The organism is Zhongshania sp. (assembly GCF_029212375.1).
In the GTDB taxonomy this organism is placed as follows: domain Bacteria; phylum Pseudomonadota; class Gammaproteobacteria; order Pseudomonadales; family Spongiibacteraceae; genus Spongiibacter.
The window spans coordinates 1-52,672 of sequence record NZ_JARGNU010000022.1; the positions used below are offsets into that span (position 1 = coordinate 1).

Here is a 52,672-nt window from a genome sequence, read left to right on the forward strand (position 1 = left end):
ACGAAATGCGCTCTGGATATGAGCTTGCAATAGATGTGGGTAATTGAATGTCAACTAACCACACCCTATACGAGCGACACACTCCAAGGTAGCAGCGCCTGTAATTCTTCATCGCTGGATATGCTCGGCAGCTTTGTAAACACTTCCCGCAGATACGCATACGGCTCAAGGCCATTTGCTTTTGCCGTTTCGATTACGCTGTAGATAGCGGCGCTGGCATGGGCGCCCCTCGGTGTGGCACTAAACAGCCAATTTTTGCGGCCTATAACAAAGGGCCGGATGGCGTTCTCGGCTAAGTTGTTGTCGATGTTTACGTCGCCGTCTTCTGTGTAGGCTACGAGCTTTTCCCAGTTCTTATTGAGATAACCCAGCGCCGTACCGAGCAGGCCTTTGGGCAAGGTGCTGTGTAGCGTTTTGTCCAACCGCTCCCGCAGGGCTTTTAGGATCAGGGCGCTTTTCTCTTGTCGCAGTTGGCGGCGAGCTTCGCTGCTCGCGTCTTTCGCCTGCTTTTCGATGGCATACAGCTTGGCAATATAGTTAATGGCCACATCGGCTTTGCCGATGCGGGTAGTCTTTTTGTCTTTAGATGTCCCCGCCTTTTGCGCATCAATGAATTTACGGCGGGCATGAGCCTTTATGCCCTTTGGGTACAGCAGCCCACATGGCTAATGTCGTCTTGGCGTCCAACGGCATGGTAGCCCGCATAATCATCGGTTTGCAGGTAACCACTAAAGCCCTTGAGTAAGTTCTCCGCCACGCTGCCAGCGCGACTCGGTGCATAGTCATATAACACGATGGGGTGATCGGGGGCGCCACTGCGCCTGACCCACATATACGATTGGCTACTCGCGGGCCTGTCCGGTTCGTTTAATACCTGAAGCGGCGTTTCGTCGCACTGGATGATTTTTCCTCGGCGGAGCTCGCGATCAAGCTGGGTGATAAGTGGCGCGATTAGTTCGCCACTGCGCATCATCCAATTGGCGAGGGTGTTGCGGGGAATGTCTATCTCCATCCGTTTGAAGATGGCTTCTTGACGGTGCAATGGCAGCGCATCTTGGTATTTCGCGGTAGCGATATACGCCAGTAGGCCTGCGCTCGCATTGCTTTTTGGAATGGGCTGCGCCGGTAATGCGGCGGTACGTACCGTCGATTCACACGCTTTGCAGGCGTATTTCAGTCGGGCGTGTACTAAGACTTGTACGGTTGCGGGAATGATATCCAGCTGCTCGCTGGTGTCTTCGCCAATATGCGTTAGCGCACAACCGCATTCACAGACTTTGTCGGCATCAGCCAGATCATGTTCGATACGAACGTGCGGCAAGTCAGCGGGTAACGCTTTACGACCACGGGATTTGCGACGCTCGTATTGGATCGTTTCAGTTTCAGCGTCATCCGTGTTTTCGTTAAGGTCTTCTTCTGGGGCAGGCTCAGCCGCTTCCGCTTCATTAAACAGCTCCGTCTGCCCATCCGACTTCTCACTGCTGGCCGCAAAGCGTTTATGCTTTAATAAACGCACTTGTTCTTCGAGTAACGAGATGCGCTTATCCTTCTCCAAAAGCAAAGCTTTGAGGCTGTGGATATCGTCAGAAGAAGGGGTTGATGGTCGCGTCGTCATGACGCGTATTATACCAAAAGATCGTTAGCTAACCGAGTCAAAATACAAGGTTTCATGCGGTTTATTGCGCCAAATATCCCAACCATCGAGCAAGAAGTTTAAGTCGCGGCCATCGCGTAATTCATAGCCTGATTCGCATTGGCGAGGCCACTTAAAGCGCTGCTTTTCTAGGCGCTTATACCAGACCACAAAACCATTTCGCTCCCAATACAGAAGTTTGATTTTATCTCGGCCACGATTACAAAATACAAATAGCACTTCCAATGAAAGTGGTGCAACAAGTGACGATTCTTATATTGCCGGTCAGGCTGAGCGGCGCGGCTTTGTTAATGAAGCCCAGCGGCCGCTTCGTTTACTGGATGCGTTGCCTTCTCGCCCTACAATAAGTGATTCAGTTGAGTTTATACAGCTTGGTTCTACCGGAGATGCGTCTGAGCAGGTCAACGAAGGTGATGAGAAAGCTGAAATTGATGTGGATGGCGAATTGGCTACCGCCAATATCGTTACTATCGCCGCACACACTACCGCTTCTCGTCAGGTGATTAGTGATCACAGTACTTTGCAGGGTGCGATTGATCGAATTGTTACTCATAAGTTGCTGTCGCGTCTGGAACATCAGATTATCAATGGTGTCGGTGGACAAGGGAAAATTAACGGTTTACTTGCTCAGGCTGTCGCGTTCATTCCTACGATAGGTGTGACGCCGGCTGATATTATTGGTGAGTCGTTAACGCGTCAGGCTGACAATGGTTATGTCCCCAATTTAGTATTGATGAACCCGCTTGATTGGTTTCGGATCCAGATTACTAAGTCTACTACCGACGAAGAATATATATTCGGCTCACCGACTATGCCGGTCCCTCCTGCTTTATGGAATGCTTCAATTATTCGGACGCCTAGCGTTCCTGAGGGGACTGTTCTTACAGTCGATACAATGTTTGCCACTGTTTTGGATCGGGAGGCTCCAAGTGTAATGCTTAGCAATAGTCACAAAGACTATTTTACTCGCAATTTATTGGCCATTCTTGGTGAGCTTCGCGCTGGTTTGGAAGTATTGGATGTGTTTGCTGTGTATAAAATTTCCATCGAGGCTTCTAGCTAAGGGAAGGCCCTCTCAATCGTTGTGTGATTTTTAATTGGATGATTGCTTAAAGGCTTTCGCCTTTAGTGACCATCCCTCGGACAAGGCGTGCAGTGCCCGAGTCATAGAAATAACCACGTCAGCTAGGGCGGGTGCATTCCGCGTTGCGGCGAAGCCTTTTTTAAGTCTGAAGGTTTCGATTCTCACACCCGTGACGTAGCAACTATATGCAGAATAAATGAGCTAGTCTTCTGAAATAGTCGTACCTGAATTTCTCTGGGTTGTGGCGGGTAGGGCTTGCCATAAGTGTTGGCAATTGCGATATTAACGACTGGGATTTTTGAATTCCGTAATATTGAAGTGAGGCGGCCGTCATGGCTCGATACGATAAATCAAATTACACATTTCGTATTAATGGGTGTAGTCCGGAGACTCTGCCAATGGCCCATCTTGCAAGATATTTGGCCGAAATATCGAATGTATTGGAAGGTGTTAATAATGTTCATTTTGAGTCAATAACACCTGGTAGCGCTCGGTTAAATTTTAGTGTCGCAGGGGAGTCTAAGTCCGTTGCGAAAACTAGGCTGGCCAGCGTGACCTCAGACCCTAAGGGGGCTAAGCGCAATATTGGTCGATTATTGAAGGCTCACGGGTATTCTTCCGCCAAGTTGTATCATGGCAAGATGCCCATGTGGACGATAGCTGGCAAGGTGGCTGATAAGGGGCAAATCGTGTCAATGAAGAATGAGGCTCTTCAGGGGCTACTATTTGATCTTGGCGGCAAGCAAGATACCGTTAGAGCATTCCTTCAGGCGTCTGATGGGAAAGAATATCGGTGTAAGGTTGATCGTGAGATTGCTGAGGAAATGAAGTCTCATCTTTGGCACCAAATTCAAGTAATAGGTGACGCTGAGTGGCTCAAGGAGCCGGTAAAGAATGAATGGGTGCTTTCGAGCTTTGTGATTAGCGAGTTCAAACCGCTAAAAAGGGCCTCAATTCGCGAAACATTCCAAGCTCTTTCTAGTCTTCCTTCGGGATGGGGTGATGTGGCAGATCCGCACGCAGACTTGCTGGATACTCGACCCTAATGAGGGTCGCGCTAGATACTAATGTTTTAATCGTATTGTTGAATCGAGGCCATAACTCTCTTCGCAATCCTGCGGATAATTCAATAGTTGACCGAGTTTATGATCGCGCGCAGCGGTTAATAGATGATATTGATAGGCAAAAAGGAGTAATTTTAATTCCTAGCCCTGTTCTAGCTGAGCTGTTTGTTAAATATAGCAAGCCGGAGCGGGAGGTGATCGAGCGAGTGCTTGCTGAGGCTGATATCTTCGAAATAGTTAATTTTGATACGTTGGCTGCTATGGAGTGCGCAAACCTAGTCAATGATAAAGAATTGAGGGAGCTAGAGAAGTTGGAGCGAATTAATCCTCATGCGATCAAAACCAAAATACAAGTAGACCGGCAAATTTTGGCAATCTGCCAAGCGAGAAATTGCAATCACATTATAAGCCATGACAAGGGCTTGTTGAGTAAGGCAAGAGAAATAGGGATGTCAGCTAAAAGTTTGGCTGATTTTGACCCAGTTCCTGAGCAAGTCAAAATGGAGCTCCTCGTAAAGGATGTTTAGGGGCGGGTTTAAAAAATGGCTGCGATTATAAGAAGTTCGTGGGCGGAAGATTTCCCTGATGTTGTGGTGGACTGTGATCTTGCTGCGGCAACAGGTCATTCGCAGTATGTAGCTGCAAAAGGTGGTTCAATGCAAGCCGCCTTGGAAATCGCTGACGCGATTATTTCTGATGAAGCGGTGGGAGCACTCAAAGGCTTATTAAATGGCCGTCCTGCAGTTTTGGTTCCTGTATACGGAATCGAAGCATCGGGAGCGAATAAGTTGCCTTTGGCAGCTGCTGTTGTGCTGGCTGCGAGGCTGGGCATTCAGTGGGAAGAAACGATTATTCAGGTTACCAAGGTTGGGCGCACTGGGCAGGATGGTTGGTATAGACTAGCGAATGCGCCCGCTTTTGAGGGCTCTCTTCCTGACGGAACCCTTACGGTTCTGGTGGATGATACGCTTACCCAAGGTGGAACATTTGCTAGTCTAAAGGGGCATGTTGAAGAGTTTGGGCGCGTTATCGGTATTTACGCCTTGACAGGAAAGCAATATTCGCGACAATTGAGGTTGTCTGAAGAAACTTTGATTAAATTGCGTGATAAATATGGCGAAATTGAAGAGTGGTGGGAAAGTCAGTTCGAGTACGATTTTGCGAAGCTCACCGAGTGGGAGGCTCGTTATATTCTCCACTCCAAGCGGACTGCTGACGAAGTCAGAGATCGAGTCATTAAGGCGAGACAAAAAAGAGTCGATGCAATGGGCGGCTAACAAGTTAAAAATGGCCTGAGTATTCGGCGCGAAATTACTAAAAAGCCCCTTTTACTGAGGGGCTTTTTTTTGCCTTAAGGTCAGGTTTTCTTGGTATTTATTTTTTAAAAGGTAGTGCGTGCGCGGAAAGTTACACACAGGGTTACACGTGAGGAATAAAAAAAGGGCCTACCTTTCGGTAAGCCCTTCATTTGTTTGGCTCCGCCTGCTGGGCTCGAACCAGCGACCCAATGATTAACAGTCATTTGCTCTACCAACTGAGCTAAGGCGGATCAGCTTCAACAGCTGAGGACGCGCATATTAAGGAGGTTTCCTAAGTGCGTCAACCCTTTGTGGAAGAAAATATTGTATTGGTGGTTTTATGAACAATTTCGGGTGCTTAGCGCGATGTGGCAACCAGCTTCTAGCACCTTTGCGGGCGGGGAGGTAGAGGGGTACTATGGGTGGTTTTCTGCAGCGAGTGCATGGTGGATGTCTAAACCTTTTCAAGTAGTGTCTAAATTCGCCCCTGCGGGTGATCAGCCTGCGGCGATTGCCGGCTTGATAGAGGGGGTGAATGCGGGGCTCCACGCTCAGACCTTGTTAGGGGTAACTGGCTCGGGCAAGACCTTCACCATTGCCAATGTGATTGAGTCTCTGCAGCGGCCGACTATCGTTATGGCGCCGAATAAAACGCTAGCGGCGCAGCTCTACGGTGAGTTTAAAGAATTCTTCCCGAATAATGCGGTCGAGTATTTCGTCTCTTATTACGATTACTACCAGCCAGAGGCTTATGTAGCTGCTTCTGACACCTTTATTGAGAAAGACGCCTCAATCAATGATCACATTGAGCAAATGCGCTTGTCGGCGACTAAGGCGCTAATGGAGCGCTCTGATGCGATCATTGTTGCCTCGGTGTCGGCGATATACGGTTTGGGTGACCCCGAGCTGTATTTTAAAATGATTTTGCATTTGGTGCGGGGTGAGCGTATCGATCAACGGCAGTTGCTGCGCCGTTTAGCGGAGCTGCAATACACGCGCAATGATATTGCCTTTCAGCGCGGCACGTATCGGGTGCGTGGTGATGTTATCGATATTTTTCCTGCCGACAGCGAGAAAGACGCGGTAAGGGTGGAGTTGTTCGATGACGAAATCGACTCGATTACCGGTTTCGATCCCTTAACGGGTGAGTCTTTCGGTAAATTTCCGCGTATTACGATTTACCCCAAAAGTCATTACGTCACGCCTCGCGATACTCTTCTCAAGGCGGTGGATTTCATTGAAGAAGAAATGCTTGAGCGCTTGCAGCATCTTCGCGAGAACGATTTGTTGGTGGAAGCGCAGCGTCTTGAACAGCGCACCCGCTACGATATTGAGATGATTCGCGAGCTGGGTTACTGCAATGGCATAGAAAACTACTCGCGTTATCTCTCTGGACGCGAGCCGGGTGCCGCGCCGCCGACCTTGTTTGATTACCTTCCGAAAGATGCTCTGGTTGTGGTGGATGAGTCTCACGTTACCATTCCCCAGATTGGCGCTATGTACAAAGGTGACCGCTCGCGCAAGGAGACCTTGGTGCAATATGGCTTCCGCTTGCCGTCGGCGCTGGATAATCGGCCTATGCGCTTTGAAGAGTGGGAGCGGCTAGTGCCGCAAATGATTATGGTGTCGGCCACGCCAGGTAATTATGAAAGCGAACACTCAGCGCGTACCGTTGAGCAGGTGGTGCGGCCAACGGGTTTGATCGACCCGCAAATTGAAGTGCGGCCTGCAACTACGCAGGTCGATGACTTACTCTCCGAAATTACTAAGCGTACCGATGTGGGTGAGCGGGTGCTGGTCACCACTCTGACCAAGCGCATGGCCGAGGATTTGGCTGAGTATTTAGACGAACACGGTATTCGCGTTCGCTACTTACATTCTGATATTGATACCGTCGAGCGGGTAGAGATTATCCGTGATTTACGCTTGGGGAAATTCGATGTGCTGGTGGGGATTAACCTGTTGCGAGAAGGTTTGGATATGCCAGAGGTTTCTTTGGTGGCGATTTTGGATGCCGACAAAGAAGGCTTTCTGCGCTCCGAGCGTTCATTAATCCAAACTATTGGTCGCGCTGCACGTAACCTTAATGGCAAGGCGATTCTCTACGGCGACCGCATTACTGGCTCAATGGAGCGCGCCATTGGCGAAACTGAGCGTCGCCGCGAGAAGCAAATCGCTCACAACTTAAAACACAATATCACGCCGGTTGGTGTTAAAAAGTCAGTGGAAGATATTCTCGACGCTGGCGCGATCCCTGGCTCAAAAGGCAAAAAGCACAACCGGCATGACAACCGTAAAGTTGCCGAGCCGTCGGGCGATTACTTGCAGGATGCGGCGGTGATGTCGACAACGGAACTGGCTAAGCTCCTTAAAAAGCTCGAACAAGAAATGCAGCAGCATGCCAAAAACCTTGAATTTGAAGCTGCCGCCAATGTTCGCGATAAGTTATCGGAACTTAAGCAGCGGTTTTTTACCGCCCATTAATACGTCATTGACTATTGTGCTCGGGAAAACCCCTGATTATAATGCGCGTCCTTTATAGGACTATAGCTCAGTTGGTTAGAGCGCTACCTTGACATGGTAGAGGTCCCCAGTTCGAATCTGGGTAGTCCTACCAAACACAAAAAAGGCCCGCTAAATAGTGGGCCTTTTTTGTGTTTGGTAGGTTATGTGCGGAAGGAACCCCTTCGACAAATTGCGCCAGCAATTTGGACGACCTTTAGGTCGCCCGTAGGGTCAAAAGTGGCCTTAGCCAGTTTTGATCACTCATTGCGCCAGCAATTTGGACGACCTTTAGGTCGCCCGTAGGGTCAAAAGTGGCCTTAGCCAGTTTTGATCACTCATTGCGCCAGCAATTTGGACGACCTTTAGGTCGCCCGTAGGGTCAAAAGTAATCCAGCCTTCAGGCGCACTCAATGCTGTATAGCCTCGGCCAAACGGAGAAAGCAAAGCGCTAGACGGGAGACGGAAAACGCAAAAGCGACGAATCATGGAGCTTATGTTTTTTTTCGCCCTTAGCGTCTCCCATCTCCCGTCAAGCCTCTCCCAATCACAAAGCCCCAGAAATTGCCGCATCCAACAAAATACTCGCCTCTGGATTACCGTTTTGCTTTAGATAATTACTACCTACATCAGTAAACTTAGGAATCATCTCCGCGCCCATGCCCAATGATTTAAATTGGGAAACCAGCTGCGCTCCTGCTTTTAAAGAAGGGTTGGAATCAGTCGCCATTTTCATCGCGCTGCCAAGCAGGCTGCTATTGGCTTGTGATTTAACTTCAGGAGCTGCGCCGAGCAAGCCGCTCACGTTGGGAATGGCGTTGGCGATGACGCTAAAGTCATTTCCAGATAACAAGCTTTGTGCTGTTTGCAGTAAGGCACCCATGCCGCCGGCAGCTTGTGAGGTGCTTACGCCGAGTGTTTGGCTTAGCAATGGCAGTAGTTGAATGCCGGTTTGAATCATGCTGCCGGTAGCGGTTTGATTGGCCGCTGCGGCGGTGTTGGCGTCGAGGGATACGCTGCTGCTTATACTTACTTCGCTGCTCGATGCCTTGCTTGTCGTTGTGCTTGTGGTGGTTGTGGTGATGCTGCCGGTATTGCCGGAGGGCGATGCCTTACTTTCTTCTGTTGGTGCTGGCTCTGGTGAGCTGAAAATACTACTTAGGCTTTCCCAAAAACCTGCATTGGCTTGTAAGCTGAATGCGCAAAATAGGGCAATACAAAGGGCTTTTTTCATTAGGAGTTCTCGTTTTAGTCGAAGTGGGTCTGCTTACATTGGTAGTCAGCTTAGATGCATGTTCGGCGTCTCGCCACTTACCGCCGCGCCTATAAGTCAACGCCAAGCCTGTAAAGTTCAGGGGTGGCGCTCGGGAGTGCTTGATTTGCGGCGGTTTTTGGCTTGCGAAGCGGTGGCGCTATGGCCATAATAGCGGCCTTAAACCCTCTGCAGTTTTACGCTGTATTTTTACGTCACGTGACCTTTGGTAGGGGCCACCACTGAAAGGATAGTCTTATGCCTGTTATTACCCTTCCAGACGCGAGTCAGCGCGTTTTTGAACACCCTGTTTCTGTTGCCGATGTTGCTATGGATATTGGCGCGGGTCTCGCCAAGGCGGCGCTTGCTGGCCGTGTGAACGGCACCTTGGTCGATACCAGTTATTTGATTTCTGATGATGCCGAGCTGGGCATTATTACAGAGCGTGATGAAGAGGGCGTGGATATTATCCGCCACTCCACCGCGCATTTACTGGCGATGGCGGTGCAGGATCTGTTTCCTGGTGCGCAGGTCACTATTGGCCCCGTAATCGAAGATGGCTTCTATTATGACTTTGCCTACGAGCGCGCCTTTACCCCAGAAGATCTAGAAAAAATTGAAGCGCGGATGACTGAATTGTCCTCTGCGGATTTGACTGTGTCGCGCAAGGTGATGAGCCGCGAAGAGGCGGTCAAGGCGTTCAGCGATTTGGGTGAAGAATACAAAGTTGAGATAATTCGAGATTTACCGGGTGACGAAGATATTTCCGTTTACCAGCAGGGCGACTGGATGGATCTGTGTCGCGGTCCCCACGTACCTAATACCGGCAAGCTCAACGCGTTTAAATTGACTAAGGTTGCTGGCGCCTACTGGCGTGGTGATCAGGCCAATGCCATGTTACAGCGGATTTACGGCACGGCTTGGGGCAATAAAAAGGCACTTAAAGCCTATTTGAACCGCATTGCCGAAGCTGAAAAGCGCGATCACCGTAAAGTGGCGAAAAAGCTCGATCTTTTCCATATGCAGGAAGAGGCACCGGGTATGGTCTTTTGGCACCCCAAAGGCTGGAGTGTTTATCAGGCGATTGAACAGTATATGCGCGATAAGCAGCGCAAAAATGATTACCAGGAAATTCGCACGCCTCAGGTAGTGGATATTTCCCTGTGGGAGAAGTCAGGTCACGCTGATAAATTCAGCGATGGCATGTTTACCCTCAGCGCGGATGAGCGCACTTTTGCCGTTAAGCCGATGAACTGCCCCTGCCATGTGCAGGTGTTTAATCAGGGTTTGCGCAGCTATCGTGATTTGCCATTGCGTTTGGCGGAGTTCGGCTCTTGTCACCGCAACGAGCCATCGGGTTCGCTGCACGGTATTATGCGGGTTCGGGGTTTTACCCAAGACGACGCCCATATCTTCTGTACTGAAAATCAAATTCAGGCTGAAGTTGCCTCGTTTATCGATTTCCTTCACGAGGTGTATGCGGACTTTGGCTTTACCGAAGTGATTTATCGTCTTTCAACTCGCCCAGAGCAGCGGGTGGGTAGCGAAGAAGATTGGGATCGCGCCGAAAAAGCCTTGGCCTTGGCCCTCGATAGCAAAGGTTTGCCGTGGGAATTATTGCCCGGCGAAGGTGCTTTCTATGGTCCTAAAATTGAATTCTCATTAAAAGACTGTATCGGCCGAGTTTGGCAGCTGGGCACAATTCAGGTCGATTTCTCCATGCCGGGTCGTCTCGGTGCGCAATATGTTGACGAAGCAGGTACTCGGCAAACACCCGTAATGTTGCACCGTGCAATTTTGGGTTCATTTGAGCGTTTTATCGGGATTTTGATCGAGCATTACGAGGGCGCTTTTCCAGTCTGGTTGGCGCCGATTCAGGCGGTGGTTTGTAATATTACGGACAATCAGGCCGAATATGTAACTAATGTGCAAGATTTATTGAGAGATTGTGGCTTTAGGGTCGATGCGGACTTGAGAAATGAGAAGATCGGCTTTAAAATCCGCGAGCACACAATTCAGAAGGTCCCCTTCCTTTTTGTCGTTGGTGACAAAGAGGTAGAAACCCAGACTGTTTCGGTACGTGCACGTAGTGGCGAAGATTTGGGGTCAGTATCCATCAATGACCTCAGTAAACTCCTCGCAGACAGCGTAGCTAAACGCAGCCGCGCAAATTCGGAGAACTAGCAATTAAACGCGATAACGCAAAAGGGCGCAGCAAAAGAGCGCCGATAAACGAAGAAATTGAAGCCAATGAAGTTCGCTTAATCGACGCTGAGGGCAACCAGGTTGGCGTTGTCCCGCTTTCAGAAGCATTGAAAGCCGCGCAAGAAGCGACATTGGACTTAGTTCAGATCACTGATTCAGACCCAATTGTCTGTAAGATCATGGACTACGGCAAACATGTTTTCGAGGCCAAAAAGCAGCAAGCTGCGGCTCGAAAAAACCAAGTTCGAACTCAGGTTAAGGAAGTAAAATTCCGCCCGGGTACGGAAGATGGAGACTATCAGGTAAAACTGCGCAACCTGACACGTTTCTTGGAACACGGAGATAAAGCCAAGGTAACCCTGCGTTACCGCGGTCGTGAGATGGCCCACCAGGAATTGGGTATGCAGCTGTTGAAGCGGGTTGAAGAAGACCTTGCTGAATTCGGTTCTGTAGAACAATTTCCAAAAATGGAAGGTCGTCAATTGACCATGGTCATTGCTCCGAAAAAGAAAAAGTAGTGAGCTCTTAGGGCCTACTTGATTTAATTTACATTAAGAATGCGGAGTATCTAACGATGCCAAAACAGAAAGTACACAGCGGGGCGGCAAAACGCTTCAAGAAAACCGGTAGCGGTTATAAGCGCAAAAGCGCTCATAAAAGCCACATCTTGACCAAGATGACCACCAAACGTAAGCGTCAGCTACGTGGCACTAGTGCAGTCCATAAGTCGGACAAAGTTCTGGTTGACCGCATGTTGCGCGCCATCTGATTAACGTCATCAAGATTAAGAGGAATATTCTATGCCCCGCGTAAAACGTGGTGTGACCGCACACCGTCGTCATAAAAAGATTCTGAAACAAGCCAAGGGTTACTATGGTGCCCGTTCACGTATTTACCGTGTTGCAAAACAGGCGGTAATTAAAGCGGGTCAATACGCTTACCGTGACCGTCGTGCCAAGAAACGTGTTTTCCGCGCTTTGTGGATCACGCGTATTAACGCTGGATCACGTGCTAATGGCCTGAGCTATAGCCGTTTGATCGCTGGTTTGAAAAAAGCAGATATCGCTTTAGACCGTCGCGTATTGGCCGATTTGGCCGTACACGACAAAGAAGCCTTTGCTGTTATCGTAGAACGCGCGAAAACAGCCTTAGCTTAAAAAGCGATAGGCCGTTGCGTAGCGGCCATATAGCTTTGTTTTACTATAGGGAAAGGGCTTATGCCCTTTCCCTATTTTGTTTCTGACACAGTAAATTTAGCCACGCTGCAGTGCGGCGGGGCATTAGCGCGGAGATTGGGAGCGCAGCATGGATAATCTAGAAGGGCTGGCGGCAGAAGCTGCGGCAAAAATTAGTGCCGCCACAGACGCGTCAACCTTAGATCAGGTGCGGGTTGAGTATCTTGGTAAGAAAGGCCATATCACGGCCCTGTTGAAGGGCCTTGGTAAGCTGTCTGCTGAAGAGCGTCCCGCTGCGGGTGCCGAGATCAATCGCGTGAAAGAAGCGCTGTCAACGCAGATTGCCGATGCCAAACAGCTGCTGGATCTGGCGGCGGTGAATGCACGGCTTGAAGCTGAAAAAATTGACGTGACCCTGTCTGGGCGCGGTCAGCAAGCCGGTGGCTTACACCCCGTAACCCGCACTATTGAGCGCATTAGTGCCTTCTTTGAAAGCATTGGCTTTGAGGTGGTTGAAGGCCCCGAGATTGAAGACGACTATCACAATTTTGAAGCCCTCAATATCCCCGCTCATCATCCTGCACGGGCGATGCACGATACCTTCTACGTAGACGAATCCACCGTCTTGCGTACCCACACCTCGCCGGTACAGGTGCGAGTGATGGAAAGCAGTGAGCCACCGCTAAAAGTGATTTGTCCGGGCCGCGTATACCGCTGCGATTCTGACTTAACCCATACCCCGATGTTTCATCAGGTTGAAGGGCTGTTGATCAGCGAAGAATCCAGCTTTGCTGACCTTAAGGGCTTGGTTGAAGCCTTTTTACGTAGTTTCTTTGAAAAAGAGCTGAATGTGCGTTTCCGCCCGTCGTATTTCCCCTTTACCGAGCCATCGGCGGAAGTGGATATCGAGTGCGTGATGTGTAATGGCGAGGGCTGCCGCGTATGCAGCCAAACCGGCTGGCTGGAAATTATGGGCTGCGGCATGGTTCATCCCCAAGTGTTTGAGCACGTGAATATCGACACTGAGCGCTTCACTGGTTTTGCTTTTGGTATGGGCGTAGAGCGTTTAGCTATGTTGCGTTACGGCGTTAACGATTTGCGTCTGTTTTTTGAGAATGACCTGCGTTTCCTCGGTCAATTTAGATAAAACAGCCTCAGCGACAATTTTCAAAACGGATAGCATATGAAATTTAGTGAACAGTGGTTGCGAGAGTGGGTTAACCCCGCCGTTGGCACCGACGAGTTAGCGGCGCAAATTACCATGGCCGGTCTAGAAGTGGACGCCATTGATCCGGTAGCCGGTGTATTCTCTGGCGTTGTAGTGGCTGAGATTGTGGCAACAGCGCCGCACCCCGATGCCGAAAAATTGCAGGTTTGTCGTGTTAATGCTGGCAGCGAAGAAGTGCAGATAGTCTGCGGCGCCGCCAATGCTCGTCCCGGTATAAAGGTACCGCTGGCGACCTTGGGCGCGGTATTGCCCGGTGATTTCAAAATCAAGAAAGCCAAGCTGCGGGGCGTTGAGTCCTTCGGTATGCTCTGTGCAGAAGAAGAGCTAGGCTTGGCAGAGAAATCCGATGGCCTGATGGAGCTGCCTCTAGACGCGCCAGTCGGTGAGGATATTCGCGCTTTTCTTGGTTTAGACGATTCGATTATCGAATTGGGTCTAACCCCGAATCGCGCCGACTGCTTGAGTGTTCGCGGTATTGCTCGCGAAGCGGCAGTGCTCAATGATATCGCTTTTGCTGATTTAGATATCGCGGCAGTGGCGGCAGTTAACGACAGTCAGCTGCCCATTCGGGTTGAGGCTGGCGCTGATTGCCCTCGCTATGCGGGCCGTGTTATTCGCAATGTCGATGTGTCTAAGTCCAGCCCGCTGTGGCTGCAGGAAAAACTCCGCCGCTGTGGTTTGCGCAGTATCGACGCGGTGGTCGATGTCACCAACTTCATTCTGGTGGAATTGGGCCAGCCCATGCACGCCTTTGACTTAGATAAACTCAATGGTGGGGTGGTAGTACGGCACTCAAAGGCTGATGAGTCTTTGGAATTGCTCGACGGCCAAACGCTAACCCTGCGCGAAGGCAGTTTGCTAATCGCCGACGAACAGCAGCCCCTCGCGCTCGCCGGTATTATGGGTGGCGAAGTGTCCTCGGTGACTTCTGCGACTCAGAACCTGTTTTTAGAAGCGGCCTTCTTTACGCCTGATTTATTGGCGGGACGGGCGCGGTCTTACGGCTTGCATACCGATTCCTCGCATCGCTTTGAGCGCGGCGTCGACTTTGAGCTGCCTGCACGGGCCATAGAGCGCGCTACAGCGCTGATTGTTGCGATATGTGGCGGTGAGCCAGGGCCGGTATCGGTTGTCGACTCAGCGTCTATGCCTGAACGTAAGGCGATTCTGCTGCGTGAAAAGCGCATTGCCAAAGTGCTGGGCATGGACATGGCTGCCAGCGACGTAGAATCCATTCTCGCGGGTTTAGGTTTGACGGTAACGCGTGTTGAGGGTGGCTGGGAAGTGATTGCGCCGAGCTGGCGTTTTGATATCAGCATTGAAGTCGATTTACTCGAAGAGCTGGCGCGGATTTACGGCTATAACCGCCTGCCAGTGCGGCCGATTCAAGATGCGCTGACTATTCGCCCAGCGACGGAAAGCAAGCGCAGCCTGAGCGCGTTGCGTCAGCAATTGGTTGCCCGTGGCTATCAAGAGGCGGTGACTTACAGTTTTATTGATCCCGCAATGCATAAGGCGATGGCCGAGGGTGTGGAAGGTGTTGAGCTACTCAACCCAATTTCTGCCGATATGTCGGTTATGCGCACTAGCTTATTACCCGGTTTGATAAAAACCGCCATGCACAATGCCAAACGCCAGCAGCCGCGTATCCGCATCTTTGAAGCGGGTCAGCGTTTTGTGAAGGGCGATAACGGCTTACAGCAAATTCCAACCTTAGCGGCACTCATTACTGGTCGCCGCACTGCTGAAAGTTGGAATGAAAACGGCGAATTAGTCGATTTTTATGATCTTAAGGGTGACTTAGAGAGCTTACTGTCTGTTGCTGCTGGTGAAATCACCTTCGCGCCGGGCAGTTATGCGGCCCTGCACCCAGGTCAGTGCGCCGATGTGTTTTGCGATAACGTGCTAATTGGCCGTATTGGCGCTCTGCACCCCAGCTTGCAAGCCCAGTGGGATATGGTCAATCCGGTGTATTTGTTTGAGATTGATCAGCAGCCGGTATTGGCTCGCGACGTGCCTAAATTCAGTGAATTGTCTAAATTCCCTGAGGTGCGGCGGGATCTGGCCTTGATCGTTGCTCGCGAATTACCCGCAGCCGACGTGCTGCAGGCAATTAGAGGCGCGGCGGGGGATTGCCTTAGTGACTTGAAGCTGTTTGACCTCTATCAAGGTAAAGGCATTGATCCTGAAAGAAAAAGTTTGGCTGTGGGCTTGACGTTCAGGCATACATCACGCACTCTGAATGAGGAAGAGGTTAATCAATCTGTTGCGGCAGTTGTGCAAACCTTGCAGGAGGCATTTGGCGCAAGTTTAAGGAACTAGTGTGATGACGTCCCTCACTAAAGCAGAAATGGCCGAACGGTTATACGAAGAGCTAGGCTTTAATAAGCGTGAGGCGAAAGAGCTCGTGGAGTTGTTTTTTGAGCAGATTCGTCTCTGTTTGGAGAATAACGAGCAGGTTAAGATTTCCGGTTTCGGTAATTTTGACCTCCGCGACAAGAGTCAGCGCCCCGGGCGTAACCCCAAAACGGGAGAGGAGATTCCAATCTCTGCTCGTCGCGTGGTGACATTTAGGCCCGGCCAAAAATTAAAATCCAGGGTAGAGGACTATGCTGGAACCAAGTCATAACGACGAATTACCGCCTATACCAGGTAAGCGCTATTTCACTATTGGTGAAGTAAGTGAGCTGTGCTGTGTGAAACCCCATGTTCTTCGTTATTGGGAACAGGAATTCCCGCAGCTAACACCGGTAAAACGGCGCGGAAATCGTCGCTATTATCAGCATCAAGACGTGTTGATGATTAGGCAGATTCGCAGCTTTTTGTACGAAGAGGGCTACACCATTGGTGGCGCTCGGCAGCGTATGTCTGGTGAAGTTGCTAAAGAAGAATCCTCACAGGCGCGGCAAGTTATTCGGCAAATGCTCGGTGAATTAGAAGAAGTCGCAAAACTTCTCAAAAGATAGTTCACTAAATCAATACGTTGGGGTATCATGCCACCCCTCAAATCGGGGCGTAGCGCAGTCTGGTAGCGCACCACACTGGGGGTGTGGGGGTCGCAGGTTCGAATCCTGCCGTTCCGACCATATTTGAAAAAACAGTCACTTTGGTGGCTGTTTTTTTTGCCTAAACAAAGCTGAGTTCTGTTGCCGAAAATTACAGGGGCGGGCTCATGAATTTACTAACGCCCCTGTAATGCTTTGTGGTTGTGCGGCTTATCGCTTTTTAAGGATTAAGCTGCCGATAGAATAACCCGCTCCAAACGAGCAAATTACGCCAATATCACCAGCGCTTAAATCCTCGTGGTGTTTGGCAAACGCAATAATAGATCCCGCGGAAGCGGTATTTGCATACTCGTCTAACACAATAGGCGCCTCTTCAAGGCTTGCGTCACGGCCTAGTAAGCGTCTGCTTATCAGTAGGTTCATGTTGATATTGGCTTGGTGTAGCCACCAGCGCTTTAATTCCGACACTTGAATGCCTTGGCTCTGTAAATGGCTTTCAATATGGTCGGCTGCCATTGGGCAAACTTCTTTAAATACTTTGCGGCCATTTTGGTGAAATAGCTTATCGGCTGAATAGGGGTCTTCGTCCGTTGTACGTGTTACGTAGCCAAAGTTGGAGCGAATGTTGTTGGAGTAGGACGTGACACTTTTTGTGCTAAGTATATCGAATGCGTGGGTAGACACGCACGTTTCGCTGCTTTCGACCACAATGGCAGTTGCGACATCACCAAAGATGAAGTGTGAGTCTCTGTCCATATAATTAACTTGGGGGGAGGTGAGCTCTGGGTTGATGACAAGCACGCCCTTTGATGTTCCTGCTTTAACGGCGTCAACCGCTCTTTGTAAGCCAAAGGTGGCAGCGGAGCAGGCAACGAGCATGTCAAAGCCAAAACCTTCGATTCCCAACGCCGCTTGTACTTCGATGGCGATGGCCGGATACGCGCGCTGTGTGTAGGCGCAGGACACGATCACCATATCAATGTCGGCGGCGGTTTTATTTGCGGCCGCCAGCGCTGCTTTTGCCGCAGAAATCGCCATTTCAGCTTGGTGAGAGACTTCGTCGTCGCCGCGTACTTCCAGTATCGGGCGCATGCGGTTTATGTCTAAGGTGCCTTCTTTTGAATAGATATACCGATTCTTAATGCCGGACACTTTTTCGATGAAGTCTGCGCTAGAAAGCGGTTTTTCTTCAAGCTCTCCTGCGGCGATGGCATTTTGATTCTCAAGATTGAAGTGTTCAGCCCAAGCGTTGTAACTGCTTACGAGCTCTTCATTGCTAATGCTATGTGTTGGAGTCCACAGGCCCACCCCGCTAATGACGACAGAGGAGTTCATTTGATTGATCCTTATGTATTTCATTTAGTGTATTGGTCAAAGTGTGACCGACATGGCGCATACAGTCCATATGTTGAAATAACAAAAGGGAAATGACATTAATATTAAATGTTGGCAGCTGTTATGTTATGGGGCGCGTTGGCGAGACGGTAGTTTTCAGTGGGCTGATAGCCTTGGAGGCAAAGTGTGGTGGCTAACTGTAGGCATTAACTATCAGGCTTTGCTTTATCGGAGGGGTTGGCGTTGCGAGCGCGGCCTATATCGTGACTGGGGCGGCTTAATTTAAGGCTGGGGCTGAGTGTTTGTGGCCTTAGAATTATTCAACATAGCGCTGTTTTAGCTGTTCACGCTTTTGGCTGCATAGGCCGAGTTCCTTTTCCAAGTATTCGTCTGTTGAGCTGTAGCGCTCGTCAATGGCGCTGAATGCCGCCTCGAGAAATTCCCGCCGAGTGGATGTTAGGGTTGCAAATAAGTCCATGTCAACGTCGGGGTAATTGCGGGCATATTTTTTGGCGAGGTATTCTAGCTCGCCAGCCGGGGGGTAGTACTGCGCCGTTAGGAGGTAGTCATCCATAATAACGTCGCGTGGTACGTTCAGCGCCGACAGAATTAGGGCGGCGGCAAAGCCGGTGCGATCTTTGCCGGCAGAACAGTGGAAGAGGAATGCGCCGTCGCTATTGCCTAGTAGTAACTCGAACATATGTCGGTAGGTGTGGCTGTGATTTAGTACAAACTCGCGGTTTATTTGTTGCATCCAGCTCGACATTTGACCTGCGCCGATACTGCTAATATCGATAATGTTTTGCTGATTGCCAGGGCTGATACTGAGGTTGTGAATGATCGCTTTGGGCATGTTTGCCAGCTTACTAATATCCTGCTGGTATTCGTTGGGATTGCGAAAATCGCAGACAACGCGGATGTCGAACTGCTCTAAAACGGTTTGATCGTTAGCGCTGAGGTTAGAAAGGCGGCCGCCCCTAAGGAGTTTTTTCCAGCGTGTAAAGCCGCCATCGTCTGTTTGGTAGCCGCCTAGATCACGGATATTGGGGGCACCTTCAAGCGGAAGCCGTCGAGTATACTGAATGTTATTTTGGCCGATCATTGTGATGTGCTTCCATTGCAATTTATATTAATTTTAGACCGATAGTGAAGTAGATAGCTAGGCAGATGTTTTCGATTTTATTTTTAGCCCGTAGTAGGCCAATTATTGCCACTAGACTTTTGCGTGGCAAGCTCTTATTCTGCTGCTCTATTACACACTCTAATAATAACGTTGCGAAGATCCCTAAGGGATTCGATTACTTAAGTTTTCTTATATTAAAACAATAATTAGTGCTGCTGATTTTCTCAAGAAACTTACTTGAAGGAGACATTGTGTCGGCGATTAAAACAATAAGAAGAGAAATTACAGGATTTACACCAAACAGTTATCGCCACCGCAAATTGTCTGCCGTAAAGGGTTTTGGCATGCAGCGAACGCTGGTGCTGCTGGCGATATCGCTGGCATTGAGCCTGATTGTGTTTTTGTTGTGGAAAATGCTACGCAACCCGCTAGAAACTGGTCTTCACGTTATTCGAGTAGAGCAGATTGACAGCGCGGCTAAGGCCGATATTGCGTTGAATCAGCAAATACTGCGGGCGCGATTGGCGCTGGAGTCTGGCGCTAGGGAGCTCGAACTGGCAAGAGAGCGTTTTGATGTAACCCAGCACGCGGTGGGCAGTGGTCAAGCGGGCCTAGCTGGTTTGAGCGCTAATATAGATGAGGCTTTGGTGCGCTACGGCGAACAAGCGTCGGCAAAATTAAGTTTGCTCAACGAGTACTCCGCGCGCTTGGCGCGCTTGGCACAATATTTTTCTGTAATGCGCGTGGCGGGTATTTCGGTTCTTAATGTGCCGGAGGTCAATAACTCTGAGCGGCTTCGTAAAAATATTATGGCCATGCTCCAAGCGGCGACGGCATACAGTATTCAATCCGCTCCAGATAATGCGCATCTTTTAGATGAATTAGGTGCCGAGGTAAGCGCGGCCGCAGCACAGCTTGAGAACGATGCGGCAAGGGGTGCGCTGGGGCATCTTTTAGATACAATTAATTTACTACGTCATAGTCGCGACGATTTACAAAAATTAATTAGTCAGTTTGATGATATTGCAACGGGAAAGTCCTTGCAGGCATTACAGCACGCCTATGAAAATCATTTTCAAGGCTTGCAGAATACGGCCAAGCGTTATCGGCAAACTCTCGCGGTATACGCGGTGGCGTTGTTAATTGCTTTTGGTTTGATTGCGGTGCGCCTCCGCTCAAGTTTCTCGGCGCTAGATAATGCTAATAACGAGCTGCAAAACACCAATAACAATCTAGAAAAAATTGTCGACAAGCGCACCCAAGCGCTGAGCAAGGCGCTTGACGATTTGAAAATGCAGCAGGGGCAATTGATTCAGTCTGAGAAAATGGCATCGCTGGGTCAAATGGTCGCCGGTGTTGCCCATGAGATTAACACGCCCCTCGGTTATGCCAGTAGCAATGTTGAAATCATTCGTGAATCTATGCAGGGTATGGGGCAAGAGGTTGATGCGGAAAGCCTAGTAGAATTTGATGTGTTGCTGGCCGATGTTGAATATGGCTTAAATCAAATTTCTGAACTGGTGATGAGCCTGAAAGATTTTAGTCGTGTCGATCGCTCGCAGTCTCAGCTCTTTGACTTAAATGCGGGCATTGATACCGCCCTTAAAATTTGTAATAGCCAACTTAAAGACGGCATTAATGTTGATCGTGATTTCGCAGCGTTACCCGAGATTAGCTGCGCGCCGTCGCAGTTGAACCAAGTGTTTCTTAATCTCATTAACAACGCCGCTCAAGCAATGGATGGCCGAGGCCTAATTCAGATTGCGACTCGTCAAGTTGGCGAAAATGTTGAGGTCGCTATTCGCGATAACGGCAGCGGCATGGATGAGGATACTCGGGCCCATATTTTTGAACCGTTCTTTACTACCAAGGCGGTGGGTAAGGGAACGGGATTGGGTTTGTCGATAGTGTTCCGAATTATCGAGGATCACGGCGGCACTATTCACGTTGAGTCAGAGCTTGGTAAGGGAAGCGAGTTTGTGATTCGCCTACCAATTAAAAAACTCGCTAAGGTGGCGGATATTAAGCCCGTGCATGACGTAGTTTTGCTTGGAGAATAGTATGGATGACTTAGCCAATACGAATGCGGCGGCAGCAAAACCACGAATTCTATTTGTCGACGACGAGCCGAGAATTCTGGTGGCATTAAAAGCTTTGTTTCGCAGAGATTACGATGTGCTCACTGCGGATTCGGGGAAAGCGGCGTTAGCGATTTTGCGTGACGGCGATGTTGATGTGGTGGTTAGCGACCAGCGCATGCCAGAGATGACTGGGGTGGAGGTGCTACGGTTGGCTAAGAGTCTTCGGCCCCGTGCTATCCGTGTACTGTTAACTGGCTATTCCGATCTCAGTGCCATTTTGGCGGCAATTAATGACGGTGAAATTTTTCGGTTTATCAATAAGCCTTGGTCAAATGTTGATCTTCGGCAAACCATCGCGGCAGCTGTTAAGGCGTCAACGGTTGATCACGTGGCTTTGGCAGTAGATGAAGATCCCACTGAGAAGGTTTATATCCCTGGCATTGATGACGTAGGAACCTTGATTCTCGATGATGATGAAGCAAGCCGTATTTCCTTGCAGAGCGTACTGGGGCGTGATCGTGCCGTGTATCCGGCAAAGAATCTCGATGAGGGCCTAGGCGTATTAGAGCGACATAAAATAGGGGTCATTATTACCGAGCTAACCGTTGGGGGTGAAGTGGTTATTGATTTACTCAGCGCCTTGCGGCAGCACCACCCGAGTTTGGTTGCGATTGTATTAACTGCTCAGTCGGATGCGGAGCAGGGGATTGATCTTATCAATCGTGGGCAAATTTATCGGTTTCTGAGTAAGCCGATTAGTGAAGGCCTGTTGCGGGGTAGCGTGAATTTAGCAATGCGCCGTTTTGAAATACTGCAGAAGAATCCCGCGCAAACACTGCGTCTTGCCGCTGAAGCACCACCACCAGCCGCAAATGATAGCCGCGGGATGTTTAAACGAATTGGGCGATTATTTGGTTTGACAGCGTAGCTGTGCAAATAGCGGAGGTTGCGAGTGAGTGAAATGATAGACGCGGTGGGCGCACCAAGAAAAATAGGGCTTGGGCAATCGGCGGAGTCGGTAATTGCGATTTCGTTATTGGGTGTTTGCGCCGCAGCAGGGTTGACGGCGTGGCTATCATCGGGTGGCGAGCAGAGTGTGGCAATGCCAGCGCCAACGTCGGCAGCGGTGGCGCTTTCATCAGTGAAAAATGACGATGCGCTGCAGTCGGAAGAGCAGATGGTATTGGCGCAGTGGCAGCGGCGTTTGGACGGAGAGTTTAGTCAGCACGAGCAAAGTAAGCTTCAGCAGCAACAGTTAGCAACCTTGCAGGAGCAGTCTGCTGCGCTGGCCATGGCGCAGGCGGCCGCAGAGGCGGCGTCTCGCGCTGCAGAGGCAGCCGAAATACGGGCGCGCAGTGCAGAGAAGGGCCGTAGGCAGGCGTTGGCTGTGCAGGCGAAAGCAGCGCCACAGCAAGGCGCGGCGGGAGTGCAGAAGGCGGCCGCGGTCAGGCGTGCGGCGAGTGTTGATTGGAATAGTTGTTCACGGCCGGAGTACCCAGATGAATCGGTGCGCTTAGGGCAGCAAGGCACGGTAACAATGGAATTTATGCTTGATACGCAGGGCGTGGTGCAGGATGGGCGCATTGTTGAAAGCAGTGGTACCCGTCGTCTCGATTACCGCGCCTTGTCGGCCTTGTCTAAATGTCAATTTGAACCAGAATTACTGAATGGCGAGGCGGTGGAGGCGACAGCCCAGTTGCGTTTTACATGGAAACTCACTCGTTAATTTTTAGATAAAGCGGGTGTATCCAGACTATTGCTCGTCGGTATTGTCTTGGAATTTTGCCTCGTATTCGGGATCGGCACTTGCCTTTGGCGCCGGTTCTTTGTTTTTTAGCCGATAGGCAAAGGCAATAATTTCGGCCACTGCAATATACAATTCTCTGGGGATTTCACTGTCTAGCTCAACTTGAGCCAACAGCTGAATAAGTTGTTTGTTACGGTATATGGGGATGTCGTGTTCGGTGGCAATCATTAGTATTTGGCGGGCGAGTTCGCCTTCACCTTTGGCGCTGACAACGGGTGCTTTCTCGCCATCATAATGCAGCGAAACCGCGACTTCGCCCGCTTTGTCGCTCATGCTTGATCTTCCAATAGAGATTGATTGCTCAGCGGTGAGTTTGCCGCGTTGCTAATGCCTGTGTGAGATTGAATCTCGGTGGCAATAATTCCCTGATCTTCCAGTCTTTGGCTTAGCTCGTGCTGGCGGGCGGCAATAAGTTCTTGGGTCTTGCCGTGTTCGGAATTGAAGGTAATGGCAAGCTTGCTACCTTGCTGCTGAACGCGGGCATTGATTGGCCCGAGGCCTGGTAAATCGAAATTTAGGTTAATTAGCCAGCGGCGCAGCTGCTCTTCGCTGTCGTCAGGCTTTTGCTGCTCGTTCTCTTCGGGGTGGTCGCGGCCGGCTTGCCACTGCAATTGCATCTGCCATACATCCACACCATCGTCGTTGCGAACCGGTAGCTCTATAATATATTGGGCTTGCTGGGGGTCTTTTTGTTGAAGATGCAGTAGTTGGTGTGACTCAAGTCTGGCAATAGCGCCGCGGGCTTCCTGCAATAACTGCTTTAAAACAGCCTCCTGGCCAATTTTTATATCTGGTAGCTCTGCGGCGAGGCGTCCTTGGGCGCGCAGCTCACCAGGTAAGTCACTTGGTTTCGGTAACTGGCCGTAGCTGGTGCTTAGGCTTGTAGCAGGTTTGCCGCTGCTATTGAGTAATGCTGTTGTCAGCTCCGCTCCCGCCGCAGTGGCCTTGGCGCCCGAGCTGCGCGCTAGCACACTGTAGTCTTGCAGGAGCTTACGATTTTCGGCGCTTTCTGTTGCGGGCTTTGCCGCGGTGCTCAGGCGGAGGTTTTCGAGGCGTTGCGCCATTCGCAGCAAGGCACTTTTTAAATCGCTGGGTGGGGCGCTGCCGGCAGCCAATTGGTTTTCCATAAAGAAACCACTTTGGGCAATAGCCTCCCGAAGCCCTGCGGGGTCAGTAACTTGCTGGCGCAGCGGCAAAATATCCATAATCGCTTGGCTAATCGCTTTGAGCTGCGGGGACGTCGCGGCCGTGCTCAGCTGAGTGCTGCTGGCTAGCAGGTGATTGATGCTCTGCTGTTGGGGGATCATGGTTTTTAGTAGGGGCGTGATTGCCGCGGTGTTCGCGCCACCAAGTACCTGCAGAGTGGGTCGCTGTTGGCTGTCTTTACCGGTTACTTGTAGCAGTAATTGCTCGCCGCGCCGCAAGGCGGTTTGGCTTTCGGCCATGAGGCGAAGATTACCTGAAGCAAGTTCGTAGAGGTGTTCCGCGCGCTGCCCCATAACCACGGCGTTGAGCACCTTGTCGGTGGGCAGTATCGGCGCTGGCCCAGCAGGGCGATTAAACGCAGCCGGTTGGGTGGCATTGCTTGGATTGATAATGACCATATGGGCTTCAGTGGCGTTGCGTGTATCCCATTATAGCGACGTAAATTGGAAAAACTTGAGTTTAAACTAAATATGTATCGTGCACGATATAGTTGTACGCGATGCATATTGATGGTTTAATAGCCTTGTCATCGGTTTTAATTACGATCGTTAAATTGATATCCGCACTAATATCACTACCAAGGAGCGCACCATGAGCACACTTTACGATTTTGAAATACGCAGTCTGCAGGGCAAGGAGCTTGATCTGTCTAGCTACAAGGGCAAGGTTGTACTGGTAGTGAACACCGCTAGTAAATGTGGTTTAACGCCACAATACGAGGGTTTACAGGCGCTTTACGAAAAATATAAAGATAGCGGCTTGGTTATATTGGGTGCGCCCTGCAATCAATTTGCCAATCAAGAGCCTGGTGATGCCGGCGCTATTGAGGGCAGTTGCTTGATGAATTATGGCGTAAGTTTTCCCATCACTGAAAAAATTGATGTTAATGGCAAAAATGCCCATCCGCTGTTTGCTTATTTGAAAAAGGCTGCACCGGGTACCTTGAGTAATGCAGTGAAATGGAATTTTACAAAATTCCTCGTGGGAAAAGATGGTCAAGCAATAAAGCGCTTTGCGCCAACCACCAAGCCCGAAAACATAGCGGCAGATATCGAGGCAGCGCTAGCGGCATGAGTAATCTAGTGGCAGAGGCTGGGCGGGTGCTGCCGCAGTTGCAGTTGGAAAATCAGCTGTGTTTTCCCTTGTATGCAAGCTCGCGGCTGATCACGCGCTTGTACCAAGAGCACCTGTCGCCGCTAGGGCTAACGTACCCGCAATACATTGTGATGATGATTTTGTGGGAGCATGCACCTTGTTCAATAAAGGTGGTGGGTGATAAAGCTTTGCTTAATACCAATACGTTAACGCCCTTGTTAAAACGTCTGGAGCAGCAGGGCTATATACACCGGCGCCGCGCTGAGCAAGATGAGCGAATGGTGCTTATTTACCTTAGTGAGGCGGGCTTAGCGCTGCAGCAGCAATGCAGTGAGATACCGACAACGTTAGCGGCTAAATTGGGTGTTAATGCGGAGTCTTTGCGTAATTTGAAGCAGTTATTGGACGAGATTTTGCCAGCGTTGTGTCAAAGCCTAGTAGATGACTGACTTGCTTTTATAGTTTCTTATAATGATGTGGAAATGAAAACGGGCTCGTAGGAGCCCGTTTTTTTATGCCGTAATTTTAGCTTAGCTAAATGCTTTAATAATATTGCCTAGCATTTCTTTTGCGTCACCAAACAGCATCCGCGTGTTCTCTTTAAAGAACAGTGGGTTGTCGATACCAGCAAAGCCAGAAGCCATAGAGCGCTTCATAACAAACACGTTGCGGGCCATGTCCACGTTAATAACCGGCATGCCGTAAATTGGGCTGCCTTCCATTTCACGTGCAGCGGGGTTAACCACGTCGTTAGCGCCGATAACAATCGCCACGTCGAAGGTTTCCATGCGCGGATTAACGGCATCCATTTCCAGTAGCAGGTCATAGGATACGTCGGCTTCGGCAAGCAGTACGTTCATGTGGCCAGGCATACGACCAGCAACGGGGTGAATAGCGTAAACCACTTCGGCGCCATTCTTTTCTAGCAGCTCTTGCAGTTCTTTAACCACGTGTTGAGCTTGTGCTACCGCCATACCGTAACCAGGTACAATAACAACGCTCGCTGCGGCTTCAAGTACGTAGTAGGCATCTTCTGCGGTCATGGACTTGGCTTCGCCTTCGATCTTAGCGGCGGTGCCACCGGCAGACACAGCGCTAAAGCCACTAAACAGAACATTGCTCAGTGAACGGTTCATTGCCTTACACATGATCTGAGTGAGGATGATACCGCTGGCACCAACAAGGGCGCCGGCCACGATCAGAATAATGTTGTTAATGGCGATACCCGCCGCACAAGCCGCGAGGCCTGAGTAGCTGTTTAGCAGTGAGATAACCACGGGCATATCGGCGCCGCCGATAGGAATAACCAGCATGATACCCAGTAGCAGCGACAGACCAATTACCAAGTACAAGTAGATGGAGGTGGCTGGGCCAGTGCTAACAGTGAACATTGCGGCAGACACAATAATGGCGAGAATGAGTAGGATGTTAAACACCCGCTGACCGCCAAATACGATGGCTTTACCAGAGATACGCTCGCTGAGCTTGCCCCAAGCAACCATACTGCCCGAGAACGTAACGCCACCGATCAGAATCGACAATACAATGGTGATCAGTTCAAAGGTAGTGGCTTCAAAGCCATACAGTGCCGCCCAGCCCACGAACAAGCTCGCGATGCCGCCAAAGCCGTTAAACAGCGCGACCATTTCCGGCATGCCGGTCATTTCTACTCTGCGTGCAACCAGTGCGCCGATGGCGCCGCCAACAACGATACCTGCAGCAATCCATTTGAAATCAATGATGCTTTGGTCAAGTAATGTCACTACTACAGCGATAAACATACCGATCGCTGAAACGAGATTACCTTTGCGCGCAGTTGCTGGGGAGCCCAGCATTTTTAGGCCAAAAATAAACAGGACGGCAGCTGCCACATAGGACAGATTCACCAGTAATTCAATACCCATTACTTAGCGCTCCCTTTTTTCTTAAACATAGCTAGCATGCGGTCGGTAACCATATAGCCGCCGATTACATTGATGGTCGCCATCGCAACTGCGACGGTGCCCAGAATGGTGGCCAAGCCAGAGTGCTCAGCACCAGCTGAGGTGAGTGCGCCAACTAAGGTGATACCCGAGATCGCGTTAGAGCCCGACATAAGCGGTGTGTGCAAGGTTGCGGGTACTTTATTGATCAGCTCAAAGCCTAAAAATATTGACAGCATTAAGATGAAAGCAAGATAAACTGCTATTTCCATCATCTACTCCTAGTTAATCAGTTTTTGAATGGTTTCGTTGACGATCTCTCCGCCGTGGGTAATCACACAGCCCTGCAGAATATCGTTTTCCATGTCGATAACCATTTTCTTGTCATCGCTGTTCCAGCCTTCATCAACCAGATTAAACAGGTTGGATGAATACATTTGGCTGGCATCGCGGCTGACGAAATTGGACCAGTTGCCATCGCCGATAATGGTTACGCCGTCTACAACCACGGTTTTACCCGCGACTGAACCTTCAACGTTGCCACCGCTCTCGGCGGCCATGTCGACAATTACTGAGCCTGGCTTCATGCCTTTAATCATGTCGCTGGTAACCAGTACTGGCGGTTTGCGGCCAAACAGCTGAGCTGTGGTAATAACGATGTCAGACTCGGCAATTTGCTTCTTCTGGCCTTCGAGCTGCAGTTTCATCTGCTCGTCGGTCAGCGCAAGGGCGTAGCCATCTTTGGTCTGGCCAGTTTCGCCGAGATCGATCTCGAGGAATTTGCCGCCCAGTGAGCGCACTTGCTCGGCAACCACCGAGCGGGTGTCAAAGGCGACAACCTTAGCGCCAAGGCGCTTGGCGGTTGCAATCGCTTGCAGGCCAGCAACACCGGCGCCGATGATGAATGCTGTTGACGGCTTCAAGGTGCCGGCTGGGGTCATCATCATGGGCAGAATGCGAGGCAGTCTAGTGGTGGCCAGTAATACCATCACATAACCGGCCAAGCTGGCCTGTGAGCTCAGTGCGTCCATTTTTTGAGAGCGGGTAGAGCGTGGAATCATTTCCATACTAATCGCGCTCACACCCTGATCGCGAAATGCTTTGATCAGTGCGTGCTCATTAAAGGGATCTAAATAGCTAATATGAATGCAGCCAGCTTTCATTTGGCTAATTTCATCTATACTCGGTTTACTGATCCGCAGAATAATTTCTGCAGAGGCGAGAATAGCGTTGCGATCGCTGCTAACGGTAGCGCCAGCATCAATGTATTCCTGGTCGCTGAAGCCGCTACCCAAGCCCAAGCCTGCTTCGATTTGCATCGTGGCGCCGGCTCTAATGAGCTTTTTGGCATCTGTCGGAATAATCGCTACGCGGTTTTCACCACTCACGAGTTCTTTTGGGATTCCTATGAGCATCTTTGTAGATCCATTGTGGTTAACAATTTTGTTATGGGATAAAACGGCCTAGGATATTACAACTGGCCCCAATAAGCGATAAAAGTGTGCGTTTTCTAAGCTGGGTAGATATCCGTAAAGTGCTCATAAATTAAGGTGATAGCGTCATGTATCGCGATGATAATGGGTTTGGGTTTACTGAGGATTTGGGCGACAGGGGAACCGTTACCTTATGTCAGTTTTGATTCTGTATCGGTGAATTTCGGTACCGGAGGGGTTAGTTTAAGCAGTTTTACTGATGGTGGTCGTAGGTGCTGCCCCGTTAGACTGCGCCATTGCATGATGATATTTCTTTTATTGCCCAATTTTTGACGAGTGCGACAGGATGGTCGAACAATTCCCACTGATTATCACTTATAAACCTTGGTCTAATAATGTTTAAGCGTTATTACGTTGGGCTTGCTGCTACTGCCGTTTTGTATTTTGTTGCGGGTAAGCTTGCTTTGTCGCTTGCTATTCCGCCTGGCTATGCAACGGCGATTTGGCCTGGAGCGGGCATTGCCTTAGCGCTAATACTGTTGAATGGGTATCGATTTTGGCCAGGGGTATTCGTCGGTTCAATTTTGGTTAACCTAGATCTGAGTGGCCTTTGGGGTTCGTCTGCTAGCGAGATTTTTGTCACTTTATTGCTTCCCGTAGTTATTGGTTTTGGCGCGAGTTTACAAGCCGTTGTAGGCGCTTGGTTGTTTCGGCGTTTTGTTGGCTATCCCATTGCGCTTGATAGCATTGGTTCAGTATGGCGATTTGTTGCCTTTGCTTGCGGTTTGGCTTGTGTAGTTGGCGCGACAGTAGGTGCTACAGCTCTTTGGTTAGCGGGGAAGCTGCCTGCCGAGAATTTTTGGTTTAACTGGTTTACGTGGTGGGTGGGCGACGGCTTAGGCGTGATGATATTTGCCACTTTAATATTTGTGTTTTGCGCTGAACCTCGCGAGGTATGGCGCAGTCGCCAAAAAATATTATCCGTTGTTCTTGTTGGCGCGACCTGCATTATCGTCGCGATTTATGTTGCTGCTAGCCGCTGGGAATTAAAGCGTCAACAGGCCGATTTCGAAAATCGCGCTGAGCAAGCATTTCAACATACGCAATCCATTATCAATGCACATTTGGCAACCTTATATTCGGTGCAGGCTTTCTTTGACGCCTCGACAGAGGTGACTAAAAGTGATTTTAGAGCTTTCTCGCAAGGGCTGCTGGCAAGGAACGCGGGTTTCCAAGCGATTGCGTGGAATGAGCGGGTTGTAGGTAGTGACCGACAGGTGCTGGAGTCGCAGCTGAGCGCAGAGCGAGAGACCGCGGTGTACATTACTCGTCGCGATCAAAACGGCGAGTTGGTACTTCAAAGCCCAAAGGACGAGTACGTGGTTATTCGCTTCATAGAGCCGCTGGCTAAGAATATAGCGGCATTGGGCTATGATATCTCCTCTGCGGAGCTTCCTCGTAAGGCACTGTTGCGTGCTGAGGCGGCGGGAGCGCCTGCGGTGACAGATCCTATCCGCTTGGTTCAAGAGCGCGCAAATCAACAGGGGGTGGTTATTTACCTGCCTGTGCTTGGCCATGCTAGTGATAAGGGGCGGGTTTTAGCGGGCTATGTATCGGGTGTGTTTCGAGTAGATGACTTGATGGGCTTTTTGTTGTCGCCGCAAAATTTACATGGGGTTCTAGTTTCGGTGGCAGATGCCAGTGGCGCACTTTTATACCGTGGTTCCGGTGATCGCGGTTCCGGCAGGGCATCACTATTTGAATACCGCAAGGCATTGCAGGTGGCTGACCAGCAGTGGCAATTTAAAACCGAAGCCAGTCAATCCTTTTTGGTGGGAACACGGTCCTTAGTGCCGTGGGGAATGTTGGTGGCGGGTTTGCTATTTACTGGTTTGCTGGGGATGTCATTTTTGGTGCTCACAGGGCAGAAATATCGCTCTGATATGGCAAGTAAAGAGCTAAAAATAATGCTTTCTCGCTTGCAGGAAACCCAAGATCACTTGGTTGAGGCCGAGAAAATGGCGTCCTTGGGCGGCTTAGTTGCCGGCTTTGCCCACGAGCTAAATACCCCGCTTGGTATTGCAATAACCGCCGAATCAACATTGCAGTCCGATTTGCAGCGCTTGGATGAAATGTTTGCTGACGCGGATGATATGCAGCCCCTATTGCGACGCCTACAGGAGGCCTCGCGAATTGTTTTGGCAAATATTCAGCGGGCGGGAAGTTTAATTAGCAGCTTTAAGCAAGTTTCTGTCGATCAAGCAACCGCTGAAACCCGTGACATAAATTTGCATGAATACCTTAGCGATGTATTTATGCATTTGTCGCCGAACTATCGTCGCAGTGGTCATGAAGTTGTATTGGAATGCCCAAAATCGATCGCTTTGCGGACAGTGCCTGGTGGCTTGGCGCAGGTTATTATTAATTTATTGAATAATAGTTTAACTCACGCCTTTCCCGACGGAGAGCCCGGCCGTATTTCATTGTCGGTTACTAAGCGCGAGTCAGATATTGTATTGCGATTTAGTGACAATGGCGTAGGGATACCAGCCGAAGCCGTGAGCAAAGTATTTGAACCATTTTTCACTACTCGCAGAGGTCGCGGCGGCACAGGCTTGGGCTTGCATTTGGTTTACAACATTGTCCGTCAGCAATTACAGGGCCAGATTAAGGTAAGTAGTGATCTGGGTCACGGTACCGAATTTGAGATTCTGCTGCCCTTGGCAATTAATAAATTTGTTGTGTCATAAGGGCGCGCTGGGTAGGTGGCATTCTTGTTTGGATGGCTTTATTGGCGAAGCCCGTTTAGTAATAAATCCATTGAAGCGGCGACATCTTCGGGCTTAAGGCCAGGCGCCGGCGTGCTCAGGTGATGATGAAAAAGACCGCTAATGTGGGCGCGAATGTGAATGGCAATGCAAGTCGCTGATAGTTCCTTTTTGATTAGGCCAGCTTGTTGTGCGTTACCAATAAAATGGCTTATGCGATCTAGTGCGATGTTGCGGTCGTTATTAATTCGCGCCTTCAGAAACTCGGTTTCTTCACAAAGCGCATAGCGTAATAGAAATCGAGTAATCTGAGCTGCAGCCGGCGTGTTATAGACGCGGGTGAATGCATCGACAATGACCTTTTTGAGCATTTCTAATGATATGTCCCCGCCGCCAGCAACATTATTCAAATTTGCCATTGCTGCTTCTGTAGGGGCGCTAACACTGTCGATCATGGCAGTGATCAAGGCTTCTTTGTCAGTGAAATGCCAATAAATTGCACCGCGAGTAACCCCTGCCGCACTTGCGACGTCACTCAAACGGGTGCGGTTAATGCCCTGTTTGGCAAACTGATCGGCTGCGGCTTCTAAAATGCGGCAGCGGGTAATCTCAGCATCGGCTTTTGAACGTCTCATAATGGCATTGTGTCGTCATAATTTATTTATTTGAAGATGCTTACTTTACATACATACTTGCATGTATGTAAAGTAAGCTAATTATGCGAATTCTCCGTCAGAGGTAGCAGATGGTTCTTGGTGTCCAATTTTCTCGTGCAGTTTTAAAGCCTATTGTCCTCGTGTTGATGTCTATTTTGGCCTTAAGTGCCTGCGATGACGCGCCGCCGGTCGCCCCTACAAGCGCAGCGGTTGCGGTCAATGTTCAGCGCATGGAAGCTCATGCGGTGGCTATTGGCGGTCAGTATCCTGGCCGCGCTATGGGCTCAAAAGAAGTGCAGATTCGCGCGCGGGTGGAAGGGATTTTATTGCGCAGAACCTATACTGAAGGCCAAACGGTGAAAGCGGGGCAGTTGTTGTTTCAAATCGACGCTGCGCCTTTTCAGGTAGCGTTAAACCGGAGTAAGGCGCAGTTGGCGCAAGCCAATGCGGGCTTGGCCTCGGCTGCTCGGCGCTGGGAGCGCGCAGGGGAGCTTATTAAAACCAATGCGATTAGTCGGCGTGAGCGCGACGATGCTGAGTCTGATTTAGACTTTGCGAAAGCGGCAGTGCAACTCGCAAAAGCAGAAGTTGAGGCGGCGCAGATTAATTTAGATTACACCCAAGTTAGGGCGCCTATTGCGGGGATCACCAGTCGCGAACAACTTTCTGAGGGCAGCTTGGTTGGCCCAACGAATAGTTTACTCACTGAAATAACCCAATTAGACCCCATACTTGTTAATGTCTCGCTGCCCGACAAATTAGTGTTGAATATTCGCCGTATGGTTAGCAGTGGTGAAATTGAATTTAAAGATGGCAAGCGTGAGGTTGAAATTGTTCTTGGCCCTGATGACACCTATCCCCATTTGGCGCAGGTAGACTTTACCGAAAGTGCTATTGATAAACTCACGGGTACGGTGCAGTTACGTGCGACGGTACCGAATCCTGACGGCCTTATTTTACCCGGCCAGTTTTTGCGCGTGCGGCTGCATGGTCTGGTTAGTTTGAATTCAATGGTCGTGCCAGCGCGGGCTATTATGCAGAGCGCTCAGGGAATATATGTGTTTCGCGTAGACAACGATAATCACGCTGAAATGGTGAATGTGACCTTGGGCCTAGAGTCTGAAGAAGGGGTGATTATTGAATCTGGCTTGAAGGTTGGTGATCTGGTGATTGTTGACGGCGTATCGCGGGTACAGGCTGGCACCTTGCTGGCGCCAACGGAAGTTTCCACAATTCCCGCTGCAAAAGACACGGTCGCGGAGGGTGTTAGCCAGTGAACGCACGCTTTTTTATCGACCGACCGGTATTGTCGATTGTTTTATCGCTAATGATTTTGTTGGCAGGTGCAACCGCAATGGGGCGCCTGCCAATTGCTTTGTATCCCGAGTTTCTGCCACCGGAAATTATCGTTACCGCAAACTACCCTGGTGCAAATGCGGAGACAATTGCTGAGACAGTGGCCGCGCCACTAGAACAGCAAATTAATGGTGTAGATGGCATGCTGTATATGTCGACCCAAGCATCTAGCTCGGGTGTGGTGAGCATTAGTGTTATTTTTGCCACAGGCACCGATCCTGATCAGGCCGCCATCAATGTCAGTAACCGCGTGGCGGTTGCCGAGAACCGCTTACCTGAGGCGGTGAAGCGCCTCGGTATTCAGGTGAGCAAGCGTTCGACCAGTATTTTAATGATCTATGCGCTGACCTCAGATAAGCCCCAGTACGACGCGATTTACTTGAGCAACTACGCGCTACTGAATATTGTAGATGAGCTGCGTCGTCTGCCTGGTATTGGCGACGCGCGGCTATTGGGCGCCAAAGATTATTCGATGCGCATCTGGTTGCAACCAGATCGCCTTGCTGAATTTTCTCTAACACCGGCGGATGTGGCGCGGGCAGTGAGTGAGCAAAATGCCAATTTCGCCGCCGGCAAATTTGCTGCTGAGCCAATGGTGGAAGATGCACCATTCACTTATACCGTAACCACCCAAGGTCGCTTAGCGACGGTGGCCGAATTTGAACACATTATTTTGCGATCGAGTAATTCTGGAGCTACGCTGCGCCTTGGTGATGTGGCGCGGGTTGAGTTGGGGGCTAAGGACTACGCTTTTCAGGGGGCATTTAATGGCCGGCCAGCGGTGCCGGTGGCCATGTATTTGCAACCTGGCGCCAATGCACTCGAGACTGGGGCGGAGGCCCAAGCGGTAATCGCTGCGGTGCGGGAAAAATTGCCCGAGGGGATTCATCTCGATCTCTCATTTGATACCACCGTGTTTGTAGAGCACTCGATTAAAGAGGTGGTGGCGACATTTTTTGAAGCGCTGCTATTGGTTGTGTTGGTCATGTTTTTGTTTTTACAAAACGTGCGCGCAACCATTATTCCGCTATTGGCGATTCCCGTTTCTATCATTGGCACCTTTGCGGGCCTATATATTGTGGGCTTTTCAATAAACCTGCTCACCTTGTTTGGGCTTATTCTGGCCATTGGGATTGTGGTGGACGACGCGATTATTGTTATTGAAAACGTCGAACGCATAATGGAAGAGCAGCATGTAGATGCAAATACGGCTGTTAAGCGGGCAATGGAGGAAGTGTCTGGCCCCTTGATTGCGATTGTATTGGTGCTGTGTGCGGTGTTTCTTCCCGTTATATTCATGGCTGGTCTTACGGGTGAAATGTACCGGCAGTTTGCGGTATCCATCTCAGTTTCAGTGATTTTATCGGGTATTGTCGCCCTAACACTCACTCCAGCCTTGTGCTCCATGATGTTGAAAACCAAAGACCACAAACCGGCTGAGCGTGGATTTTTGGGTGGGTTTAATCGCGGTTTTAATGCGCTTCGCAATGGCTATGTGTCGGTGACAAGTTGGGTGCTTAGGCATCGGGCACTGGGTTTACTGATATTTGCGGCCTTAATGGCTTGCATGTGGTTTTTGTTTCAAACCGTACCGAAAGGCTTGGTGCCCGCCGAAGACCAAGGCTATGTGATGATGGTTTACAAAACCCCGCCAGCGGCATCATTGTCGCGTACCGTGGCGGTTACCGATGTCATGAATCAGCGCATTCTCGAAGAAAGCGACGTTAAGGGGCTCATGACCTTTGCTGGCTTCGATATTCTGGCGTCGGCTCAGAAAACCAATGCTGGCGTGTCTTTTATCATGCTCAAAGACTGGTCTGAGCGCACCGCGCCAGAGCAGAGTTCGGTTGCGGTAGCGCAGCGCTTGCCGAGCTTGGGTAAAGACTTACTTGACGGTGTTATGTTTGCGTTTAATCCGCCGCCCATTATCGGTTTAAGTACCACCGGTGGTTTTGAGCTGTATATGCAAAATCGCGGCGATAGCGATATGGCGGTGATGGGCGAGCAGTTGGCGCGTTTTCTACAAAAAGCGAATGCCCAGCCCGAACTGCAAGGGGTTTATAGCACTTTCGACATTAATACCCCGCAATATCGCTTGTTTCTCGACCGAGAAAAGGCCCTAAGTCTGGGAGTGCCAATCGCGGACGTATTCAGCACCATGCAGGCGACTTTTGGCAGTTTATACGTCAATGACTTCACCCTGTTTGGGCGTAGCTTCCAAGTGAATTTGCAGTCTGAAGAAGATTTTCGTGGTAGCCCAGAAGACTTAGGCAAAGTATTTGTCCGTTCGGAGAGTGGCAGTTTGGTGTCGTTAAGAACCTTGCTCCGTGTAGAGCGAATAGTTGGCCCCGACACAGTGAGTCGTTTTAACGGTTTTCCCGCAGCCAAAATATTAGGTAATCCCGCGCCAGGCTTTAGCTCGGGCGACGCGATTACGGCTTTGGAGCGGGTTGCCGCGCAAGAACTAGGGCGTAATTTTACCTTGGGGTGGGTTGGTAGCTCATTTCAAGAAAAGGCCTCTGGCGGCAGCGGCGGGCAGGCGTTTGTCTTGGCGTTGTTAATGGTTTTCCTTATTCTTGCTGCGCAATACGAGCGTTGGATGGTTCCTGCCGCGGTAATACTGGCGGTGCCTTTTGCGATCTTGGGTGCGATTGCTGCAACGTGGATGCGGGGTTTGGAGAATGACATTTATTTCCAAATTGGCTTGGTGTGTTTGATTGGTTTGGCGAGTAAAAATGCGATCTTGATTGTAGAGTTCGCCATGCAAAAGCAGCGGCAGGGAATGTCTATTGCCGACGCCGCGGTAGACGCAATTCGGCTGCGCTTCCGTCCTATTGTAATGACCTCGCTGGCCTTTACCTTGGGTTGCTTGCCTTTGGCTTTGGCAAGTGGCGCAGGTGCGGCTAGTCGAATTTCATTGGGTACGGGGGTGATTGGTGGGATGTTATTGGCGACCTTTGTGGCCACGGTATTTGTGCCCTTGTTCTTTGTTTTGTTTGCCAGCCTAGGTGAGCGCTTTAAGGTGCAGAAATAAGCGGTGCGGTAGGCGCCCAAGTTTTCTGGGCGCCAGAATTTCCGTTCACGGTAATTGTGTTATGGCTTTATTAAACGTATTCCCTGGCCTTCAATTGCAATGCGCCCTTGCTTATAAAGCCGGCCAATCGCCTGTTTAAAAATTTTCTTACTTACCCCAAACACACTGTAAATTGCCTCTGGAGGGCTTTTGTCGCCCATGGCGATAAAGCCGTCATTGGCTTCAAGCTGGGCAATAATTTTGGCGCTTATGTCATTGCCGCCAATGTTAATCGGTTGAATGCTGAGGTCGATGCGACCGTCATCGCGGACTTTTTTAACGTAGGCAGTGAGTGTTTCGCCTTTGCGTAACGGCCGAATTAAGTCGCTGTCGTAGAGCAATCCCCAGTATTCATTGTCGATAACCGCTTTGAAGCCGAGCTCGGTTTTACCGGCAACAATCACCTCAAAACGCTGACCGCGCTGTAAGTGCGGTGCGGTGTCTTCGATAAATTCGTCAAGTTTCATCGACGCCACAATGCGGTAGCTTTTATCGAGGTAAATTTTGACTAGCGCCTTTTTTCCAGCAGTGAGCTCACCCATATGTTCGGCGTAGGGCAGCAGCAGTTCTTTGTCTAGGCCCCAATCTAAAAAAGCGCCGGTGTCATTGATTTGCGCTATTTTCAAAAAGGCAACATCACCCAGCTGGGCTAAGGGCGTTTTGCTGCTCGCAATTAGGCTGCCATCGCTGTGGTGATGAATAAAACCGTCGATAACATCGCCAATTTTGCAGTTTTCAGGGGCGTTCTTGCGGCTCAGAAAAATTTCACCAAGGCTGCCACCATCAAGGTAGAAACCGGCCTGAGATTGGCGGCTGACGGTAAGCCGGTTAACACGACCGATGTCGGGCATTGAAAACTCCTTGTGGGGTTTATATTGGGCGTGCAGTGGTGTAACAGAATAGCGTAGTGCTAAGTGCTTCGCGACTGACTTGCTGCTTGCGTCTTAAATAGTCCGGTTTAAAGGTGGCCGCAAGGACTTTATCGCGCCCCTGTTGGATTATTAATTAACTCGGTGTTGTTGCTAATGTCACTAAGGATCAATATTTTGATTCGAGTGGGAATGGGGCTTCATAGAGGCGGCGAATTTAGCCACAACATGTCTTTTTTTTCAAGGTAAAGCCGACGTTTACAGGGGCGGCAAGGGGCATTAATGCTCGTTAACGTCAAATAATTTGCGTCGAACCGCACGTCGATATTCACTTGGGGTGGTAGTGCAGTGGCTTTTAAACAATCGGCAAAAATAGCTGCTGTCGGTATAGCCACACTGCTGGCCGATCTCCTCAACCGAGAGATTGCTGTTTTGGAGTAAATCTTGGGCTAATTCAATGCGCATTTTTTGCATGTATTGCAGTGGCGGCAAGCCAGTGGCTTGCCGGAAGCGGCGGTGGAAACTGCGTTCGCTAAGTCCGCTTTGGTCTGCTAAATCGGGAATATTTATCGGTTCGTGTAAGTGTCTGGCCAACCAATTTTGGGCGAGGGCAATGATCTCATCGCGATGTAAATCACTGCGGTCGACCCGGTAACTGTTGCGGGAAAAGGGTCGGCGACTTTCCGGCGAAAACTGCTGAGCTACTCGGCGTGCCACCCACGCGCCCCAGTAGCGATCTATCAAGTGAATAACAAGGTCGGCGGCGGAGTTAACGCTACCCGTACAGTAGATATTGTCGGCTTGGGTAATTAAGTAATCACGCTGTAAAACAATGTTGGGGTAGCGGCTGGCAAAATCGTCAAAATAATGCCAGTGCGTAGTGGCAACACGCTGCTTAAGTAGCCCCGCCTCGGCTAAAAAATAGCTGCCGTTGCCAACAGCGCAAATATCGGCGCCGCGCTGCTCGTGCTCGCGCAGCCAGCGAATAACCTCGGGCCGAGTTGGGGCGCCCCGATGGGGGTGGCGCCAGCGACTGGGGATAATGATGAGGTCGTAGCGGTCGTCGGCAGATAATTCTGCGCTAGGCAGAATTTGCATGCCCCCAGATACGCGAATTGGCGCGGGGTCGAGTCCTACAATATGGGCTTCCATCAAGGCCTCACGCTGATTGAGTCGCGAGACACTATTGGCGGCGGTGAGTAACTCCATCGGTAGGCTGATGCTGGTGGCGAGTGCATCGTGGAAAGCGAGCAGGGCAACTTGTTTCATGGCTGGCGGAATCAACTTGTTTATTGGCAGTAATATTCTATTTTAATTGTGCCGACAGGGATAGACTGGGCGGCAGTAATGTATTGGTAATAAATAAGGAATTGGTGTGAGTAAGCTCCCAGTAGTAGTTGGTTTTGGCGGTGTTAATCCTGCAGGTCGAAGCTCTTTTCACCATGGTTATCGACGCATGGTGGTCGATGCGTTACCCGAGACGAAAGCGGCGCGTACCTACCGCAGTTTAGCGGCCATTATGGGGCTGCCGGTGGCCCAGGCTAACGACGAAGCGCAGCGCCGCTACATTCGCGAGCACACCCTGATCCGTAAAATTGAAGGCAATATTTTTGATGTCGATCAGGTGCCGTGGAATAAGCGCATGGCACTGAGTGGACAAGGCGGTGACCTGCAGTTTGTAACGCGGTCCCGTGATTTGCCCGATCAACTGCCAGAGGGGTGGCGGGTGCAAGCCTTGGGCGACGGCAACGTGTCTGTCCATATTACCGATTCCTGCAATATTCTGTTGCCGACCACCAGAAAAATTGAAGTGTCATCTGCAGGACAGTTTCCAACGGGTTTTGATCCGGCCGCGCTATATGCTTCGCGCAGTCATCCCCGGGGTTTGCAGTTGGCGATTTGCGGTGTTTCCGATGCATTGAATTCCATGGGTATTGAGTGGCAAACGGTTATGGACCGTATAAGACCCGACCAAATGGGGGTTTATGCGAGTTCGGCAATGGCGCAGCTAGACGATAATGGTTTTGGCGGCTTGCTTGGCGCACGCGCTAATGGCGGTCGGGTAAGCTCTAAAAATCTCGCGCTCGGCTTGGCTGATATGCCCGCCGACTTTGTTAGCGCCTATGTCTTGGGCAGTGTCGGTACTAGCGGGCCGAGTTTGGGCGCCTGTGCGACCTTCTTTTATAATTTGCGCCAAGCGGTTAATGAAATTCGCAGTGGTAGTGTGCGGGTGGCGGTTGTTGGGGTAGCTGAGTCGGGTGTTGATCCCCGTATTATAGACGGCTACTACACCATGGGCGCGCTGGCCTCCGATGCCGATTTACTTAAGTTGGATGCGGCCAAGGGCTTGAGTGAGCCAGACTACCGCCGTGCTAGCCGGCCTTTTAGCAGCAACTGTGGTTTTACCATTTCTGAATCATCGCAATTTATTGTGCTATTTGATGATGAGCTTGCGATGGAGCTTGGCGCCCAAATTCACGGCGCCGTGCCAGATGTTTTTGTAAATGCCGATGGCTATAAAAAGTCGATTTCATCGCCAGGAGTCGGCAATTACCTCACGGTGGCAAAAGCCCTAGCGTCAGCGGCGGGGATCATTGGCGAAGACGCGATTAAACACCGCAGCTTTGTGCAGTCGCACGGTACCAGTACGCCGCAAAACCGGGTTACTGAGTCCCATATACTGAACGAAACGGCGAAAACTTTTGGTATTGAAAAGTGGCCCGTAGCGGCAATTAAGGCTTATATCGGCCATAGCATTGGCGCCTCGTCGGGCGATCAGCTAATTGCCAGTCTTGGCGTGTGGAATGACAATATCATTCCTGGTATTAGCACTATTGACCATATTGCGGATGATGTTCACAGCAGTAATTTGCGCTTGCAAAAAGAACATATGGAATTTGCGCCAGACAGTCTAGATGTCGCCATTTTGAATGCTAAGGGCTTTGGCGGTAATAACGCTTCGGCAACGTTGTTGTCGCCGCTGTTAAGTCAGAAATTGTTGCGCGGCCGGCACGGCAGCAAAGCGTGGCAGGGCTACCTTGAACGTCAAGAGAGTACGCGGGCCAGCGCGGCAGCCTATGATGACAAAGCCTGTGAAACGGGTTTTAGTGCCTTATATAAATTTGGTGAGAACGTGCTGGACGGCGACGATTTAGAGATGAGTCGCGACGGTATTGGTATTAAAGGCTGGGCTACAAAAGTAGCGCTAACCCGAGAGTCGCCTTTTTCTGCATGGCTGAAGCCCGAATAAGGCATTGAGGGTAATTACGGATATAGACGGTGATGGCGTTGTGGCTTACTAGCTACCAGTCTCTAATAAAGAGGAGTGGAGGTCGCTGCCATGAGAGAGTTTGTGCGCCATCCAAGTGAAATCCATATGGACGTCAAGGTACTGAGTGAGCCGGGCTCGAGGCGAGGCCACTTACATGATGTGAGTATGGCGGGCTTGTCCTGTTTAGTCTCTCGAGAAATTAAAGCTGGGAGCAAGGTCGAGTTTTACGTGCCTTCAATCACTGAAGAATCCAGCGGCCGCGGCACTGTTATGTGGTGCAGGCCAAAGCGGGAAAAATTCCAGCTCGGAATACAGTTTTACCCTGGCAAAGATACGTTTCGTGCGCGGATCGTCGAGCAGTTATGTCAAATAGAGCACTATCGACGTGAAGTGGAGGAGTTGGAAGGGCGTATTATTGACAGTGATGAGGCGGCTGAAGAGTGGATTGCTCGCTATGCTGCTGATTTTGATAGACTGTTTTCCGGTGAGTAAATGTTTTCAGTGATAATTTATTAGTGACTGAGAGCCCTGTTGCTCAAGACAAGGCCTCGGTTTCATGGTTGAATATATCCCCCGCTATGTCGGGGGATTTTTTTGAGTAAAGGATACGCTCCATGAAACACGAGGCGACGGCTAGGGTAGTCATTGATCTGCCAAAGGCAGAGGCTTGGGCGTTGTTAAGGGATTTATCCCTTGCCCATAATTATGTTCCCGCGGCTGTTCGAACTGAAATCACCAGTGATAAGCCAGAAGGCTTAGGGGCTAGTCGCCGCGTTTATCAACGCTCGGGTAAGAGTGTCGATGAGACCATCACCGAGTGGAACGAAGGGCACGGATTTATTATTCGCCTCCATAAAGGCGAGAAAGGTGCACCGCTGCCGTTTAGGCGGGCCGCCTTTCGTTACCGTCTTGACGATGCTGGTCATAGCCGCACTGCGCTAACCACCAGCCTTATTTTTGATATGCGCTGGGGCTATTTAGGGCAGCTGCTATACGAGCGCTTGCTGCATTATGTGCTTCGTGGGGTGATTAGCGATATTGCGCTGGGCATGAAGCAATATTATGAATCTGGCGAAGTAGTGAATAGCCATCAATTAAAGCAGTTGCGCATTGGCGCTAGGCAAGAAGTTTAATGGACGCTTTAAATTTACTTACAACTCGAAATTCGGCAGTAAAATTGGCCGCGCCAGGGCCAAACGACAGAGAATTAACTGCGTTGTTTGCGGCGGCAAGCCGCGCGCCTGATCATGGTCGCTTGCGGCCATGGCGATTCCTATTAATTCGCGACAGTAGTCTGTCAGCATTGGGTGATTTATTCGCGGAGGCTGCGCTGCGCCGCGAACCCACGCTGGCGGAGCCTGAGCTCGCGCGTTTTCGGCAGCAGCCATTGCGTGCGCCATTAATTATTGTGGTTGTCGCCTGCCTGCAAGACCACCCGAAAATACCGCTAATTGAACAGCAGTTGTCGGCGGGTTGTGCCGCTCACGGTATGCTCCTAGCTGCTGAGGCCTTGGGCTATGCCGGTATTTGGCGCACCGGCGCCAATGCTTTTGATGCTCATGTTATGGCTGGCTTGGGACTTTCGGCCAATGAAGAAATTAGTGGCTTTCTTTATATTGGCAGTCGCGAGGGGCGTGCTAAGCCCTTGCCTGAGATAGCGATGGCCGATTACGTAAAAGACTGGAGATAATAATGAATACTATCCGCCCCCCAGCGTACAGCACCTTAGCTGTGCGTTTAGAAGAACATGTTGCCTGGGTCGCTTTAAATCGGCCCGAAAAAGCCAATGCCATGAATGAGCCGATGTGGGATGAAATCCAAACCTGCTTTGAATGGCTAGATAGTGAGCCGAGTGTGCGTGCGATTGTGCTGTGCGGCGAAGGACGGCATTTTTGTGCCGGTATTGATTTAGCGATGTTTGCTAGCTTGGGGCAGGGCGCAGAAGGCGTTGAAAAGTCTCGTTTTGTTGAACAGTTTCGCAGTGTCATTTTGCGTTTGCAGGGTAATCTCACGGCGATAGAGCGCTGCCGTAAGCCGGTAATAGCTGCAATACATGGCAGTTGTGTGGGTGGCGGAGTCGATATTGTTAGTGCCTGCGACATGCGTTTTTGCTGCGAAGGTGTGAAGTTTTCGATAAAAGAAATTGATATTGGTATGGTCGCTGATGTTGGCACTTTGCAGCGCTTACCGCATATTATACCGCAGGGGATTATGCGCGAGCTGGCCTATACCGGTCGCAATGTCTATGCCGCCGAAGCAGAGAAAATTGGCTTGGTCAATTGCGCCTACGCATCGTATGAAGAAATGATTGAAGCGGTTTCCGAACTCGCCCAAGACATAGCGCGCAAATCGCCCTTGGCAATTCGCGGTACCAAGCAAATGCTCCTCTACACCCGCGACCACAGCGTCGCCGATGCCCTTAATTACCAAGCTACGTGGAATGCGGGCATGCTCAGTTTTGAAGATGTGATGCTGGCGATTGGCGCCAGCAGTGAAGGCAAGTCAGCAGATTATAAAGATTAAAATTAGCTGCGCTGCCGAGCGCGAAGCAAGTGAGTAATTCTGATCTTGCTTCGTGACAACCTTCTCTTAAGCAATATCAAGCGCGGCTTCTCGCGCTGCGTTAAGGCGTTTTTATTCTATGCAAGCTCGAACTATTTTTAAAACGCCATTACTTAGTGGTTTTTTTCGGTTGGTTTTTATAGGCCTCACTCGCCTGCGCGGGTGGCGCATTATCGGTGATAAGCCAACTGATAAAAAATACGTATTAATTGCTGCGCCGCACACCAGTAATTGGGATTTCCCTACCATGATGGCAGCCTCGTTTATCTTGCGGCTTGATGTGCACTGGATGGGCAAGCATACCCTGTTTCCAGCCGGGCCGCTGGGGGCGATTATGCGCTGGTTTGGTGGTATCGGGATAGACCGTCGCAAAAGTCATAACACCGTTGAACAAATGGTAGATAATTTTAATCAGCGTGAAGACTTGGTGGTGATCATTACGCCAGAGGGCACACGCAGCAAAGTGAATTATTGGAAGGCCGGCTTTTATCATATTGCGGTTGGCGCTGGGGTGCCGATTTATATGGCCTATGTGGATACCAAATTAAAGCATGTGGGAATGGGGCCGGCATTTTATCCGACCGGCGATTTCGACAAAGATATCCTCGAAATCAGGGCCTTTTATGCGGATAAAAGGGGCTTTAATCCGCACAGCGATTAAGTGATTGCTGCGCCGTTGTGGGAATTGGTCTGCGTTTAGAAAATATTTAGCAATATTAAAATAAAAATCGGTTGCCGCTTAACTGTGCGGCAGGCAGTTAAAAACATAATAAATGGAAAACAATATGAAAACGCTGTTTGGTTTAGCCAATTCACTGGCTGCCGCTTTTCTTTTAATTGTCTCTTTAAGTGCGGGTGCCGAGCCCATTGGCGCAATAAACACCGAGAGCATTGTGCGTAACGACAGTGCTAACTGGCTGTCCTATGGCAAAGACTACAAAGAGCAGCGCTACAGCGAGTTAGATCAAATCAATGTTGGTAATGTGGCCAAGCTGGGCTTGGCTTGGTCCTTTGATACCGACTTTAATCGTGGCTTAGAGGCAACGCCAATTGTAGTTGATGGGGTCATCTACCTAACCGGTAACTGGAGCGTGGTATATGCGCTAGATGCCAGAGATGGTCAGCTATTGTGGAAATATGACCCTAAGGTACCAAAAGAATGGGCAAAAATGGCCTGCTGCGATGTGGTTAATCGCGGGGTTGCGGTTTATGAAGGCAAAATAATTTTCGGCACCCTCGACGCACGCCTAATTGCTCTCGACGCCACTACGGGCAAGCCGGTTTGGGAAACCAGCACGGCAGATTTAAGCGCTTATCCCTATACCATCACCGGTGCGCCGCGAGTGGCCAAGGGCAAGGTGTTTATCGGTAATGGCGGCGCTGAATACGGCGTGCGTGGCTATGTTAGCGCCTATGACGTTGATACTGGCGCTCAGCTTTGGCGGTTTTATACGGTGCCGGCCAACCCTGCTGATGGTTTTGAAAGCGAGGCAATGGCGCGCGCGGCAGAGACATGGACCGGTAAATGGTGGGAGTACGGCGGTGGTGGCACGGTATGGGACGCTATTGTTTACGACGACGAACTAGATCAACTCTATATTGGCGTGGGTAATGGCTCGCCGTGGGATGCGAAAGTCCGCAGCCCAGAGGGTGGTGACAATCTCTATCTGTCGTCAATTGTTGCGCTTAACCCCGACTCTGGCGAGTATATTTGGCACTATCAGGAAACCCCTGCAGAATCTTGGGATTACACCGCAACCCAGCATATTATGCTGGCTGACATGGCAGTTGCCGGTGAGCAGCGCAAGGTTATTTGGCACGCGCCAAAGAATGGCTTCTTTTTTGTTATTGATCGCTATACGGGCAAATTAATTTCTGCTGAGCCGTATGCGGAGGTAAATTGGGCTAGTCACTACGACTTGGCAATGGGGCGGCCGGTAGAGGCTGACAAAGCGCGCTATCGCGATGGTGCTGAAGTAATTCGCCCGTCGGCGCTCGGCGCCCATAACTGGCAGGCAATGGCTTATAGCCCTCAGACCGGCTTGGTTTATATTCCCGCTATTGGTAGCTTGTTTGAATACAACTCAGTGGAAGAGTATTTGCATCAGTGGGGTCAATGGAATGTTGGCGTTTATTTAAAGCAGGGCTCGGTTGTCGATCCAATACTGGCGCAATTACTGACCAAAAAACTCGTTCAGGGAAGCCTTCTCGCGTGGGACCCCGTCAAACAGCAGGCGGCTTGGCAGGTTCCCCATAAATTGACGTGGAATGGCGGTTTGCTCGCGACCGCTGGCGGTTTGGTGTTTCAGGGCTCGGCAGAGGGCGAGGTTCTGGCTTTTCGGGCTGATAATGGCGACAAAATCTGGTCGTTTGACGCGCACACTGGGGTGATGGCGCCGCCAGTAAGTTATGAGGTTGACGGTGAACAGTATGTAACAGTGTTAGCGGGCTGGGGTGGCACATTTGGTTTGACTGCTGGTTTAGAGCGCGACGTGGCACCGCCACCGAGCCGAGTATTAACCTTTAAGCTAAGTGCAAATGGTGTTTTGCCCGACAACCCTCGCAAACAATTGCACGAGCCACCACCACGCCTAACGCGCGACGCGGCGATACTGGAGAACGGCCGTGATCTTTACTACGTCTACTGCGCTGCCTGCCACGGCACCGAGGCCATTTCCAATGGCGCGGTACCCGATTTGCGACATTTGCCAGCGGCATTCCACAATAGCTTTAATGCCATTGTTTTGGACGGCGTGATGAGTAAGGCGGGCATGGTTGGTTTTAGTGATGTTTTGACTGAGGACGATGCCTACGCGTTGCACGCTTTTATTTTAGATCGTGCTAATGTCGACCGTGAATTGCGGGCGCAATCACCGTGGTGGACTGCGCTAAAGACGTGGTTTTTTTCCTTGGTGGCAACGGTAATGAGTTTGCTAATGTAAAAATATTGCTTACCGAGAGGTGTTTGGTCTGGAGGCTTTTACTCTGGGCTTCAGCTATCGGTAGTTGCAATAATACCACTTAATCGTTTGGTTATGATTGCGCGGATATCGGCGGCTAACTCTCGATAAAATACTCTGTTTGGGGAGTTGGGTCGCCATACTAAAGCGTGTTTCCTAAGGATTGAAATATTGTGTAACTCGCAAACATAAAGTGCTTCTGGGTCGTGCATTTCGGAGTGCACATATAAACCTGGCAAGAAGGCTACCCCCATTCCCATTACTACCATTTGGCGCAAGGTATCCAAGCTAGTGCCTTCGTAATCCCTTTGTAGGTCAGCTCCCCAGCGTTCGCATATTTCCTGAACCTGTAAATGAAAGTGGTGTTTTTCTTCTAGTGTTAATATTTTTTCGCCTCGTAATTTGCTCGGTGTAATGCTTTTTTGCCCAGCAAGCGGATGGTTTATGGGCACTACAAATTTTAGTGGCTCAATAAATAATGGCGTCATTGCTAGTTGAGGGATTGTCAGAGGTAACGGAACGATTGCTAAATCGTAGATGCCATCTAATAAGTCTTTTTGTAACTCGCGGTGGGTCGCTTCGCGAACGTATAGTTTTAAGCTTGCGTGGAGATCATGCAGGTCCGGTAGTATATGAGGCAGTAAATACGGGCCGACAGTAGGTGGTACACCTAAGCGATAAGTAATTTGGTGGCCGTCACTCTTGGCGGCGGCCATGTCCTCAAATTCTTTCATACTTAGTAAAACTTGGCGTGCACCGTCAAGCAAATCTCGCCCGCTAGGGGAGAGCATGGTACCCGCTCGGGAGCGCTCAAAGAGAGTAGTATTTATCGCGGATTCAAGAATGGCAATTTGATTTGTGAGTGCGGGCTGACTCATTCCCAGTTCTTCAGCGGCGCGTCGATAGTTTGCATGTTTTGCTACGGCAATAAAATAACTTAGCTGCTTTATGCTTGGTGAACTTGCTTTTGATGCCATAGTCGCGCCCATTTTCTTATAGCTTAACGATATCAGCAAATACTATACCTTATTATTAAACTATCAAAGGATAATCAGCTCCATATTGATCCTAGATTGTTTATTAACGAGGAAGTACCTGTGGAAGATATTATTCAAGGTGTTGCTAAATTTCAAAATGAGGTTTATCCGGGAAAGGAGACTGCGTTTCGGAAATTGGCGAATGGGCAAAATCCGGATGTTTTGTTTATCACCTGTGCCGATTCACGGATCGATCCTGGCATGCTAACGCAAACCCAGCCAGGCGATTTGTTCATCTGCCGTAATGCAGGAAATGTCGTGCCGCCCCATAGCAACCAAACTGGCGGCATGACGGCGTCAATCGAGTTCGCTGTTGCCGCCCTTGGGGTGTCGGACATTGTGGTATGTGGCCATAGTGATTGTGGTGCAATGAAGGGCGCGATTGATCCCAGTGGCTTAGAAGATCTTCCGCATGTTAAAGAGTGGCTGGGGCATTGCCGTGCAGCGCGCGAGATTGTAAAAGAACGTCACGGCTATGTTGATAAATGCCACTTAGATGAAGTCTCCAAAGAGAATGTTCTGCTGCAGTTACAGCATCTGCGCACTCATGCTGCTGTGGCAGCAAAGCTGGCGAGTGGAAAAGTTCGCCTGCATGGTTGGATTTACAATATTGCCAGTGGTGAAGTGGAGTGCTACAACGACGAGCGCCAACAGTTTGAGTTAATGGACTCGGCTTACAGCAACCTAATTGCCGAGCATGGAGTGGCGGTATGAATTTCGCTCGCGACAACATCAGGGGCGATATTACCGGCGGTATTACCGCTGGGGTGGTGGCGCTGCCACTCGCCTTGGCGCTAGGGGTGGCATCGGGTTTGGGGCCAATGGCGGGTATCTATGGCGCCATTGCAGTCGGCTTTTTTGCCGCCTTGTTTGGCGGCACCAATTCGCAAATCTCTGGCCCAACTGGCCCAATGGTGGTGGTGCTGGCGGGGCTGTTTGCCAGCTTGTCTGGTGACGCTGCGCTGATTTTTACCACGGTAATGTTGGCGGGAGTAATGCAGATTGTCTTTGGCTTTCTGGGTGTTGGCCAATATATCCGTCTCGTTCCTTATCCCGTAATCTCGGGGTTTATGACGGGGATTGGCGCCATAATTATTATTCTACAGCTGGGGCCGTTATTGGGGCATGATTCGCCAGGAAATCCCCTAGGTGCTTTGGCGAAGCTGCCAAATGCGGCGATGGACATCAATTTTGCTAATCTTGCGCTTGGTTTGGGCACTTTAGCACTGGTGTTCTTTTGGCCTGCTCGGGCAGGTAAATATTTACCTGGACCGCTTGCTGCACTGATTGGGGGTACCTTAATTGCCTTTTTCCTTTTTGAGGTGCCGGTGCTTGGCGAGATTCCGTCAGGTCTACCGAGTATTCATTGGCCGGTCTTTGAGCAAAGTAAAGCCTTGCTGATCCTCGAAGCAGCTTTCATTTTGGCAGTGCTAGGTTCAATAGACAGTTTGCTGACCTCTTTGGTGGCAGACAATATGACCCGTGAGCGCCACGACAGTAATAGAGAGCTGATTGGGCAAGGCATCGGTAATACCGTCGCCGGTTTGATCGGTGGTATTGCGGGCGCTGGCGCAACCATGCGCACGGTGGTGAATATTCGCTCTGGTGGTCGTACCCGTGTGTCGGGAATGGTTCACGCGCTACTACTTTTAGCCATCGTGCTTGGCTTGGGGCCGCTAGCCTCGAATATTCCTCTGGCGGTGTTAGCAGGTATTTTGGTGAAGGTAGGTTTAGATATTATCGACTGGAGCTATATCAAACGTGCAAATCACGGTCCGCGCTGGGATCTAGCCTTAATGCTGTTGGTGCTGTCGTTAACAGTGTTTGTAGATTTGATTACCGCGGTGGCAGCGGGTGTGGTATTGGCGGCATTAGCGTTTGTGAAACAAGTCGGTCAATTGCAGATCGCCAGCCTGAAAAATACGCCTGAGCATCTTGATTCTGATGTGGAAAAAGCGTGTTTGGCGGAGTGTGGAGATCGAGTGGCGCTATTTGAGTTTAGCGGTCCGTTAAGTTTTGGTGCTGCGGCTGACCTTGGTCATCATGTGCGAGAGCACAGTGAAGTCGGTGCAAGAGTGCTTATACTCGATTTCTCCCGCGTTCCATTTCTTGATGTGTCTGCCGTATTGGCGGTAGAAACCATTGCTACTGATGCAGCCGGTAGTAATAAATTACTGTATTTAGCGGGTATGAATACCGATGTGCAGAAAGTGCTAGCGGGTATGAACAGTGGGGTTCCGGGCGACGGTGTTTATGCTACGCGCTTGCAGGCATTAAACGCCGCGGCAACCGTAGTGAAGTCGAGCGACGTGAATGCCGTACCTAGTACGCTTGTTATGGAGTGAAGAGCTCTGCAGCGAGTGGGATTATCTGTCTGCTGCAGTTGAATTACTTGTTTAAAGTGGAAGTACTAAAAGGCGGCCTCATATATGAGGCCGCCTTTTTTTATAGTGCCATCTGTGCGCGGAAGGCTACAACATCGACATTATCGGCTTCGCTGCCGCCGTTTTGAGTCAGTGGGCCTGACTCTACTTCGTAGGCGCGGCTGTAACCGAACAGTATGCGTAGGTTGGCGTTTAGGTACCAATTTAGATTGAGACTAACACGTTGCTGGCTGCCACCTTGGATATCGCCATCTTCAAGGTCCACCTCATCAAGACGTAAAGCAAGCTCCCAGGCGCCCCAGTGATTTTGCGATAGATCAAAATTATTGCGAGGTTTGAGCATTTTGAATTCGCCGTCCGAGCCTTTATAACTGCGTGCTTCTCCAGTTAATGTCCAGCCAAGCTGGAGGTAATGGGCGTTAAAGCTTAAGTCAGATCCGCCGTCGCGTTGGATGTCGGCTTGGCCTAATTCGGCTTGTGCTGAGAAACGGCCAAGCATGGCGGCGAGTTCAAGCCCTGTTAGTTGGATTTCCTCAAACCCAGCAATACTGCCGGTATCACTGAGATATAGGTCAGACATATTGGTGGTTTCGTAGCGCAAACGCGGTGTTTTACCATTGCTCAGGCTGTTATTGTCATTGGCCTTGCGTAGGCCAAGGCTGGCGCCGACGTGCAGTAATTGCCCTGAATCGTTAATGGGAGCAAAGGTTCCTCTAACCCCGAAACCGCCACCCTCATCGGCGCCGTCGCCACTGGCCGAAACTGCGTCGCCGTAGATGCCGCCTTTGAGCGACCAGTTCTGTCCCATGGTTTTAACGTTGATGCCCATCGCGCGGTCAAAATGCGGTAGGGTGAGTGCCGAGAGCAGTGACCGCTCGTTAAACATAATGTCGTTTGAGCTTTCTTCGACTTCCATGCTGACGGAGTGTTTCTGATTGCCAACGGTTATCTCTAAATTCGGGGTGGCGTCATATGCAACCAGCACGTCCTTTAGGGAAACGCTGTTGCCGCCCCAATCTGCCTCAATATTATAAGAAAAGTCGCGATTGAATTTACCTCGTAGCGCCAAGCGCGCGCGGCGAAGCTCGGTGCCGGAGACGGCTTGCGCTGGGTCGCCGTTGCTGCGCTTTAATAGATCATCGTTCATGTGGGTGGTGCTGTCTGCGTGAATGCGTCCACCGAGGTTCATGGTGAAATCGCCATTTTCAGAGCTGACCACTAAGCCTTTATTGGCGACTTCAGCAGTGGATACAGCGCTAGAGCGTTTAGCTTCTTCTGTTACTGGCTCAAATGTGCCGAGCTGGACTCTGTTGGCACCCGGCTCAGTGAAGACTTGTTTGGTTTCACGGTCGACGTAAAGATTTAGTTCCCGCTGCTGGGGGGCTTGGGTAGAGGCATTGGCTTTGCTATTAACGCTAAGGTCGGCAAATGCTAACTGGGCACCACTGGCGAGTAGGATGCTTGCTGGCAGTAATAGGCGCTTCATTGATGTCTCTCCGTAAAAACAATAATAAGGTATTTGATTGAGCCTTATGGTCGTTGGCAGCGAGTACGCAGCTCGGCGCCTTTTTGGGCTGGGGCTATTGTGCGGCCAGTTTATGACAAAAATATTACAGACATCGTAATTTGTGACGGTAATACTTCATTCATATTTCATAAATATGACGATTTATTAGTTTGCTTTGCACTTATGCTGTCGCCAATGTCAGTTGGCATTCATCGAGCGGGGGTGAAAATATATGCGGGTGCCTTGTTTTGAGCAGTTAAATTAGCGGTGAGAGTGTGAGTCGCTATTGCTTGTGGAGCTGGACAACCCCTAAGAGATGTAGGCTGCGGCGCTGTCGTGCTTGTGTACGGTATTAAGGAAATTCGCAAATGTATAGGCCAGTACTAGGCGATAATTTGGGAGAAAAAGCTTGCTTTTTAATGGGCGGTATTCGGGGTGTGTGCGTGCTAACGCTTTTCGTAAGGTAACAGCACTGCTACGCGTAAATAGGGTGTGGTTGTCCACAGTATCTGTGGATAACTTGGTGGGTAAGTTGTCAGTTGTGCCTTGAGAGAAGCGTGCATCGGGGCTTTAACAAATTGTTCAAAAAATAGTCATTTTAATAAAGTATATGTTAATCAATTACTTATGATGTTTTATGAATATTTCCATTAACAAATGTTAGCTAAGTGATGAATATTCGACCGTCAATCCCTATCTGTGAATAAGTGTTACGTCAAGAGTTTAGTAATGTAACGTGTTACGTATTTTCCCTTAGCCGCCAAACTTTACATCATCTTGCGCTGTGGTGGTGCGCATCTGTTTTTAGTCGCCTTTGTAAATGCATCCGCTGGTGCAAGTTTCTCTGATCTCGACCTGGCTTAGCGCGCTTAATGTTGGTTTGAGTTGATCCCAGATCCAGATAGCTAAATTTTCGCTAGTTGGGTTTTCGAGGCCGGGGATGTCGTTTAAGTAGTAGTGATCAAGTCGATCGTAAATCGGCTTGAATATCTGCTTGAGTTCGGAAAAGTCCATAAACCAGCCGGTGTGTGGATCAACTTCGCCAGCTATATATAGGCGCACCAAAAAGCTGTGACCGTGTAAGCGGCCACATTTGTGGCCGGCGGGTACATTAGGGAGCAGGTGCGCTGCCTCAAAAGTGAAGTCTTTGTAAATTTCCACGGGCGGCTCCAAGGGTGGTTTCGATATTAGTGATGCGACCGGTATAGGGTGCTAGTGTATTGGCCGGTCGAATTTGCGCCAATGGTAATCAGCTCTGGGGGTGCTGTACAGTCTGCTTTAATTTTGCGGGCGGCAAAGCGGCTATGTTTGCAGATATACTTGCTTTTTCTGTATAAAAAATGAGCAAAATCAGTGTTATAGCTTTTTTTTAAAGAAAATGTAAAAAAAATGCCCAGAGCGTTTGACAGGGGGAGTGGTTACTGTAGAATGCGCCTCACTCGATCGATGAGAGGGGTGATTAGCTCAGCTGGGAGAGCATCTGCCTTACAAGCAGAGGGTCGGCGGTTCGATCCCGTCATCACCCACCATTATCGTGTAAAAGTATGCGGACCGGTAGTTCAGTTGGTTAGAATGCCGGCCTGTCACGCCGGAGGTCGCGGGTTCGAGTCCCGTCCGGTCCGCCAACTTTTTATTTAGACCTCCCCTGTTTTTTTATCTTGCCTAATTGATGCGCCAGCATCGCATTGGGTTTGATGCTGTTTCTGGACCGGTAGTTCAGTTGGTTAGAATGCCGGCCTGTCACGCCGGAGGTCGCGGGT

General features: G+C 50.2%; 45 protein-coding genes, 5 tRNA genes and 1 pseudogene. 34 read left to right on the forward strand and 17 right to left on the reverse strand.

The annotated features are described in order from the left end of the window. Nucleotides 1–65: 65 nt before the first annotated feature. Nucleotides 66–1,615, reverse strand: a pseudogene (locus P1U47_RS16525) (IS66 family transposase). Nucleotides 1,616–1,639: 24 nt separating this feature from the next. Continuing rightward, nucleotides 1,640–1,873 (reverse strand): IS66 family insertion sequence element accessory protein TnpB, encoded by a 234-nt coding sequence (gene tnpB / locus P1U47_RS16530; RefSeq protein ID WP_301030294.1) that lies wholly within the window; start codon nt 1,871–1,873, stop codon nt 1,640–1,642. On the opposite strand from tnpB, the gene P1U47_RS16535 reads away from it, so the two are divergent. The 4 genes from P1U47_RS16535 (at nt 1,833) to P1U47_RS16550 (ending at nt 5,079) form a co-directional block, all read left to right on the forward strand. After that, a complete protein-coding gene (locus P1U47_RS16535) occupies nt 1,833–2,717 on the forward strand; it encodes a phage major capsid protein (RefSeq protein ID WP_301030295.1) in 885 nt (294 codons plus the stop codon). The genes tnpB and P1U47_RS16535 overlap by 41 nt on opposite strands. Before the next feature lie 419 nt (nt 2,718–3,136). Next, nucleotides 3,137–3,784 carry a hypothetical protein gene (locus P1U47_RS16540; RefSeq protein WP_301030296.1) on the forward strand — a complete coding sequence of 216 codons (648 nt, stop codon included), beginning with the start codon at nt 3,137–3,139 and terminating at the stop codon, nt 3,782–3,784. Then, nucleotides 3,784–4,329 (forward strand): PIN domain-containing protein, encoded by a 546-nt coding sequence (locus P1U47_RS16545; RefSeq protein ID WP_301030297.1) that lies wholly within the window; start codon nt 3,784–3,786, stop codon nt 4,327–4,329. The genes P1U47_RS16540 and P1U47_RS16545 overlap by 1 nt, the downstream gene beginning before the upstream one ends. A gap of 15 nt (nt 4,330–4,344) precedes the next feature. Beyond that, on the forward strand, nt 4,345–5,079 hold the full coding sequence (locus P1U47_RS16550; protein WP_301030298.1) for a hypothetical protein: 735 nt from the start codon (nt 4,345–4,347) through the stop codon (nt 5,077–5,079). Between the two features lie 196 nt (nt 5,080–5,275). On the opposite strand, the gene P1U47_RS16555 is transcribed toward P1U47_RS16550, so the two are convergent. Continuing rightward, nucleotides 5,276–5,351 (reverse strand) — tRNA-Asn (locus P1U47_RS16555). A 199-nt stretch (nt 5,352–5,550) separates the two neighbouring features. Between P1U47_RS16555 and uvrB the strand changes: the two genes are divergently transcribed. Then, on the forward strand, nt 5,551–7,584 hold the full coding sequence (uvrB, locus tag P1U47_RS16560) for an excinuclease ABC subunit UvrB (protein WP_301030299.1): 2,034 nt from the start codon (nt 5,551–5,553) through the stop codon (nt 7,582–7,584). Nucleotides 7,585–7,640: 56 nt separating this feature from the next. Then, nucleotides 7,641–7,717: transfer RNA gene (locus tag P1U47_RS16565), tRNA-Val, on the forward strand. A gap of 432 nt (nt 7,718–8,149) precedes the next feature. On the opposite strand, the gene P1U47_RS16570 is transcribed toward P1U47_RS16565, so the two are convergent. Beyond that, nucleotides 8,150–8,836, reverse strand: coding sequence for a DUF2780 domain-containing protein (locus P1U47_RS16570; protein ID WP_301030300.1), 687 nt, complete (start codon nt 8,834–8,836; stop codon nt 8,150–8,152). Nucleotides 8,837–9,112: 276 nt separating this feature from the next. Between P1U47_RS16570 and thrS the strand changes: the two genes are divergently transcribed. The 9 genes from thrS to P1U47_RS16615 all read left to right on the forward strand — a co-directional run bounded on the left by thrS (nt 9,113) and on the right by P1U47_RS16615 (nt 16,548). Continuing rightward, nucleotides 9,113–11,038, forward strand: a complete 1,926-nt coding sequence (gene thrS / locus P1U47_RS16575; protein ID WP_301030301.1) for a threonine--tRNA ligase — start codon at nt 9,113–9,115, stop codon at nt 11,036–11,038. A 2-nt stretch (nt 11,039–11,040) separates the two neighbouring features. Further along, nucleotides 11,041–11,577 (forward strand): translation initiation factor IF-3, encoded by a 537-nt coding sequence (gene infC, locus P1U47_RS16580; protein ID WP_184461958.1) that lies wholly within the window; start codon nt 11,041–11,043, stop codon nt 11,575–11,577. Between the two features lie 56 nt (nt 11,578–11,633). Then, nucleotides 11,634–11,828 carry a 50S ribosomal protein L35 gene (gene rpmI / locus P1U47_RS16585; RefSeq protein WP_008247190.1) on the forward strand — a complete coding sequence of 65 codons (195 nt, stop codon included), beginning with the start codon at nt 11,634–11,636 and terminating at the stop codon, nt 11,826–11,828. Nucleotides 11,829–11,859: 31 nt separating this feature from the next. Further along, nucleotides 11,860–12,216 carry a 50S ribosomal protein L20 gene (gene rplT, locus P1U47_RS16590; RefSeq protein ID WP_008247192.1) on the forward strand — a complete coding sequence of 119 codons (357 nt, stop codon included), beginning with the start codon at nt 11,860–11,862 and terminating at the stop codon, nt 12,214–12,216. 148 nt (nt 12,217–12,364) lie between these two features. Next, nucleotides 12,365–13,381 (forward strand): phenylalanine--tRNA ligase subunit alpha, encoded by a 1,017-nt coding sequence (pheS, locus tag P1U47_RS16595; RefSeq protein WP_301030302.1) that lies wholly within the window; start codon nt 12,365–12,367, stop codon nt 13,379–13,381. A 36-nt stretch (nt 13,382–13,417) separates the two neighbouring features. Continuing rightward, on the forward strand, nt 13,418–15,784 hold the full coding sequence (gene pheT / locus P1U47_RS16600) for a phenylalanine--tRNA ligase subunit beta (protein ID WP_301030303.1): 2,367 nt from the start codon (nt 13,418–13,420) through the stop codon (nt 15,782–15,784). A gap of 4 nt (nt 15,785–15,788) precedes the next feature. Then, nucleotides 15,789–16,091 carry an integration host factor subunit alpha gene (ihfA, locus tag P1U47_RS16605; protein WP_008247199.1) on the forward strand — a complete coding sequence of 101 codons (303 nt, stop codon included), beginning with the start codon at nt 15,789–15,791 and terminating at the stop codon, nt 16,089–16,091. After that, on the forward strand, nt 16,072–16,428 hold the full coding sequence (locus P1U47_RS16610) for a MerR family transcriptional regulator (RefSeq protein WP_008247201.1): 357 nt from the start codon (nt 16,072–16,074) through the stop codon (nt 16,426–16,428). The genes ihfA and P1U47_RS16610 overlap by 20 nt, the downstream gene beginning before the upstream one ends. Nucleotides 16,429–16,471: 43 nt before the next feature. Beyond that, a tRNA-Pro gene (locus P1U47_RS16615) sits at nt 16,472–16,548 on the forward strand. A gap of 129 nt (nt 16,549–16,677) precedes the next feature. Here P1U47_RS16615 and P1U47_RS16620 read toward each other — a convergent pair. Together P1U47_RS16620 and P1U47_RS16625 are read right to left on the reverse strand one after the other, a co-directional pair. Continuing rightward, nucleotides 16,678–17,802: a beta-ketoacyl-ACP synthase III gene (locus P1U47_RS16620; protein WP_301030304.1), complete on the reverse strand. Its 1,125-nt coding sequence runs from the start codon at nt 17,800–17,802 to the stop codon at nt 16,678–16,680. A gap of 316 nt (nt 17,803–18,118) precedes the next feature. Next, a complete protein-coding gene (locus P1U47_RS16625; RefSeq protein WP_301030305.1) occupies nt 18,119–18,904 on the reverse strand; it encodes a tyrosine-protein phosphatase in 786 nt (261 codons plus the stop codon). A 272-nt stretch (nt 18,905–19,176) separates the two neighbouring features. Here P1U47_RS16625 and P1U47_RS16630 point away from each other — a divergent pair, with 272 nt between their 5' ends. From P1U47_RS16630 to P1U47_RS16640, 3 genes are read left to right on the forward strand one after another with little or no spacing between them, the layout of a single operon-like run. Beyond that, nucleotides 19,177–20,985, forward strand: a complete 1,809-nt coding sequence (locus tag P1U47_RS16630) for an ATP-binding protein (RefSeq protein WP_301030306.1) — start codon at nt 19,177–19,179, stop codon at nt 20,983–20,985. A 1-nt stretch (nt 20,986) separates the two neighbouring features. Beyond that, nucleotides 20,987–21,934 (forward strand): response regulator, encoded by a 948-nt coding sequence (locus tag P1U47_RS16635; RefSeq protein ID WP_301030307.1) that lies wholly within the window; start codon nt 20,987–20,989, stop codon nt 21,932–21,934. Between the two features lie 33 nt (nt 21,935–21,967). Then, nucleotides 21,968–22,732, forward strand: a complete 765-nt coding sequence (locus tag P1U47_RS16640; RefSeq protein WP_301030339.1) for an energy transducer TonB — start codon at nt 21,968–21,970, stop codon at nt 22,730–22,732. A 27-nt stretch (nt 22,733–22,759) separates the two neighbouring features. Here P1U47_RS16640 and P1U47_RS16645 read toward each other — a convergent pair whose 3' ends face one another. After that, nucleotides 22,760–23,086, reverse strand: coding sequence for an EscU/YscU/HrcU family type III secretion system export apparatus switch protein (locus P1U47_RS16645; RefSeq protein WP_301030308.1), 327 nt, complete (start codon nt 23,084–23,086; stop codon nt 22,760–22,762). Next, nucleotides 23,083–24,417, reverse strand: a complete 1,335-nt coding sequence (locus P1U47_RS16650; RefSeq protein ID WP_301030309.1) for a flagellar hook-length control protein FliK — start codon at nt 24,415–24,417, stop codon at nt 23,083–23,085. Before P1U47_RS16650 ends, P1U47_RS16645 begins: the two co-directional genes overlap by 4 nt. Before the next feature lie 193 nt (nt 24,418–24,610). Between P1U47_RS16650 and P1U47_RS16655 the strand changes: the two genes are divergently transcribed. Both P1U47_RS16655 and P1U47_RS16660 read left to right on the forward strand, forming a co-directional pair. Then, entirely contained in the window at nt 24,611–25,093 is a 483-nt protein-coding gene (locus tag P1U47_RS16655; RefSeq protein WP_301030310.1) for a glutathione peroxidase, read from the forward strand. Beyond that, nucleotides 25,090–25,563, forward strand: a complete 474-nt coding sequence (locus P1U47_RS16660) for a MarR family transcriptional regulator (RefSeq protein ID WP_301030311.1) — start codon at nt 25,090–25,092, stop codon at nt 25,561–25,563. The genes P1U47_RS16655 and P1U47_RS16660 overlap by 4 nt, the downstream gene beginning before the upstream one ends. An 81-nt stretch (nt 25,564–25,644) precedes the next feature. On the opposite strand, the gene P1U47_RS16665 is transcribed toward P1U47_RS16660, so the two are convergent. Genes P1U47_RS16665 through P1U47_RS16675 form a run of 3 tightly spaced genes read right to left on the reverse strand, consistent with a single transcriptional unit; the run spans nt 25,645 to nt 28,451 of the window. Next, the gene (locus tag P1U47_RS16665) at nt 25,645–27,018 is read right to left on the reverse strand and encodes an NAD(P)(+) transhydrogenase (Re/Si-specific) subunit beta (protein WP_301030313.1); all 1,374 of its coding nucleotides are present in this window, start codon (nt 27,016–27,018) and stop codon (nt 25,645–25,647) included. Next, nucleotides 27,018–27,308 (reverse strand): NAD(P) transhydrogenase subunit alpha, encoded by a 291-nt coding sequence (locus P1U47_RS16670; protein ID WP_301030314.1) that lies wholly within the window; start codon nt 27,306–27,308, stop codon nt 27,018–27,020. Before P1U47_RS16670 ends, P1U47_RS16665 begins: the two co-directional genes overlap by 1 nt. Before the next feature lie 9 nt (nt 27,309–27,317). After that, on the reverse strand, nt 27,318–28,451 hold the full coding sequence (locus P1U47_RS16675; RefSeq protein ID WP_301030315.1) for an NAD(P) transhydrogenase subunit alpha: 1,134 nt from the start codon (nt 28,449–28,451) through the stop codon (nt 27,318–27,320). 413 nt (nt 28,452–28,864) lie between these two features. Between P1U47_RS16675 and P1U47_RS16680 the strand changes: the two genes are divergently transcribed. Then, a complete protein-coding gene (locus P1U47_RS16680) occupies nt 28,865–31,219 on the forward strand; it encodes a CHASE domain-containing protein (RefSeq protein WP_301030316.1) in 2,355 nt (784 codons plus the stop codon). Between the two features lie 38 nt (nt 31,220–31,257). Here P1U47_RS16680 and P1U47_RS16685 read toward each other — a convergent pair whose 3' ends face one another. Then, nucleotides 31,258–31,872 (reverse strand): TetR/AcrR family transcriptional regulator, encoded by a 615-nt coding sequence (locus P1U47_RS16685; RefSeq protein ID WP_301030318.1) that lies wholly within the window; start codon nt 31,870–31,872, stop codon nt 31,258–31,260. A gap of 110 nt (nt 31,873–31,982) precedes the next feature. On the opposite strand from P1U47_RS16685, the gene P1U47_RS16690 reads away from it, so the two are divergent. Both P1U47_RS16690 and P1U47_RS16695 read left to right on the forward strand, forming a co-directional pair. Further along, nucleotides 31,983–33,170, forward strand: a complete 1,188-nt coding sequence (locus P1U47_RS16690; protein WP_301030319.1) for an efflux RND transporter periplasmic adaptor subunit — start codon at nt 31,983–31,985, stop codon at nt 33,168–33,170. Beyond that, a complete protein-coding gene (locus P1U47_RS16695) occupies nt 33,167–36,283 on the forward strand; it encodes an efflux RND transporter permease subunit (protein WP_301030320.1) in 3,117 nt (1,038 codons plus the stop codon). The genes P1U47_RS16690 and P1U47_RS16695 overlap by 4 nt, the downstream gene beginning before the upstream one ends. Before the next feature lie 59 nt (nt 36,284–36,342). Here P1U47_RS16695 and P1U47_RS16700 read toward each other — a convergent pair whose 3' ends face one another. After that, nucleotides 36,343–37,173 (reverse strand): S1-like domain-containing RNA-binding protein, encoded by an 831-nt coding sequence (locus tag P1U47_RS16700; RefSeq protein WP_301030322.1) that lies wholly within the window; start codon nt 37,171–37,173, stop codon nt 36,343–36,345. 297 nt (nt 37,174–37,470) lie between these two features. After that, nucleotides 37,471–38,460, reverse strand: coding sequence for a helix-turn-helix domain-containing protein (locus tag P1U47_RS16705; protein WP_301030323.1), 990 nt, complete (start codon nt 38,458–38,460; stop codon nt 37,471–37,473). Nucleotides 38,461–38,566: 106 nt separating this feature from the next. Here P1U47_RS16705 and P1U47_RS16710 point away from each other — a divergent pair, with 106 nt between their 5' ends. The 7 genes from P1U47_RS16710 to P1U47_RS16740 all read left to right on the forward strand — a co-directional run bounded on the left by P1U47_RS16710 (nt 38,567) and on the right by P1U47_RS16740 (nt 45,966). Continuing rightward, a complete protein-coding gene (locus tag P1U47_RS16710) occupies nt 38,567–40,441 on the forward strand; it encodes a beta-ketoacyl synthase (protein WP_301030325.1) in 1,875 nt (624 codons plus the stop codon). Between the two features lie 90 nt (nt 40,442–40,531). Beyond that, the gene (locus tag P1U47_RS16715; protein WP_301030326.1) at nt 40,532–40,954 is read left to right on the forward strand and encodes a PilZ domain-containing protein; all 423 of its coding nucleotides are present in this window, start codon (nt 40,532–40,534) and stop codon (nt 40,952–40,954) included. 122 nt (nt 40,955–41,076) lie between these two features. Then, entirely contained in the window at nt 41,077–41,595 is a 519-nt protein-coding gene (locus P1U47_RS16720) for an SRPBCC family protein (protein WP_301030327.1), read from the forward strand. Beyond that, a complete protein-coding gene (locus P1U47_RS16725; protein WP_301030329.1) occupies nt 41,595–42,152 on the forward strand; it encodes a nitroreductase in 558 nt (185 codons plus the stop codon). Before P1U47_RS16720 ends, P1U47_RS16725 begins: the two co-directional genes overlap by 1 nt. Before the next feature lie 2 nt (nt 42,153–42,154). Continuing rightward, the gene (locus P1U47_RS16730) at nt 42,155–42,985 is read left to right on the forward strand and encodes a crotonase/enoyl-CoA hydratase family protein (protein WP_301030330.1); all 831 of its coding nucleotides are present in this window, start codon (nt 42,155–42,157) and stop codon (nt 42,983–42,985) included. 118 nt (nt 42,986–43,103) lie between these two features. Then, nucleotides 43,104–43,685 carry a lysophospholipid acyltransferase family protein gene (locus P1U47_RS16735; protein WP_301030331.1) on the forward strand — a complete coding sequence of 194 codons (582 nt, stop codon included), beginning with the start codon at nt 43,104–43,106 and terminating at the stop codon, nt 43,683–43,685. A 124-nt stretch (nt 43,686–43,809) separates the two neighbouring features. Continuing rightward, nucleotides 43,810–45,966, forward strand: coding sequence for a PQQ-dependent dehydrogenase, methanol/ethanol family (locus P1U47_RS16740; protein WP_301030332.1), 2,157 nt, complete (start codon nt 43,810–43,812; stop codon nt 45,964–45,966). Nucleotides 45,967–46,016: 50 nt separating this feature from the next. Here the strand turns inward: P1U47_RS16740 and P1U47_RS16745 are convergent, their stop codons facing one another. After that, nucleotides 46,017–47,000 (reverse strand): hydrogen peroxide-inducible genes activator, encoded by a 984-nt coding sequence (locus tag P1U47_RS16745; RefSeq protein ID WP_301030333.1) that lies wholly within the window; start codon nt 46,998–47,000, stop codon nt 46,017–46,019. 81 nt (nt 47,001–47,081) lie between these two features. On the opposite strand from P1U47_RS16745, the gene P1U47_RS16750 reads away from it, so the two are divergent. Beyond that, nucleotides 47,082–47,735, forward strand: a complete 654-nt coding sequence (locus tag P1U47_RS16750) for a carbonic anhydrase (protein WP_301030334.1) — start codon at nt 47,082–47,084, stop codon at nt 47,733–47,735. Beyond that, a complete protein-coding gene (locus P1U47_RS16755) occupies nt 47,732–49,366 on the forward strand; it encodes a SulP family inorganic anion transporter (RefSeq protein WP_301030335.1) in 1,635 nt (544 codons plus the stop codon). The genes P1U47_RS16750 and P1U47_RS16755 overlap by 4 nt, the downstream gene beginning before the upstream one ends. Nucleotides 49,367–49,466: 100 nt before the next feature. On the opposite strand, the gene P1U47_RS16760 is transcribed toward P1U47_RS16755, so the two are convergent. Further along, complete coding sequence (locus tag P1U47_RS16760; RefSeq protein ID WP_301030336.1) at nt 49,467–50,891, reverse strand: porin; 1,425 nt, start codon at nt 50,889–50,891, stop codon at nt 49,467–49,469. An 825-nt stretch (nt 50,892–51,716) separates the two neighbouring features. Beyond that, a complete protein-coding gene (gene queD, locus P1U47_RS16765) occupies nt 51,717–52,073 on the reverse strand; it encodes a 6-carboxytetrahydropterin synthase QueD (protein WP_301030337.1) in 357 nt (118 codons plus the stop codon). 292 nt (nt 52,074–52,365) lie between these two features. On the opposite strand from queD, the gene P1U47_RS16770 reads away from it, so the two are divergent. Together P1U47_RS16770 and P1U47_RS16775 are read left to right on the forward strand one after the other, a co-directional pair. Next, nucleotides 52,366–52,441, forward strand: a tRNA-Val gene (locus P1U47_RS16770). Nucleotides 52,442–52,460: 19 nt separating this feature from the next. After that, nucleotides 52,461–52,537: transfer RNA gene (locus tag P1U47_RS16775), tRNA-Asp, on the forward strand. Nucleotides 52,538–52,672 lie beyond the last annotated feature (135 nt).

Excerpts from the sequence above, each read along its gene's own strand:
- P1U47_RS16760 (WP_301030336.1), bottom strand. The coding sequence starts at position 50,891 with ATGAAGCGCCTATTACTGCCAGCAAGCATCCTACTCGCCAGTGGTGCC.
- uvrB (WP_301030299.1), top strand. The coding sequence starts at position 5,551 with ATGTCTAAACCTTTTCAAGTAGTGTCTAAATTCGCCCCTGCGGGTGAT.
- P1U47_RS16640 (WP_301030339.1), top strand. The coding sequence starts at position 21,968 with ATGATAGACGCGGTGGGCGCACCAAGAAAAATAGGGCTTGGGCAATCG.
- pheS (WP_301030302.1), top strand. The coding sequence starts at position 12,365 with ATGGATAATCTAGAAGGGCTGGCGGCAGAAGCTGCGGCAAAAATTAGT.
- P1U47_RS16705 (WP_301030323.1), bottom strand. The coding sequence starts at position 38,460 with ATGAAACAAGTTGCCCTGCTCGCTTTCCACGATGCACTCGCCACCAGC.
- P1U47_RS16625 (WP_301030305.1), bottom strand. The coding sequence starts at position 18,904 with ATGATCGGCCAAAATAACATTCAGTATACTCGACGGCTTCCGCTTGAA.
- P1U47_RS16620 (WP_301030304.1), bottom strand. The coding sequence starts at position 17,802 with ATGAACTCCTCTGTCGTCATTAGCGGGGTGGGCCTGTGGACTCCAACA.
- thrS (WP_301030301.1), top strand. The coding sequence starts at position 9,113 with ATGCCTGTTATTACCCTTCCAGACGCGAGTCAGCGCGTTTTTGAACAC.
- P1U47_RS16545 (WP_301030297.1), top strand. The coding sequence starts at position 3,784 with ATGAGGGTCGCGCTAGATACTAATGTTTTAATCGTATTGTTGAATCGA.
- P1U47_RS16635 (WP_301030307.1), top strand. The coding sequence starts at position 20,987 with ATGGATGACTTAGCCAATACGAATGCGGCGGCAGCAAAACCACGAATT.
- P1U47_RS16755 (WP_301030335.1), top strand. The coding sequence starts at position 47,732 with ATGAATTTCGCTCGCGACAACATCAGGGGCGATATTACCGGCGGTATT.
- P1U47_RS16550 (WP_301030298.1), top strand. The coding sequence starts at position 4,345 with ATGGCTGCGATTATAAGAAGTTCGTGGGCGGAAGATTTCCCTGATGTT.
- P1U47_RS16715 (WP_301030326.1), top strand. The coding sequence starts at position 40,532 with ATGAGAGAGTTTGTGCGCCATCCAAGTGAAATCCATATGGACGTCAAG.
- P1U47_RS16645 (WP_301030308.1), bottom strand. The coding sequence starts at position 23,086 with ATGAGCGACAAAGCGGGCGAAGTCGCGGTTTCGCTGCATTATGATGGC.
- ihfA (WP_008247199.1), top strand. The coding sequence starts at position 15,789 with ATGACGTCCCTCACTAAAGCAGAAATGGCCGAACGGTTATACGAAGAG.
- P1U47_RS16725 (WP_301030329.1), top strand. The coding sequence starts at position 41,595 with ATGGACGCTTTAAATTTACTTACAACTCGAAATTCGGCAGTAAAATTG.
- rplT (WP_008247192.1), top strand. The coding sequence starts at position 11,860 with ATGCCCCGCGTAAAACGTGGTGTGACCGCACACCGTCGTCATAAAAAG.
- P1U47_RS16735 (WP_301030331.1), top strand. The coding sequence starts at position 43,104 with ATGCAAGCTCGAACTATTTTTAAAACGCCATTACTTAGTGGTTTTTTT.
- P1U47_RS16650 (WP_301030309.1), bottom strand. The coding sequence starts at position 24,417 with ATGGTCATTATCAATCCAAGCAATGCCACCCAACCGGCTGCGTTTAAT.
- P1U47_RS16610 (WP_008247201.1), top strand. The coding sequence starts at position 16,072 with ATGCTGGAACCAAGTCATAACGACGAATTACCGCCTATACCAGGTAAG.
- P1U47_RS16660 (WP_301030311.1), top strand. The coding sequence starts at position 25,090 with ATGAGTAATCTAGTGGCAGAGGCTGGGCGGGTGCTGCCGCAGTTGCAG.
- P1U47_RS16700 (WP_301030322.1), bottom strand. The coding sequence starts at position 37,173 with ATGCCCGACATCGGTCGTGTTAACCGGCTTACCGTCAGCCGCCAATCT.
- P1U47_RS16570 (WP_301030300.1), bottom strand. The coding sequence starts at position 8,836 with ATGAAAAAAGCCCTTTGTATTGCCCTATTTTGCGCATTCAGCTTACAA.
- rpmI (WP_008247190.1), top strand. The coding sequence starts at position 11,634 with ATGCCAAAACAGAAAGTACACAGCGGGGCGGCAAAACGCTTCAAGAAA.
- P1U47_RS16730 (WP_301030330.1), top strand. The coding sequence starts at position 42,155 with ATGAATACTATCCGCCCCCCAGCGTACAGCACCTTAGCTGTGCGTTTA.
- P1U47_RS16690 (WP_301030319.1), top strand. The coding sequence starts at position 31,983 with ATGGTTCTTGGTGTCCAATTTTCTCGTGCAGTTTTAAAGCCTATTGTC.
- P1U47_RS16670 (WP_301030314.1), bottom strand. The coding sequence starts at position 27,308 with ATGGAAATAGCAGTTTATCTTGCTTTCATCTTAATGCTGTCAATATTT.
- P1U47_RS16655 (WP_301030310.1), top strand. The coding sequence starts at position 24,611 with ATGAGCACACTTTACGATTTTGAAATACGCAGTCTGCAGGGCAAGGAG.
- P1U47_RS16685 (WP_301030318.1), bottom strand. The coding sequence starts at position 31,872 with ATGAGACGTTCAAAAGCCGATGCTGAGATTACCCGCTGCCGCATTTTA.
- pheT (WP_301030303.1), top strand. The coding sequence starts at position 13,418 with ATGAAATTTAGTGAACAGTGGTTGCGAGAGTGGGTTAACCCCGCCGTT.
- P1U47_RS16740 (WP_301030332.1), top strand. The coding sequence starts at position 43,810 with ATGAAAACGCTGTTTGGTTTAGCCAATTCACTGGCTGCCGCTTTTCTT.
- P1U47_RS16720 (WP_301030327.1), top strand. The coding sequence starts at position 41,077 with ATGAAACACGAGGCGACGGCTAGGGTAGTCATTGATCTGCCAAAGGCA.
- P1U47_RS16680 (WP_301030316.1), top strand. The coding sequence starts at position 28,865 with ATGTTTAAGCGTTATTACGTTGGGCTTGCTGCTACTGCCGTTTTGTAT.
- P1U47_RS16540 (WP_301030296.1), top strand. The coding sequence starts at position 3,137 with ATGGCCCATCTTGCAAGATATTTGGCCGAAATATCGAATGTATTGGAA.
- P1U47_RS16665 (WP_301030313.1), bottom strand. The coding sequence starts at position 27,018 with ATGGGTATTGAATTACTGGTGAATCTGTCCTATGTGGCAGCTGCCGTC.
- P1U47_RS16675 (WP_301030315.1), bottom strand. The coding sequence starts at position 28,451 with ATGCTCATAGGAATCCCAAAAGAACTCGTGAGTGGTGAAAACCGCGTA.